The organism is Mycobacterium sp. GA-1285 (assembly GCF_001499905.1).
Taxonomy (GTDB): domain Bacteria; phylum Actinomycetota; class Actinomycetes; order Mycobacteriales; family Mycobacteriaceae; genus Mycobacterium.
This window is the reverse complement of record NZ_LQIS01000055.1, coordinates 1-56,032: the sequence shown is the minus strand read 5'-3', so window position 1 is coordinate 56,032 and position 56,032 is coordinate 1. Positions and strand designations below refer to the sequence as shown.

At 66.3% G+C, this 56,032-nt stretch carries 58 protein-coding genes and 2 pseudogenes (1 of these 60 cut by a window edge); 33 read left to right on the top strand and 27 right to left on the bottom strand.

Annotated elements, in window-relative coordinates:
• On the bottom strand, window positions 1-1,083 hold the 5' portion of the coding sequence (locus tag AU193_RS21940) for an acyl-CoA dehydrogenase family protein (protein ID WP_064424494.1). The gene continues 231 nt to the left of window position 1, outside the view; 1,083 of the gene's 1,314 nt are visible here — the first part of the coding sequence; the start codon lies at window positions 1,081-1,083; its stop codon lies beyond the left edge, outside the window.
• A gap of 69 nt (window positions 1,084-1,152) precedes the next feature.
• On the bottom strand, window positions 1,153-1,791 hold the full coding sequence (locus AU193_RS21935) for a TetR/AcrR family transcriptional regulator (protein WP_082683109.1): 639 nt from the start codon (window positions 1,789-1,791) through the stop codon (window positions 1,153-1,155).
• A gap of 87 nt (window positions 1,792-1,878) precedes the next feature.
• Here AU193_RS21935 and AU193_RS21930 point away from each other — a divergent pair.
• A pseudogene (locus AU193_RS21930) lies at window positions 1,879-2,507 on the top strand (SDR family NAD(P)-dependent oxidoreductase).
• Window positions 2,508-2,527: 20 nt separating this feature from the next.
• Entirely contained in the window at window positions 2,528-2,974 is a 447-nt protein-coding gene (locus AU193_RS21925; RefSeq protein WP_064424492.1) for a VOC family protein, read from the top strand.
• Here AU193_RS21925 and AU193_RS21920 read toward each other — a convergent pair.
• The 3 genes from AU193_RS21920 to AU193_RS21910 are packed head-to-tail and all read right to left on the bottom strand — an operon-like array spanning window position 2,926 to window position 5,576.
• Window positions 2,926-3,894 (bottom strand): LLM class F420-dependent oxidoreductase, encoded by a 969-nt coding sequence (locus tag AU193_RS21920; protein WP_064424491.1) that lies wholly within the window; start codon window positions 3,892-3,894, stop codon window positions 2,926-2,928. The genes AU193_RS21925 and AU193_RS21920 overlap by 49 nt on opposite strands.
• A gap of 12 nt (window positions 3,895-3,906) precedes the next feature.
• Window positions 3,907-4,650 (bottom strand): hypothetical protein, encoded by a 744-nt coding sequence (locus AU193_RS21915; protein ID WP_064424616.1) that lies wholly within the window; start codon window positions 4,648-4,650, stop codon window positions 3,907-3,909.
• Window positions 4,651-4,661: 11 nt separating this feature from the next.
• Window positions 4,662-5,576: an NAD(P)-dependent oxidoreductase gene (locus tag AU193_RS21910; protein ID WP_064424490.1), complete on the bottom strand. Its 915-nt coding sequence runs from the start codon at window positions 5,574-5,576 to the stop codon at window positions 4,662-4,664.
• Between the two features lie 56 nt (window positions 5,577-5,632).
• On the opposite strand from AU193_RS21910, the gene AU193_RS21905 reads away from it, so the two are divergent.
• The gene (locus tag AU193_RS21905; RefSeq protein WP_064424489.1) at window positions 5,633-6,811 is read left to right on the top strand and encodes an acyl-CoA dehydrogenase family protein; all 1,179 of its coding nucleotides are present in this window, start codon (window positions 5,633-5,635) and stop codon (window positions 6,809-6,811) included.
• 30 nt (window positions 6,812-6,841) lie between these two features.
• On the opposite strand, the gene AU193_RS21900 is transcribed toward AU193_RS21905, so the two are convergent.
• From AU193_RS21900 to AU193_RS21890, 3 genes are read right to left on the bottom strand one after another with little or no spacing between them, the layout of a single operon-like run.
• A complete protein-coding gene (locus AU193_RS21900; RefSeq protein ID WP_064424488.1) occupies window positions 6,842-8,512 on the bottom strand; it encodes a nitric oxide reductase activation protein NorD in 1,671 nt (556 codons plus the stop codon).
• Window positions 8,509-9,330 (bottom strand): CbbQ/NirQ/NorQ/GpvN family protein, encoded by an 822-nt coding sequence (locus AU193_RS21895; protein ID WP_064424487.1) that lies wholly within the window; start codon window positions 9,328-9,330, stop codon window positions 8,509-8,511. The genes AU193_RS21900 and AU193_RS21895 overlap by 4 nt, the downstream gene beginning before the upstream one ends.
• Window positions 9,317-10,501, bottom strand: coding sequence for a spirocyclase AveC family protein (locus tag AU193_RS21890; protein WP_064424486.1), 1,185 nt, complete (start codon window positions 10,499-10,501; stop codon window positions 9,317-9,319). Before AU193_RS21890 ends, AU193_RS21895 begins: the two co-directional genes overlap by 14 nt.
• Before the next feature lie 101 nt (window positions 10,502-10,602).
• Between AU193_RS21890 and AU193_RS21885 the strand changes: the two genes are divergently transcribed.
• Window positions 10,603-11,205 carry a TetR/AcrR family transcriptional regulator gene (locus AU193_RS21885; RefSeq protein ID WP_064424485.1) on the top strand — a complete coding sequence of 201 codons (603 nt, stop codon included), beginning with the start codon at window positions 10,603-10,605 and terminating at the stop codon, window positions 11,203-11,205.
• A 23-nt stretch (window positions 11,206-11,228) separates the two neighbouring features.
• Here the strand turns inward: AU193_RS21885 and AU193_RS21880 are convergent, their stop codons facing one another.
• Window positions 11,229-12,674 (bottom strand): aldehyde dehydrogenase, encoded by a 1,446-nt coding sequence (locus AU193_RS21880; RefSeq protein WP_064424484.1) that lies wholly within the window; start codon window positions 12,672-12,674, stop codon window positions 11,229-11,231.
• 128 nt (window positions 12,675-12,802) lie between these two features.
• Here AU193_RS21880 and AU193_RS21875 point away from each other — a divergent pair, with 128 nt between their 5' ends.
• The 12 genes from AU193_RS21875 to AU193_RS21820 all read left to right on the top strand — a co-directional run bounded on the left by AU193_RS21875 (window position 12,803) and on the right by AU193_RS21820 (window position 22,468).
• Window positions 12,803-14,068, top strand: a complete 1,266-nt coding sequence (locus tag AU193_RS21875; protein ID WP_064424483.1) for an aromatic ring-hydroxylating dioxygenase subunit alpha — start codon at window positions 12,803-12,805, stop codon at window positions 14,066-14,068.
• Window position 14,069: 1 nt separating this feature from the next.
• Entirely contained in the window at window positions 14,070-14,408 is a 339-nt protein-coding gene (locus AU193_RS21870) for a hypothetical protein (protein ID WP_064424482.1), read from the top strand.
• Window positions 14,405-15,670 carry an amidohydrolase family protein gene (locus tag AU193_RS21865; RefSeq protein ID WP_064424481.1) on the top strand — a complete coding sequence of 422 codons (1,266 nt, stop codon included), beginning with the start codon at window positions 14,405-14,407 and terminating at the stop codon, window positions 15,668-15,670. The genes AU193_RS21870 and AU193_RS21865 overlap by 4 nt, the downstream gene beginning before the upstream one ends.
• A gap of 22 nt (window positions 15,671-15,692) precedes the next feature.
• Complete coding sequence (locus AU193_RS21860; protein WP_064424480.1) at window positions 15,693-16,145, top strand: MarR family winged helix-turn-helix transcriptional regulator; 453 nt, start codon at window positions 15,693-15,695, stop codon at window positions 16,143-16,145.
• 112 nt (window positions 16,146-16,257) lie between these two features.
• Complete coding sequence (locus AU193_RS21855; RefSeq protein WP_064424615.1) at window positions 16,258-17,271, top strand: ferredoxin--NADP reductase; 1,014 nt, start codon at window positions 16,258-16,260, stop codon at window positions 17,269-17,271.
• 13 nt (window positions 17,272-17,284) lie between these two features.
• The gene (locus AU193_RS21850) at window positions 17,285-18,028 is read left to right on the top strand and encodes an SDR family NAD(P)-dependent oxidoreductase (protein ID WP_064424479.1); all 744 of its coding nucleotides are present in this window, start codon (window positions 17,285-17,287) and stop codon (window positions 18,026-18,028) included.
• Between the two features lie 45 nt (window positions 18,029-18,073).
• Entirely contained in the window at window positions 18,074-19,345 is a 1,272-nt protein-coding gene (locus tag AU193_RS21845; protein WP_064424478.1) for an aromatic ring-hydroxylating dioxygenase subunit alpha, read from the top strand.
• A 2-nt stretch (window positions 19,346-19,347) separates the two neighbouring features.
• Complete coding sequence (locus tag AU193_RS21840; RefSeq protein WP_064424614.1) at window positions 19,348-19,677, top strand: hypothetical protein; 330 nt, start codon at window positions 19,348-19,350, stop codon at window positions 19,675-19,677.
• A 14-nt stretch (window positions 19,678-19,691) separates the two neighbouring features.
• Complete coding sequence (locus tag AU193_RS21835) at window positions 19,692-20,537, top strand: TauD/TfdA family dioxygenase (protein ID WP_064424613.1); 846 nt, start codon at window positions 19,692-19,694, stop codon at window positions 20,535-20,537.
• Window positions 20,538-20,674: 137 nt separating this feature from the next.
• The gene (locus tag AU193_RS21830; RefSeq protein WP_064424477.1) at window positions 20,675-21,973 is read left to right on the top strand and encodes a cytochrome P450; all 1,299 of its coding nucleotides are present in this window, start codon (window positions 20,675-20,677) and stop codon (window positions 21,971-21,973) included.
• A complete protein-coding gene (locus tag AU193_RS21825) occupies window positions 21,973-22,164 on the top strand; it encodes a ferredoxin (RefSeq protein WP_064424476.1) in 192 nt (63 codons plus the stop codon). The genes AU193_RS21830 and AU193_RS21825 overlap by 1 nt, the downstream gene beginning before the upstream one ends.
• Window positions 22,165-22,180: 16 nt before the next feature.
• On the top strand, window positions 22,181-22,468 hold the full coding sequence (locus AU193_RS21820) for a DUF1330 domain-containing protein (RefSeq protein WP_064424475.1): 288 nt from the start codon (window positions 22,181-22,183) through the stop codon (window positions 22,466-22,468).
• Window positions 22,469-22,544: 76 nt separating this feature from the next.
• Here AU193_RS21820 and AU193_RS21815 read toward each other — a convergent pair whose 3' ends face one another.
• The 9 genes from AU193_RS21815 to AU193_RS21775 all read right to left on the bottom strand — a co-directional run bounded on the left by AU193_RS21815 (window position 22,545) and on the right by AU193_RS21775 (window position 31,185).
• Window positions 22,545-23,750: a cytochrome P450 gene (locus tag AU193_RS21815; protein WP_064424474.1), complete on the bottom strand. Its 1,206-nt coding sequence runs from the start codon at window positions 23,748-23,750 to the stop codon at window positions 22,545-22,547.
• Complete coding sequence (locus AU193_RS21810) at window positions 23,747-23,947, bottom strand: ferredoxin (protein ID WP_064424473.1); 201 nt, start codon at window positions 23,945-23,947, stop codon at window positions 23,747-23,749. The genes AU193_RS21815 and AU193_RS21810 overlap by 4 nt, the downstream gene beginning before the upstream one ends.
• Window positions 23,944-25,146 (bottom strand): cytochrome P450, encoded by a 1,203-nt coding sequence (locus AU193_RS21805; RefSeq protein ID WP_064424472.1) that lies wholly within the window; start codon window positions 25,144-25,146, stop codon window positions 23,944-23,946. Before AU193_RS21805 ends, AU193_RS21810 begins: the two co-directional genes overlap by 4 nt.
• A gap of 113 nt (window positions 25,147-25,259) precedes the next feature.
• A complete protein-coding gene (locus AU193_RS21800) occupies window positions 25,260-26,054 on the bottom strand; it encodes an NAD(P)-dependent oxidoreductase (RefSeq protein WP_064424471.1) in 795 nt (264 codons plus the stop codon).
• Window positions 26,055-26,114: 60 nt separating this feature from the next.
• Entirely contained in the window at window positions 26,115-26,933 is an 819-nt protein-coding gene (locus tag AU193_RS21795) for an NAD(P)-dependent oxidoreductase (protein WP_064424470.1), read from the bottom strand.
• The gene (locus tag AU193_RS21790; RefSeq protein WP_064424612.1) at window positions 26,933-27,787 is read right to left on the bottom strand and encodes an alpha/beta hydrolase; all 855 of its coding nucleotides are present in this window, start codon (window positions 27,785-27,787) and stop codon (window positions 26,933-26,935) included. The genes AU193_RS21795 and AU193_RS21790 overlap by 1 nt, the downstream gene beginning before the upstream one ends.
• A 137-nt stretch (window positions 27,788-27,924) precedes the next feature.
• Window positions 27,925-29,580: an OB-fold domain-containing protein gene (locus tag AU193_RS21785; protein ID WP_064424469.1), complete on the bottom strand. Its 1,656-nt coding sequence runs from the start codon at window positions 29,578-29,580 to the stop codon at window positions 27,925-27,927.
• The gene (locus AU193_RS21780; protein WP_064424468.1) at window positions 29,577-29,888 is read right to left on the bottom strand and encodes a ferredoxin; all 312 of its coding nucleotides are present in this window, start codon (window positions 29,886-29,888) and stop codon (window positions 29,577-29,579) included. Before AU193_RS21780 ends, AU193_RS21785 begins: the two co-directional genes overlap by 4 nt.
• Window positions 29,881-31,185 (bottom strand): NADH-ubiquinone oxidoreductase-F iron-sulfur binding region domain-containing protein, encoded by a 1,305-nt coding sequence (locus AU193_RS21775; RefSeq protein ID WP_064424467.1) that lies wholly within the window; start codon window positions 31,183-31,185, stop codon window positions 29,881-29,883. Before AU193_RS21775 ends, AU193_RS21780 begins: the two co-directional genes overlap by 8 nt.
• A gap of 36 nt (window positions 31,186-31,221) precedes the next feature.
• Here AU193_RS21775 and AU193_RS21770 point away from each other — a divergent pair, with 36 nt between their 5' ends.
• Window positions 31,222-31,695, top strand: a complete 474-nt coding sequence (locus AU193_RS21770; RefSeq protein WP_064424466.1) for a hypothetical protein — start codon at window positions 31,222-31,224, stop codon at window positions 31,693-31,695.
• 88 nt (window positions 31,696-31,783) lie between these two features.
• Here the strand turns inward: AU193_RS21770 and AU193_RS21765 are convergent, their stop codons facing one another.
• The 4 genes from AU193_RS21765 to AU193_RS21750 all read right to left on the bottom strand — a co-directional run bounded on the left by AU193_RS21765 (window position 31,784) and on the right by AU193_RS21750 (window position 35,464).
• A complete protein-coding gene (locus AU193_RS21765; RefSeq protein ID WP_064424465.1) occupies window positions 31,784-32,692 on the bottom strand; it encodes an alpha/beta fold hydrolase in 909 nt (302 codons plus the stop codon).
• A gap of 103 nt (window positions 32,693-32,795) precedes the next feature.
• Entirely contained in the window at window positions 32,796-33,188 is a 393-nt protein-coding gene (locus AU193_RS21760; protein ID WP_064350287.1) for a Rieske 2Fe-2S domain-containing protein, read from the bottom strand.
• Between the two features lies 1 nt (window position 33,189).
• Complete coding sequence (locus AU193_RS21755; RefSeq protein WP_064424464.1) at window positions 33,190-34,332, bottom strand: amidohydrolase family protein; 1,143 nt, start codon at window positions 34,330-34,332, stop codon at window positions 33,190-33,192.
• Window positions 34,333-34,369: 37 nt separating this feature from the next.
• Window positions 34,370-35,464, bottom strand: a complete 1,095-nt coding sequence (locus AU193_RS21750) for an amidohydrolase family protein (RefSeq protein WP_064424611.1) — start codon at window positions 35,462-35,464, stop codon at window positions 34,370-34,372.
• Window positions 35,465-35,745: 281 nt separating this feature from the next.
• On the opposite strand from AU193_RS21750, the gene AU193_RS21745 reads away from it, so the two are divergent.
• The 11 genes from AU193_RS21745 (at window position 35,746) to AU193_RS21700 (ending at window position 46,767) form a co-directional block, all read left to right on the top strand.
• Window positions 35,746-36,738, top strand: a complete 993-nt coding sequence (locus AU193_RS21745; protein WP_064424463.1) for an acyl-CoA dehydrogenase family protein — start codon at window positions 35,746-35,748, stop codon at window positions 36,736-36,738.
• Entirely contained in the window at window positions 36,738-37,913 is a 1,176-nt protein-coding gene (locus tag AU193_RS21740; RefSeq protein ID WP_064424462.1) for an acyl-CoA dehydrogenase family protein, read from the top strand. The genes AU193_RS21745 and AU193_RS21740 overlap by 1 nt, the downstream gene beginning before the upstream one ends.
• A 1-nt stretch (window position 37,914) precedes the next feature.
• Window positions 37,915-38,067 (top strand): hypothetical protein, encoded by a 153-nt coding sequence (locus AU193_RS23290; protein WP_156425328.1) that lies wholly within the window; start codon window positions 37,915-37,917, stop codon window positions 38,065-38,067.
• Between the two features lies 1 nt (window position 38,068).
• Window positions 38,069-38,848, top strand: coding sequence for an enoyl-CoA hydratase/isomerase family protein (locus tag AU193_RS21735; protein ID WP_064424461.1), 780 nt, complete (start codon window positions 38,069-38,071; stop codon window positions 38,846-38,848).
• A 19-nt stretch (window positions 38,849-38,867) separates the two neighbouring features.
• Window positions 38,868-40,166, top strand: a complete 1,299-nt coding sequence (locus AU193_RS21730; RefSeq protein ID WP_064424460.1) for an acyl-CoA dehydrogenase family protein — start codon at window positions 38,868-38,870, stop codon at window positions 40,164-40,166.
• A 17-nt stretch (window positions 40,167-40,183) separates the two neighbouring features.
• Complete coding sequence (locus AU193_RS21725) at window positions 40,184-40,960, top strand: SDR family NAD(P)-dependent oxidoreductase (protein WP_064424459.1); 777 nt, start codon at window positions 40,184-40,186, stop codon at window positions 40,958-40,960.
• 85 nt (window positions 40,961-41,045) lie between these two features.
• Window positions 41,046-42,173, top strand: coding sequence for an LLM class flavin-dependent oxidoreductase (locus AU193_RS21720; RefSeq protein WP_064424458.1), 1,128 nt, complete (start codon window positions 41,046-41,048; stop codon window positions 42,171-42,173).
• Window positions 42,170-43,336, top strand: coding sequence for a sulfotransferase (locus AU193_RS21715; protein ID WP_064424457.1), 1,167 nt, complete (start codon window positions 42,170-42,172; stop codon window positions 43,334-43,336). The genes AU193_RS21720 and AU193_RS21715 overlap by 4 nt, the downstream gene beginning before the upstream one ends.
• Window positions 43,311-44,105 carry a sugar phosphate isomerase/epimerase gene (locus AU193_RS21710; RefSeq protein ID WP_064424456.1) on the top strand — a complete coding sequence of 265 codons (795 nt, stop codon included), beginning with the start codon at window positions 43,311-43,313 and terminating at the stop codon, window positions 44,103-44,105. The genes AU193_RS21715 and AU193_RS21710 overlap by 26 nt, the downstream gene beginning before the upstream one ends.
• A 9-nt stretch (window positions 44,106-44,114) precedes the next feature.
• Entirely contained in the window at window positions 44,115-45,323 is a 1,209-nt protein-coding gene (locus AU193_RS21705; RefSeq protein ID WP_064424455.1) for a DUF1214 domain-containing protein, read from the top strand.
• 82 nt (window positions 45,324-45,405) lie between these two features.
• Complete coding sequence (locus tag AU193_RS21700) at window positions 45,406-46,767, top strand: amidase family protein (protein ID WP_064424454.1); 1,362 nt, start codon at window positions 45,406-45,408, stop codon at window positions 46,765-46,767.
• A gap of 30 nt (window positions 46,768-46,797) precedes the next feature.
• On the opposite strand, the gene AU193_RS21695 is transcribed toward AU193_RS21700, so the two are convergent.
• Genes AU193_RS21695 through AU193_RS21675 form a run of 5 tightly spaced genes read right to left on the bottom strand, consistent with a single transcriptional unit; the run spans window position 46,798 to window position 50,510 of the window.
• Complete coding sequence (locus AU193_RS21695; RefSeq protein WP_064424453.1) at window positions 46,798-47,271, bottom strand: hypothetical protein; 474 nt, start codon at window positions 47,269-47,271, stop codon at window positions 46,798-46,800.
• A 32-nt stretch (window positions 47,272-47,303) separates the two neighbouring features.
• A complete protein-coding gene (locus tag AU193_RS21690) occupies window positions 47,304-48,671 on the bottom strand; it encodes a cytochrome P450 (protein ID WP_064424452.1) in 1,368 nt (455 codons plus the stop codon).
• A gap of 40 nt (window positions 48,672-48,711) precedes the next feature.
• Complete coding sequence (locus AU193_RS21685) at window positions 48,712-48,903, bottom strand: ferredoxin (RefSeq protein WP_064424451.1); 192 nt, start codon at window positions 48,901-48,903, stop codon at window positions 48,712-48,714.
• A 17-nt stretch (window positions 48,904-48,920) separates the two neighbouring features.
• On the bottom strand, window positions 48,921-49,781 hold the full coding sequence (locus AU193_RS21680; protein WP_064424450.1) for a mycofactocin-coupled SDR family oxidoreductase: 861 nt from the start codon (window positions 49,779-49,781) through the stop codon (window positions 48,921-48,923).
• 30 nt (window positions 49,782-49,811) lie between these two features.
• Window positions 49,812-50,510 (bottom strand): SDR family NAD(P)-dependent oxidoreductase, encoded by a 699-nt coding sequence (locus tag AU193_RS21675; protein WP_064424449.1) that lies wholly within the window; start codon window positions 50,508-50,510, stop codon window positions 49,812-49,814.
• Between the two features lie 333 nt (window positions 50,511-50,843).
• Between AU193_RS21675 and AU193_RS21670 the strand changes: the two genes are divergently transcribed.
• The 5 genes and pseudogenes from AU193_RS21670 to AU193_RS23700 all read left to right on the top strand — a co-directional run.
• Window positions 50,844-52,337 carry an aldehyde dehydrogenase family protein gene (locus AU193_RS21670; protein ID WP_064424610.1) on the top strand — a complete coding sequence of 498 codons (1,494 nt, stop codon included), beginning with the start codon at window positions 50,844-50,846 and terminating at the stop codon, window positions 52,335-52,337.
• The gene (locus AU193_RS21665) at window positions 52,337-53,545 is read left to right on the top strand and encodes a CaiB/BaiF CoA-transferase family protein (protein ID WP_064424448.1); all 1,209 of its coding nucleotides are present in this window, start codon (window positions 52,337-52,339) and stop codon (window positions 53,543-53,545) included. Before AU193_RS21670 ends, AU193_RS21665 begins: the two co-directional genes overlap by 1 nt.
• A gap of 16 nt (window positions 53,546-53,561) precedes the next feature.
• Complete coding sequence (locus tag AU193_RS21660) at window positions 53,562-54,737, top strand: OB-fold domain-containing protein (protein WP_064424447.1); 1,176 nt, start codon at window positions 53,562-53,564, stop codon at window positions 54,735-54,737.
• Window positions 54,734-55,903, top strand: coding sequence for a thiolase (locus AU193_RS21655; protein WP_064424446.1), 1,170 nt, complete (start codon window positions 54,734-54,736; stop codon window positions 55,901-55,903). Before AU193_RS21660 ends, AU193_RS21655 begins: the two co-directional genes overlap by 4 nt.
• Window positions 55,890-56,032: pseudogene (locus tag AU193_RS23700) on the top strand (ABC transporter permease); the annotation flags it as partial. The gene AU193_RS21655 and the pseudogene AU193_RS23700, both read left to right, overlap by 14 nt.

Genomic DNA, 56,032 nt, shown 5'->3' with positions numbered 1-56,032 from the left:
GACGCCCAGTGCACCGTGCACTTGCATTGCGCGCCAAGCGATGTCATGTAGCACCGTCGGCATCACGACCTTCACCGCGGCGATGTCCTTGCGCACCTTCTTGTAGTCGTTGTATTTGTCGATCTCCCACGCGGTGTAGAGCACCATCAGCCGGAACTGCAAGAGCTGCGCGTACGAGTCGGCGATGTAGCCCTGAACGAACTGCTTCTCCGACAGCCTGCTGCCCTGGGTCTCGCGGCTCAGCGCGCGCTCGCACATCATGTCCAACGCCTTGCGGGAGAGCCCGATCGTGCGCATGGCATGGTGGATACGCCCGCCGCCCAGGCGAGTCTGGGCGATGACGAAAGCCTGTCCTTCGCCGCCGAGCAGCGCATCGGCAGGCACGCGTACGTTGTCGTAGTGGATCAGCGCGTGCGAGCCCTCGCCGTCAGGCTCACCGTGCAGTCCGACGTTGCGGACGATGTCGACGCCCGGGGTGTCGGTCGGCACCAGGAACATCGACATGCCTTGGTAGGCGCTGACGTCGGGGTTCGTGACCACCATGACGATCAGGAACGACGCGGTGCTGGCGTTGGAGGAGAAGAACTTCCAGCCGTTGATCACCCAGTCGTCACCGTCACGCACGGCGGTGGTCTTGAACAGCCTCGGATCGGCGCCGGCGTGCGGTTCTGTCATCGAGTAACACGAGAAGATCTCGCCGTCGAGCAGCGGGCGCAGATAGCGTTCCTTTTGTGCCTCGGTGCCGTAGTGCGCGATGATCTCGGCGTTACCGGTATCGGGCGCCTGACAGCCGAACACGATCGGCGCCCACTGGGAGCGGCCGAGGATCTCGTTGAGAAGCGCGAGCTTGAGTTGGCCGTAACCCTGTCCGCCGAGTTCGGGGCCGAGGTGGGTGGCCCACAGGCCCCGTCTGCGTACTTCGTCCTTGAGCGGGTCGATCACCTTGCGGCGGTTGGCATCCAACGGCACAAACTGCTGGTCGGGAAACGCCAAGTCGAGCGGTTCGACCTCCTCCCTGACGAATTCGTCGGCCCAGTCCAGAACCTTCTGGTACTCGGGGTCGGTCTCGAAATCCCACGCCATCGTGGTCTCCTTCCTCTTTGTTCAGGTCTCAGCCAAATGTGTTCGGCACTGCGCAATCCGCCGGGATCCTCATCCCGGCCCCTTCCTGGTGTTGAACCCGGCGATCAGTGCCGCGATGTCGTCGGTGACGACGTCGGCGAACGATCGGTCACCGAAACTTCCGCCCGCCCAGTGCCGGACGCCTTCGCTGACATGCATGCCGGCCAAACGGGAGAGGTGCTCGACATCGACATGAGCGCCGATCTTCCCGTCCCGCTGCGCTTGGGTGAAGAGTTCGCCGAACATGTCGGCGTCGGCGGTCTCATCCACCACCTCACCCGCGAGGATCCGGTGTTCATGCCGGTAGCCCTCCAAGATCGTCTGGATGATCAGTTCGCGCGGGTTGCGCGTCATCGACCGTTCGAGGCTGCGCAGTGCCTCGCCGATGACGGCCTCGACGTCGTAGTCGGCGCGCAGCAGCGCGCGCACCTTCTTCTGCGCCGACCGGGTCGACAGCAGGCCGACCTCGAAGAGGATGTCCTCTTTGGCCGGGAAGTAAAAGTAGAACAGGCCCCTCGACACGCCCGCGGCCCGGCAGATGTCGGCGACGGTCGTCTTGGCATACCCGTTCGTGCGCCACAACGCCATGGCTGCCTGTACGAGCGCCCGCTTCGTCTCATGCGAACGAGCCCGCTGAAAAGACGCGCGCCGTTGACCACCGTCAGCCATGACTGAGCCGCTGACCTTGGACACTCCGGCACTGTAACAGGGCAATTGAGGCTTGCAAATAGTTGACGCTTGTCTAACTATTTATGGATGGGCGCGACATTGGACGGCAGGCGCATCTTGGTGACCGGTGGGGCCGCGGGCATCGGCGCGGCCGCGGTGCAGGTACTCACCGAGGCGGGCGCACGAGTCGTAGCCACCCGCCATACGACGGCGCCACCCGACCTGCTGGGCGTGTCCTGGCTGCACTGCGACGTGCGTGACGCCGAAGCGGTCGACCGGACCGTGCGGGCCGCTGCCGACGAGATGGGTGGGCTCGATGTACTGCTCAACGCGGCCGGGCTGTGGCAGCCGGGCATCCCCGGTCAGATCACCACCGACGACATCGACATCCTGTTCGCCACCAACGTGAAGGCCACGATCCTGACCAACCAGTCGGCATACGCGGTCATGCGCGCGAACGGCGGCGGGCGCATCATCAACTTCGGATCCGCAGAGGCGGTGATGGGCAGCCCCCTCTCGGCCGTTTACGCGGCGACAAAGGGGGCGGTGGCCGCGTGGACACGCTCGGCGGCCAGGGCGTGGGCCGCCGAGAAGGTGTCGGTGATCCCATCGGCGATCTGGGCCCCGCGCTGGTGTTCTTTTGCAGTGAGGGGTCACACTTCATGACAGGACAGCTCGTCGCCGTCGACGGCGGCCTGATCATGCTCGGGTCGTAGGGCCTACCGGAAGGCGAGACATGCCCAACCTGCACCACGTCGTCATGCGCAGCCACTCCGCGCACACCTTCACGGCGTTTCTGACCGAAGTGATGGGGATGGCGGTGCAGTTCCAGATGCACGTCCCCGGCGAGGTGTTGGAGAGAACGCTCGGATGGCCGCCGTCCGACGGGGCGGAAGTCACCATGCTGGGCGCCGGCGACACGGGGCTGATCGAGGTGCTCGACGTTCCCGAGCACCTTCGTGACGTGGTGCCCGAGGGGTTGGCCGCACTGTCGTTCATGGCCCCCGACTTCGCCGAAACACGCGCACGGGCCAGCGCCTTCGCCGACGACGTCACGATGCTGGACACCGGTGTACCGGGTGTCGACCTGTTCTTCTGCACGATGGGCGGGGTGCCCATCGAGTTCATGGGAAGCTACGTGCCCGAGTCGAATTCAGAAGCCAGCGACGCGACGAACTCCTGAGTGCGCCGACGCGACGCCTGACGCTGTGCGGCATCCCGCCCGAGCGGCACCACGCGCGCTGCCAGATCGGTGACGCCGGCGTCGCGGTAGCGACGCAGCCGTGCCTCGACGGTCGCCTCGTCACCCGCCGCCATGGTGTCGCCGACATCCTCGGCGTCGCCGTGTTCGAGCAGACGGACGTAGTTGGGGGAGAAGTCGGCGTGGCCCAACACCTCGCTTGCGTACGCGCGGGCATCGGCGACTTCACTCTCAGCGCAGAGCGCGACGGGCACACCGGCGACGACGCGAACACCTTGGCGGCCCGCCTCCTTCGCCGCCGCCGTGATGCGTGGCACCACGTAGTCGCCGACCGCGCGTTCGTCGGCCATCCATAGAATGGTCCCCCCGGTGCGCTCGCCGGCGATCCGCAGCATCGTCGGGCCGAGCGCTGCCACCAGCACCGGCACGGTGAAAGCGTCGGTGACGTCGACGGGACTGCGTACGTGGTAGGTGTCGTTGTCGACGGCGATCGCGCCCGGTCCGCTGAACGCCGCGTCGAGGATCTCGAGGTAGTCGCGCACCAGCCGCGCGGGTTTGTCGTACGGCAGGCCGAGCTGGTCGGTGATGATCCAGTGGTGCGACGGGCCGATCCCCAGCGTGAACCGGCCGCCGCAAGCGATCTGAGTGGTCAGTGCCTGCTGGGCCATGATCAGCGGATGCCGAGTCTGGATCGGCACCACGGCCGTTCCGATCTCGATGCGGTTGGTGGCATCTCCGAGTAACGCCACGGCCGTCATCGCATCGAGATAGCCGGGGACCTGCGGCATCCAGAAGGTCGCGAAACCCTGCTTCTCGGCGGCTCTTCCGTCGTCGACCAGCCCATCGAGCCGTTCACCGCGGGGACGCTCCTTGTCGGAGCCGACCATCAAACCGATGCGCATTCGTTCCTCCGGTCACGGCACATAGCGGTCCCATTCGTACGGCACGACGGCGTGGAACGGTGCGGCGAAGAGGGGTTCGACGCCACTGTCACCCCATCTGGCCTGCAGAACCGGCCGGAGCCGCTCCGCGACCGCGACGGGGTCGTCGTCGAGGAAGCAGTACGTAATCGTCTGTCCGGCAGGGGCACTGGCCAGCCGACCCTCGACCGGTAGTGACATCGCCGCCCACGCGCCGGCCACCCCGTCGACGTCCACCAGTTCGTCCAGCGCAGCGCAGCCACGTTCCAGCAGCAGATACACACCGCGGTTGGGCCACCACGCCAGCACGTCGGCACCCGCCTTGATCCGCGGGGCCGCGACGCGCTGCCGCACGTCGTACACACCGCGTTCGACGGGCGGCAGCAGCGGCAGCTTGCGGCCCGCATCGCCGAGCGCCTTGGACAGCGCGAGGAACGGTTCCATGCCCTCGACCCCGGTGAAGAAGTACGTCATCACGTGATCGATCGCATCGTAGGGACTTTCGTTCGCTCCTCGTGCGGCGCGGCACTGCGGCACGGACACCAGGCGCAGGGATGCGCGCACCGCCGACATCCGGTGCTGTTCGGGGCGATGGTCCAGAGTGTGCCAGCGCAGATAATCCGCGTCGGCCCCGTCGGGGTGGCGTCGCGCCATCGAGACGAACATGGTGGTGATGTCCCCGTCACCGTTCGCGAGCACCGCGGGAACCTCGTCCGACGGCCTGCCCGGTAGTTGCATCGACACCTCCTCTACACCGAATCCGGCTGTGACAGCTCGATTTCGGGGTGGCGGGCCTCGACCATCCGGCGGAAGCCCTCGCGCCAGCCGGTCGCCGTGCGGCCCAGCACCTCGTGCATGTGGGTGACGTCTGGCCACAACGGCGTGTGGGCCTCGGGTGTGTACTCGAAAACCGGCTCCACGCCGACCAGTTCACCCATGTACGTGCAGTACTCCTCCACGCTCACCGTCTCACTGCCCGCCCAGTTCACCACGACCGGCGGCGTGTCGGCCGCCTCCATCGCCCGGATCCCCAACGCGACATAGTCGTCCTCGTAGATCGGGTTGTAGTTGTTCGGACGATCCGGGTGCAGCCGGATCGGTCTGCGGGCCAGGATCGCGTCGAGCCTTTCGGCGGGCGCGCCGCCCTCGGGTCCGTAGGTGGAGCAGATCCGGATGATCGTCAACGGGATCTCGTACTGGTTGGCGACCCACGTGCAGACGGCCTCGGCGGCGACCTTCGAAAAGCTGTAATTCGCCCGTAGCGGCACCCCGGGCGGATCGGATTCGGTCAGCGGCCGCTGGCCCTGATAGCCGTAGATCGAGCCGGTCGAGCAGAACACGAAGCCCTTCGCGGCCCTGTACCGGTGCAACAGGTTGCCCGAATGCTGCGCGTTGGTCTCCAGGCAGCGCGTCCAGTCCGCGGTGCCGGGATCGACCGCCGCGTGGAACACATAGGTGAAATCGTCGGGCAGCACCGAGAAGTCGCCGTCGCTGATGTCGAGGGCGACGGGGTTGACACCCGCGTCGGTCAGCCGGTCGCGATCCGCGGACTCGCGCAGCCGGGCCGCACCCCATACCTCGTTGTTTCGCGCCAGTTCCCGCGCGATGGGGAACGCGATCTTGCCTGTGGCACCAGTGATGAGGATCTTCTCGCCGTCGAGCATCCCTTAAGTCTTAGCGCACCGCGCGAGAATTGTTAAGTACTTGATATGTTGGCGGGGTGCAGCTCACCTTCGACGACGAGGTGGAGGCCTTCCGCGCGGAGTTCGTCGCCTTCCTCGACGAGCACCTGCCTTCGGAGGCCGAGGCGGCCGCGGAGCGTTCGCGTTCGACGGCCCACGTGCCCCCGTGGGCACGCCGATGGCAGCGGATGCTGTTCGACAACGGCTGGTTGCTGCCCGGGAATCCGCCGGAATTCGGTGGCCGCAACGCGGGCGTCCTCGAGCAGTTCGTCCACCGCGAGGAGCTGGCGCGACGCCGGATCTACCACGCCTTCAATCCGCAGGGCGTCGGAATCATCGCGGCGTCGCTGCTGTCGTTCGGCACCGACGAACAGAAGCAGCGGTGGGCGGTGCCGATCCTGCGTGCCGACATCACCGCGTCGCTGGGCATGAGCGAACCCGGTGCGGGCTCGGACCTGGCGGGACTGGCGACGCGAGCGGTGCGCGACGGTGAGGATTTCGTCGTCGACGGTCAGAAGGTGTGGACATCGGGGGCACATGACGCCGATGTCATCCTCGCGTTCGTGCGTACCGACCCGGATGCGGCCAAGCACAAGGGAATCAGTGCTCTGCTGATCCCCACTGACTCCCCAGGGGTCGAGCGCCGGCCGTTCGCGTCGGTATACAGCCGCGACGATCTCGATTTCAACGAGGTGTTCTTCACCGGTGTCCGGGTGCCCGCCGAGAATCTCGTCGGGCCGTTGCACGAAGGCTGGCGAGTGGCCAACGGATCCCTGGGCCACGAACGGACGATGATGTGGATGGCGTTCGCCAACCGGCTGGACCAACTTCTGCAGGACTTCCGCCCGGCGGGAGCGGTGAACCAGGACCGCTATGCGACGGTCGCCATGGATTACCAGGCGCTGCGCCTCCTGGGGTCCGTTGCCCTGGGGCAGGCGGCACGCGGCGAACGCGACATCCCCAGCATCTCGGTGTTGAAGCTTTTCGGGTCGGAGGCCGAGCAGAAGGCGCTCGGATACGCGCTCGACGCCGCCGGTGCGGACGGCTTGCGCAGTCCGGGGCTGACCGCGCCGTACAACCCTTACAGTCCAGGTCTTTTCACCGCCGACTGGTTCACCCGCTACATCAGCAGCTACGCCGGGACCATCTCGGGCGGGGCGTCGGAAATCCAGCGCAACATCATCGCGCAGCGAGTGTTGGGACTGCCCGCGCGTTGACCCTGCGGCGCGGTCGGCAGGAGTAAGCGCTCACCGCGGTGCTGGTCCCGCGAGTTCACGCAGCGACGCCATGAACAGCTCGTCCATGCGGGGACTCAACTCGGCCAGCGAGGCGGCGCTGGCATGGCCAGCCGAACCGAAGACGCGCTCGAGCGCGTCGGCCCCCGCCGAAGAGCCGATCGAAAGACAAAGGCACGCAACGCCGTCGGTACGCATCTCCTCGAGGGCCTTGTGCGCGTCGGCCTCCGCGTAGCGGCCTTCATAGCCGTCGTCGTACGGATGGCCGTCCGACAGCACGAGCAACAGCTTGTTAGGGGTGCCGGCGTCGGCCTTGAGGATCTCACCCGCGGCGCGGATCGCCGCGCCCAATCGTGTGAAGCCCGACGGCTGCAGTCCGTTCAGCCGCGCGCGCCCTGCCATTCCGAACCGCTCGTCGAACGTCTTGATCGCCGGCAGGTGGACGGCATGCCGTCCCTGTGAGCGGAACGCGTACACCGCAACTCGGTCACCGAGCTCCTCGAGCGTGACTGCGAAGGTGGCCGCCGCGCGCCGCTGGTGTTCGTGAACCGACTGGCCGTCGGGGTCCGTATCGTTGGCCGAACCCGAGGCGTCGACCAAGATGAGCACGCCGAGGTCGCGGGCGATTCTGCGACGTTCGCTGTACACGTGCTCCGGCGGCGAGAAGCCCGAGCGGAGATCGACGAAAAGATCGATGAGCGCCTCGATGTCGAGTTCCTCACCGTCGGGACGACCCCGCAGCACCTTAGGGCCGAGTCCCACCCGGGACAGCCGGCGTCGGAGCACGTCATCGTGCGCCACTCCTGAGAAGGACGTGCCGGCGGTCATTGTCAGAGGGAAGTCGAGAACCCGACAGTGGTCGGGACGGTACCTGTCGTTGTACACATCCCACTCCGGATGCAGTGCTCCGCCGATGCCGATCGCCGCCGCCGGCTTACCGCTGTCGGTGAATCGGATCCGCATCGGAAGCGGCCGGGCGTGGGCCCCGACCGCACGGGCTCTCCGGGTGGAGCCGACCTTCACTTCACCGCCGACGTCGTCATTGCCGGACGTCCGTGACGTACCGAGCATGTTCCGCAAGAACTTCGAGAACGCCTGCGTCACGACGATCGGGGCCTCGAACAGCTTCAGGATCTTGCTGTCTTCCGCTTGCCCGTCGTTCTCGTCGTCCTCATCACCTGAGAAGTCGGCCGGATCGATCTGCAACTGCAGATCATGTGCGGTGGGCTTGCCGCTGTGGACGGCACGGTTGGAAAGTAGCCGGGACGGTTTGATGACGCCGAACCACTCCGGTGGATCCGCGACTCGGCGTTTGCCCCTGGCTATTTCGAGCGACTCCGCGGCGGTCACGGTGCTCGGGCCGTCGACGTGCAACGCCGCGGCAGCGGGTACCCGTGCGGCGAGTTCGCCCAACGCCCGGCGTCCCTCCAGGGACAAATAGCGACGGGCCGTAGACGGTCGTGTCCGTAGCGCCTTGACCAGGTGTCGGTCCAGGCTGCCCGCGGCGATCAACGCACACTGCACAAGTACCTCGCGGCGCTGCTCGGTGATCGATCGACCCGGTGAGACAAAGACGACGTCGCCGTTGGTGTGCGCCGCGTCCCGGCCGTCGGCTTCCGCGACATCGACAGGCCTGCCCGCAGCGAACGTCGCAAGGAAGCGCAACCGCTCGGGGTTGGTCACGTCCGGGGGAGTACGGCGTCGACGAGTTCACCTAGGGCCGCAATCACGTCCGCGTCGTCGGACAACACCTGAACCACCGCCGATTGCACCGCAGTGCGCAGGCTCAGACCCTCTGCGATGAGACCGCCCGCGAGAATGAGCATTCGCGTGGATGCGACTTCACGCAGCGCGGCGCCGTCAAGACCGCGGATCGCGTTGCCGAGATTGACGAGTGTGCGCGCTGTCGCACCGTCGACCCCGGCCTCGTGCGCCACGACGTCGGTCTCGATGTCGGCGGGTGGGAAGTCGAGTTCGAGCGCGATGAAGCGTTGTCGCGTCGACTCTTTGAGGTTCTTCAGAACGCTCTGATAGCCCGGGTTGTACGAGATGACGAGCTGAAATCCCGGTGCCGCCGGCACCGTGGTACCCAGTCGGTCGACGGGCAGTTCGCGGCGGTGATCGGCCAGCGGATGGATCACCACCGTGGTGTCCTGGCGCGCCTCCACCACTTCGTCGAGGTAGAAGATCGCCCCGTCGCGCACGGCGCGGGTCAGCGGCCCGTCCACCCAGACCGTCTCCCCGCCCTTGAGCAGGAAGCGGCCGACCAGATCCGCCGATGTCATGTCCTCGTGCCCGGCGACCGTGATCAGCGCGCGCCCGAGCTCATGTGCCATCGCCTCGACGAAGCGCGTCTTCCCGCACCCCGTGGGGCCCTTGAGCAGCACCGGCAAACCTCGACGGGCCGCAGCGCGGAAGACCTCGACTTCGTCACCGACGGCTCGATAGAAGGGCGGGGGCGAATCTGTTTCGGTCGAGGGCTGAGAGTTATTCAGCGCCATTGTTTTCAGCGTCTTGGATCGGCACGACCGGCGGGATCGTCACGCCTTCGGGCAGCACGAGTTGACCGTCGTGGTTGATGAATCCCGAGTGCTTGGTCGGTAGCGGCAGATCTGGATTCGGGCACGGACGGTCGGTCCCATCACCACAGATGCCGGGGTTGAAGTACGAGCGCTTCTGCACGTCCTCCGGCCACGGGTCACCGTGCATGCCCAGCCAGGTCGCCGGAAGGTTGTAGAAGACGAAGAAGCAGGCGCTGACGCCGCCGAAGATCGCCAGGAATCGAACGAACTGTTGCTTGACGAATCCGCCTCGGATGCCGTCCATCCCGCGTTCCACCACGGTGCGGCCCCGGTCATCGGTGAAGAAGCGCAGACAGCACAGCGCCGCCTGGACGCCACCCCACATGAAACCTTCGTAAATCGGATATTGGAAATAGGTACCGGCATTGATCGACAACGATTGAATGGCGCCGGGGTAGGAGTAGAACCCGATCGGCAGGAGGATGAGTCCCTCCATGATGAAGTCGAAGACGATCGCGATTGCGTAGGTGACCAAGACCAGTCTCAGATTGCTTATCGATGGCCACCGGTTCTTGATCTTGCGCATGATCGCGCATCCGACGATGGTGAGCAGCAGGACGCCGAACGCGTAACCCGGGATGTTGGTCAGCAGCGGTTCGGGCACCGTGTGGCCCGGTTCCTCGTGCGCCACCCAACCCGGGATGTGCGGCGCCCAGGAGCCCTGGTTGAACAGCCATGCGTTGTACGTGCACCAGGTGCTGTAGTAGTTGAGCATCGGATCCTGGAACATCATCAGGCCCATCGACACCGCCAGCATGCCGTCGAGCGTGATGCGCCGTTCCCGCACCCAGGGCCGAATGAGGAAGAACCACAACGCGAACGGCGTTGCGATCCAAAGCACGACGGCATTGGCGATCAGTGGGATCTTCATGTACAGCGGTGGCTCGGTCGGACCTCCCGAAACCTGTTCGAAGTAAGGTCCGCTGACCCACCGGACGAAGACGTACAGCGTCATCGCCAGGAACACGGCGCCGACGCTCGCCCAGATCTTGACCGAGTTCGACGAGCGCGCGACCTCCGTTCCCAGGCCCGTGACGCCGCTCGCCGGTTCGGTGACCGCGGATTTCCGTGTGTTGGACAGATCGCTCATATCGCCTCCCAGCGCCGCGTCGGGTCGCGGCCCTCGATCAAGATACCAGTGAGTATCTGAATGCCTGATCGGGTTCTGAGAATCCGTGGCACACTTTCGTCATGGTCGAGCGGTGGACACGAGAACGACGCCTGGAACACACGCGCTCGCTGCTGCTCGATGCCGCCGAGGATGTTTTCGCCGAAAAGGGTTTCACCGCAGCAACTCTCGATGACATCGCGTACGAGGCCGGTTACACCAAAGGCGCCATATACAAGCACTTCTCGACCAAGGAGGAGCTGTTTCTGGCCGTCAGCGACCGTTACTGGCGGCGCTACTTCGACAATTTCGCCGAGGTCATGTCCTCGTCGAAGCAGGTGGGCACCCGGGAGCGCGACGAGATCGCGCAGCGGTGGCGTCAGCTCAGCCGGGACCGCGGTGCCGAGCACGCCGCGCTGGGCCACGAGTTCACGCTGTACCTGCTGCGTAACCCCGATGCGCGAGAACGCGTGGTCGGCAAGCGGGCGGAGGTGGTCGAGGCGTTGGCGAAGTTCATCGTCGACGGCATCGACCGGCTCGGTGGAACCCTGTCGATCCCGCCGTTGACCTTCGCTCAGGTGCTGATCGCGACCAGTGACGCCGTCGTGCTCGGCAGTGAACTCGACGACGTCGACCTCTACCGGCCGATCATCGACATGTACGTCTCCGCGATCAAAATGCCGTGACGGCCCGCGGGAACGGTCCGAACCTATGCCGTGGCAATCGATATCGACTTCGTGTCGGTGTACCCGTCGATTCCCTCCCGGCCGAGTTCGCGACCGTAACCACTGTCCTTGACCCCGCCGAACGGCGCGAACGGATCCATCGTGTAGCCCTGGTTGACACCGAACGTGCCGGTGCGGATGCGCTCGGCGACGGCGACTCCGCGCTCGGTGTCGGTGGTCCACACCGAGCCCGCCAGGCCGTAGTCGGAATCGTTGGCGATTGCCACTGCTTCGTCCTCGTCGGCGTACGTGATGACGGTCAGGACGGGGCCGAAGATCTCCTCGCGCGCGATCGTCATGGCGTTGTCGGCGTCGGCGAACAACGTCGGCTTCACGTACCAGCCTCGCTCGAACCCGTCGGGCATGTCGGCGCCTCCGACGACGAGGCGGGCGCCTTCGGACTGGCCCGTTTGGATGTAGCCCCGCACCCGCTCCTGCTGACGTTCCGCGACGAGCGGTCCGACCTGGGTGCCCGGGTCCATCGGATCGCCGACGACCAGCGACGTCACCTCCGCGGCCAGGGCATCGGTGAAGTCAGCGGAACGTGCCGCGGGCACCAGAATCCGGGTGAGCGCGTTGCAGATCTGCCCGCTGTTGGACAGGCTGGCCGAGCGCACGCCCGCGGCGACGTCGACGGGATCGGCGTCCTCGAGCACGATAGCCGCCGACTTGCCCCCGAGTTCGAGGCTGACGCGCCGCAGATCGACCGCGCACGCGGCGGCCACCGCTTTGCCGGCCGCGGTCGACCCGGTGAACGAGACCTTGTCCACCCCAGGGTGTTTGACGAGGTACTCGCCCGCGGACCGGTCGCCGGGCAGCACACTGACCACGCCCTCGGGCAGTCCCGCCTCGGCGATCATCTCGGCGAGCAGCAGTGCGTTCAGCGGCGACTCGGGCGCCGGCTTGAGCACAACCGTGCAACCGGCGAGCAGCGCCGGGATCAGCTTGGTGACGATCAGGAACTGCGGCATGTTCCACGGCACGATGGCGGCGACTACGCCCACCGGCTCGCGGCGGATACGGATATCGGTTCCGTACCTTCCCGGCCGAGACTCGACCCACGGATAGTTCTCGGCCAGATCGCAGAAGGCCGACATCATCATTGCGGGCAGCCCGACCTGTGCGCGTTGGACGAAGCTGATCGGCGCCCCGATCTCGGCGGTGATCGTCTCGGCCATCTCGCCGCGCCGTTCGGCGTACCGTTCGGCCAGCCCGCGTACGGCGGCGATGCGCTCGGCGGGGGCCAGGCGTGGCCACGGGCCGGAGTCGAATGCCGATCGCGCTGCGGCGACGGCGGTGTCGATGTCCGCGGGTCCGGCGGCGGCGACGCGCGCGACGGGTTCCTCGGTGTGCGGCGAGATCACCTCGATGTGGTCCGCGGCGCTCGACGCGGACCAGTGACCGCCGATGAACAACTCGTCCGATCGCATCGTGTGCTCGCTCCTTCACGCCTTCCGCAGAACCTGTATCAACTACTTGCGATTGTGACATGGAGCATATACCGTCGGCGCTGCAGCTCCCGGCACGGTCTAGGCCGGGCGGTCGACAGGAGTAGGCAATGGCTCGCTTTCCCAAACCGCCAGAGGGAAGTTGGACGGAGCACTACCCCGAGCTGGGTACCGATCCGGTGTCCTACGAGGACTCCATCAGCCCGGAGTTCTACGAGAAGGAACGCCAGGCTATCTTCAAGCGGGCCTGGCTGAATGTCGGTCGGGTAGAACAGGTTCCGCGCAAGGGAAGTTACTTCACCAAAGAGCTGAAGGTCGCCAACACATCGATCATCGTGGTGCGGACCACCTCCGGTGAAGTGAAGGCGTATCACAACATCTGCCGACACCGCGGCAACAAGCTGGTGTGGAACGACATGCCGCTCGAGGAAACCAGCGGGGTCTGTCGTCAATTCACCTGCAAGTACCACGCATGGCGCTATGACCTCGACGGCAACCTCACGTTCGTGCAGCAGGAGGGGGAGTTCTTCAATCTCGACAAGAGCCGCTACGGGTTGGTGCCGGTGCACTGCGAGGTTTGGGAAGGGTTCATCTTCGTCAACTTCGCGAAGGAGCCCGAGCAGTCGCTGCGTGAGTTCCTCGGACCGATGATCACCGCGCTGGAGGGCTACCCGTTCGACAAGATGACGTCGCGGTTCTACTACCGGTCCGAGGTCAAGGCGAACTGGAAGCTCTACATGGACGCGTTCCAGGAGTTCTATCACGCGCCGGTCCTGCATGCGAACCAGTCGCCGACGGCGTACTCGAAGGCCGCTGCCGAAGCCGGTTTCGAGGCTCCGCACTACCGCATCGAGGGTCCACACCGATTGGTCAGCACCTCTGGTGTCCGCGCCTGGGAGATGGCCGATGAGATGCGCAAGCCGATCGAAGACATCTGTCGCAGCGGCCTTTTCGGCCCGTGGGACAAACCGGACCTGGGAGAGATGCCCGCCGGCCTGAATCCGGCGAAATGCGATCCGTGGGGCCTGGATTCGTTCCAGCTGTTCCCGAACTTCGTGATCCTGTTCTGGGGGCAGGGCTGGTACCTGACCTACCACTACTGGCCGACGTCGTACAACACGCACCTGTTCGAGGGCACGGTGTACTTCCCGCAGCCGCGCACGCCCCGCGAACGCATCGCGCAGGAATTGGCCGCGGTGTCGTTCAAGGAATACGGCCTACAGGACGCCAACACGCTGGAGGCCACCCAGTCGATGATCGAGTCGCGGGTGCTCGATGACTTCCTGCTCTGCGACCAGGAGGTGCTGATCCGCCACCTGCACAAGGAGACCGCGGCGTGGGTGGAGAACTACGAGCGCAAGACGGCGGGTGTCTGAGATGACGACAGCCACGAGCAAGCTGCCGCCCGAATTCGCGGACCTCGAAGAGTTTTCGGACTGGTGCCTGGGTTCGGAAGCCGACCGCTATGCCAAGCGGCTCTCCTCGACGATGACCGAGATGCAAGCCTTCTACGACGCGATCACCGCGCGTGCCGAGGAGGCCATCGCCTATTGCGACAAGTTCTCGTTGGACGACCTGCCCGAGGACGTCCTCAACCTGATGCATCTGCTGTACTCGATGATTCAGGTCTCCTTCCCGGTCGAGTGCTGGAAGCAACCGAAGGTCCCCGACTCGGGTGCCACGAGCCTCGACTGCGTGTCCGAACCGGTTCCGTGACGAATCGCATTGTCCTGCGCGCCGCGCGCTGGGCCGACGTCGAGGCCGGTGAGGTGCGCTCGCCTGCCGTGGTGGTCGTCGAGGGCAACCGCATCGCCGCGGTCAATCCACCACAGTCGCAGTTCGATTCGGCAAGCGAGATCGACCTCGGTGATGTCACGCTGTTGCCGGGCCTGATGGACATGGAACTCAATCTCCTCATCGGTGGACCGGGCGGGCCCGAGGGCTTGCCCAGCCCGATGCACGGTGTGCAGGACGATCCGGTGTATCGCACGCTGCGCGGGGCGGTCAATGCCCGCACCACGCTGGAGGCCGGCTTCACCACCGTGCGCAACCTCGGCCTCATGGTCAAGACCGGCGGCTACCTGCTCGACGTCGCGTTGCAGCGGGCGATCGATCAGGGTTGGCACGTCGGCCCGCGGATCTACCCTGCCGGGCATGCGGTCACCCCGTATGGCGGTCATCTCGACCCGACGGTGTTTCAGCGGCTGGCGCCGGGGATCATGCCGCTGTCGGTGGCCGAGGGCATCGCCAACGGCGTCGACGACGTCCGCGCGTGCGTCCGTTACCAGGTTCGCCACGGCGCAAAATTGATCAAGGTGTCGGCTTCCGGCGGGGTGATGTCGCACAGCACCGCCCCCGGCGCGCAGCAGTACAGCGACGAGGAGTTCGCCGCGATCGCCGACGAGGCGCACCGAGCAGGGGTTCGGGTGGCCGCGCATGCGGTGGGGGACAGTGCGATTCGTGCGTGCATCAGGGCGGGAATCGACTGTATCGAGCACGGATTCCTCGCCAGCGACGAGACCATCCAGATGATGGCGGACACCGGGACGTTCCTCGTCTCGACCACCTACCTGACCCAGGCGATGGCGGTCGATCGCATCGCGCCGGAGCTGCGCAAGAAGGCAGAAGAAGTCTTCCCTCGCGCACAGGCCATGCTGCCCAAGGCGATTGCGGCCGGTGTGCGCATCGCCTGCGGAACCGATGCTCCGGCCATCCCGCACGGGCAGAACGCCAAGGAACTGTGTGCGCTCGTGGAACGGGGCATGACACCGATGCAGGCCATCCGCGCCGCCACGGTGACCAGTGCCGAGTTGATCGAGGCCGACGAGGAACTGGGCCGCCTGGCGCCTGGATATCTCGCCGACATCGTCGCGGTGCGCGGAGATCCGTCCCGCGACATCGCCACCACCCTCGACGTGCGCTTCGTGATGAAGGACGGTCATGTCTACAAGCGCGAAGGAAACGGCGACGGTGGCTAGGCAGACGAACCCAGAACTGGGCATGGAACTCGGCGACAACATCCTGTGGCATCTGAAACAGGCCTGGTACTTCGCGCTCACGGCGGTCAATGACGCGGTCAGCCAGCACGGCGTCAGCACCGCCCAGATCGGTGTGTTGCGTCAACTCGCCAACGAGCCGGGGTTGTCCGGCGCCGAGCTCGCGCGTCGGTTGCTGATCACCCCGCAAGGCGTGCAACTGGCCGTCAAGGCTCTCGAGCAGCGCGGACTGGTCGAACGAAAACCCGATCCGCAACACGCGCGAATCCTGAAGGTTTACCTGACTTCTGAAGGACGGAAAGTGGCCGGCGCGGTCGTCAGCGACGCAATCGCCGCCCACGAAGCCGTGTTCGGTGTCCTCACGCAAGAAGAGCAGCAGACGCTGCGTGACCTGCTGGCCCGGGTGGTCGTGAAGGGCACCGGGCACACGATGGCCGACGACCACATCGGCGACTGATCGACTCAGCCGTTGCCGGAACCGATGTGGCTGCGGATCAACGTCACCGCAGGACCAAGCCGCATCGTCAAGTGGTTGAGATCAATCACAAGTACTTGATACTGTGGTGACGATGTCCTACGACGAGTTCGCCCCACTGCGCATCAAACGCGTGGTGCATGAGACCAGCGACGCCGTGTCGCTGGTTCTCGATGTTCCGGCGGACTGCTCGGATCGCTTCCGCTACAAGCCGGGCCAGTTCCTGACGCTGCAGGTGAAGGTCGACGGAGATGACCATCGACGGTGCTACTCGATGTCGTCGTTCCCGCACAACGGCAACGATCTGCAGATCACCGTCAAGCGTGACCCGGGTGGCCTGGTCTCGAACTGGCTCAACGACACCGCGCAGGTGGGCGGCGAGATCCACGCCGCACCGCCCGACGGCCGATTTCTGCTCGGTGACACCGAGCGTGACATCGTCGCGTTCGCCGGTGGCAGTGGTATCACGCCGATCTTCTCGCTGCTCGGGTCCGCGCTGGTGAACTCGCACCGGCGGCTCAGGCTCTTCTACGCCAACCGGAGCCGCGACTCGGTGATCTTCGGCGAGTCGCTCACGGCGCTGGCCGCCGCCAACCCCGAGCGCCTGTCGGTGACCAACCACTTCGACGACGAAGCCGGCGTCGTACAACCCGAAGCGGTCGAGGCGTTCACATCGGCGTGCGGCGACGTCGACTACTACATCTGTGGTCCCGGACCGTTCATGGATACGGTGGAGAACACACTGCTGCACACGGGTGTGCCCCGCAACCGGATCCACCTCGAGCGGTTCTCGGTGGCGCCGGTTCCCGGCGAGGCCGCAGCCACCTCCGAGCAGACCGAGGAAGTGGTCATCGAGCTGGATCGAAAGACCACCACCGCGCCCTATCGGTCGGGCAATACGCTCCTGCAGACCGCGCGTGTGGCGGGGTTGCGTGCGCCGTCGTCATGCGAGACCGGTTCGTGCGGAACGTGTATGGCACGGATCGTGTCGGGCAGCGCGCGGATGCTGAACAACGATGCGCTCGACGACGACGAAGTGGCCGAAGGCTGGGTGCTGACATGCCAGTCGTTGCCGACGAGCCGAACTGTCCACGTGGTCTATGAGTAAGGGGGCGGATGCGATGGCCCGCACCGCGGTGGTGACCGGGGGCGCTTCGGGTATGGGGGAGGCGACGTGCCGTGAGCTCGGTCGCCGCGGGCACAAGGTGGCCGTGCTCGACCTCCACGGTCAAGCGGCCCAACGGGTCGCCGAGGAGTTGCGTGCCGACGGGGTGACGGCCCTGGCGGTGGCCGCCGATGTCAGCGACCGTGCGGCCGTGGAGGAGGCGTTCGCGAAGGTGCGCAGCGAGTTGGGTCCGGTGCACATCCTGGTCACCAGTGCCGGGACGGTGGACTGGGCGGCGTTCACCGACATCACGCCGCAGGCTTGGCAGCGGCTGATCGACGTCAACCTCACCGGAACCTTCCACTGCTGTCAGGTGGCCGTGCCCGACATGCTCGACGCGGGTTGGGGGCGCATCGTGATGATCTCGTCGTCCAGCGCGCAGCGTGGCTCACCCAGGATGGCGCACTATGCCGCATCCAAGGGTGCGTTGCTCTCGTTGACCAAATCGCTTGCGCGCGAATACGGTCCGGCCGGCATCACGGTCAACAACATCCCGCCGTCGGCCATCGAGACACCGATGCAGCACGCCGGACAGGAGGCCGGGCACCTGCCGTCGAACGAGCAGATGGCCGCGACCGTCCCGCTCGGTCATCTCGGCACCGGTGACGACATCGCCGCGGCCGCGGGCTTCCTGTGTTCTGAGGAGGCCGGTTTCATCACCGGGCAGATCCTCGGCGTCAACGGTGGGTCGGTGCTGTGATGACCGGCCCGCTTTCCGCACACCAACCACGACACGGAGGTTTCCATGGCGAAGTGGCCTAAGCCGGCCGAGGGGAGCTGGACCGAGCACTATCCGGAGCTGGGCACCGGACCCGTCTCGTTCCGTGATTCGATCTCCCCGGAGTTCTACGAGCTCGAGCGCGAGGCGGTCTTCAAACGCGCGTGGCTCAACGTCGCGCGTGTCGAGGAACTGCCGCGCGTCGGAAGCTACCTGACCAAGGAGATCGACGCGGCCAAGACGTCGGTGATCGTGGTTCGGGGCAGGGATCAGCAGATCCGCGCCTTCTACAACATCTGCCGCCATCGCGGAAACAAGTTGGTGTGGAACGACTTTCCCAACGAGGAGGTCAAGGGCACGTGTCGGCAGTTCACCTGCAAGTACCACGGATGGCGTTACGACCTCAAGGGTGATCTGACGTTCGTGCAGCAGGAGGGGGAGTTCTTCGGCCTCGACCACGAGCGGTACGGGCTCAAGCCGGTGTGCTGCGATGTCTGGAACGGGTTCATCTTCATCAACTTCGATCCCGAACCGCGGTGGAGCCTGCGCGAGTTCCTCGGCCCGATGATCACCGCGCTCGACGACTATCCGTTCGAAATGATGACCGAGCGTTACGAATTCGAGGCACAGAACAACAGCAACTGGAAGATCTTCGCCGACGCGTTCCAGGAGTACTACCATGTGCCGTCGCTGCACTCTCAGCAGGTGCCGAGTGCGGTGCGACAGCCGAACGCGACCTTCGAGTGCGGGCACTTTCAGATCGACGGGCCGCACCGGCTGGTGTCGACGGCGGGCACCCGCCGCTGGCTGCTCGCGCCGGAGTACATGTATCCGGTCGAACGGATCACGCGCAGCGGATTGGTCGGACCGTGGCGCACCCCGGAGACGCATCAGTCGGCCGGCCTGAACCCCGGCCGCATCGAGCCCTGGGGTATCACCAACTTCCAGATCTTCCCGAACCTGGAGATTCTCATCTACCACGGCTGGTACCTGCTGTACCGGTACTGGCCGACGTCCCACAACACCCATAAGTTCGAGGCGTACAACGCCTTCCACCCCGCACGCACCGTGCGCGAGCGCATCGAGCACGAGGTCGCCTCGGTGGTGCTCAAGGAGTTCGCGTTGCAGGACGCCGGGATGCTCGGTGGCACACAGGCGGCGCTGGAGTACGGCCTTGACGAGCCGATAGTCGACGAATACCCGCTCAGCGACCAGGAGATCCTGGTGCGTCACCTGCACCACGAGGCCGTCAAGTGGGTCGAGGACTACAAAGCCGAGCGCACACCGGCGGGGGTGTGACCATGACCCGTCTACCCAGTGCCTTCGCGGAGTTCGAACAATTCGCCGAGAAGTGGTGCCTGCCAACCGAAGCCGAGCGGTGGGCGACCCGGATGGCCACACCGATGCCGGAGATCCGGGAGTTCTACGACGCGTTCACGCCGCGCTTCGAGGAAGCGATCGACTACTGCGACAAGTTCCCGCTCGACGACCTCCCCGAAGACGCGTTGAACCTGTTGCATCTCATCTACTCGATGATCATGGTGTCGATGGCCGTCGAGATCTTCGGTACGCAGAAGCCGGCCGACTCGGCCGACGCCGAGATGCACCGCGTCAGTTCACCGGTGCCGTGACGACAAGGACCACCATGACAGGTTTGACGATCAACAAGCTGACGGCGTCGGTCGGCGCGGAGGTGACCGGTCTCGACTCCGAGGCGCTGGCCAACGACGATGCGCTCGGCGCCGCGGTCCTCGATGCGCTGGAGGACAACGGCGTTCTGGTGTTTCCCGGCCTCGGGCTCACCCCGGAGGCACAGGTGGCGTTCTGTCGGCGACTCGGCGATATCGACCACTCGTCGGACGGCCACCATCCGGTCGCGGGCATCTATCCCGTGACACTCGACAAGTCGAAGAACGCCTCGGCGGACTTTCTTCGCGCGACGTTCGACTGGCACATCGACGGATGCACGCCCACCAACGACGAGTGCCCGCAGAAGGCGACCGTGCTGTCAGCCAAGCAGGTGGCCGAGACCGGCGGCGAGACGGAGTTCGCGAATTCGTATGCGGCCTACGAGGCGTTCAGCGACGAGGAGAAGGAGCGCTTCGCGGCAATGCGCGTGGTGCATTCCCTCGAGGCGTCGCAGCGCCGGGTCACTCCCGACCCGTCGCCCGAACTGGTGGCCAAGTGGCGGTCGCGGCCGACCCACGAGCACCCGTTGGTGTGGACGCACCGCAGTGGCCGCAAGTCGCTGGTGCTGGGCGCCTCGGCCGACTACATCGTCGGCCTGGACCTCGACGAGGGCCGGGCGCTTCTGGCCGAGCTTCTCGACCGCGCCACCCAGCCGCACCTGGTCTACAGCCACCGCTGGTCCGTGGGCGACACCGTGATCTGGGACAACAACGGGGTGCTGCACCGCGCCGCGCCCTACGACCCGGACTCGCCGCGCGAGATGCTGCGCACGACGGTGCTCGGCGACGAGCCCATCCAATGAGTGATTCACCGCTCGCGATGGACCCGAAGTCGCCCCTGCGGGCGGTTCGATTGACGGCGCCGGGCCACTATGGAAATCTGATACCCGTATATGAGAATCACGTTCTCGTCTCTTGAGATCGTCGAAACGGAGGGCGCATGACCGAGGACCTCACCGAGGACATGACCAAGGTCGACTTCTTTCGGGACGGACGTCTGACCGACGACCCGTACCCGTTTTACGAGGCGCTGCGTAACAAGTGCCCGGTCGCCCGTGAGGACCACTACGGCGTGACGATGGTGACCGGCTGGCAGGAGGCCGTCGACGTCTACAACGACGCCGAGACGTTCTCGTCGTGCATCTCGGTGACCGGCCCGTTCCCGGGTTTTCCCGTTCCGCTCGAAGGGGACGATGTCACCGACCTGATCGTCGAACACCGCGACGAGATCCCGTTCAGCGACCAGCTGCCGACGCTCGACCCGCCGACGCACACCAACCATCGGGCCCTGCTGATGCGGCTGATCACCCCGAAGCGCCTCAAGGAGAACGAGGACGCGATGTGGCAGCTCGCCGACGACATCCTCGACGACTTCCTCGCGCCGGGTGAGGGCGAGTTCATCAGCGGCTTCGCCGGTCCGTTCACCCTGCGCGTGATCGCCGACCTGCTCGGGGTGCCCGACGAGGACCGCCCCGAGTTGCTCGAGCGGCTGGCCCGCGGCACGCACGGCGGCGGGCTGGGCAACGCCGAGAAAACTCTGACCAAGACGCCGCTGGAGTACCTCTACGAGGTGTTCGCCGAGTACGTCGAAGACCGTCGTCGCGAACCGCGTGACGACGTGCTGACCGGGTTGGCGACCGCGACGTTCCCCGACGGCACGGTGCCGGAGGTGGCCGACGTGGTCCGGGTCGCCACCAACGTGTTCTCCGCCGGTCAGGAGACCACGGTGCGGCTGCTTTCGACCGCGCTGAAGGTGCTCGGCGACCGCCCCGACACCCAACGCAGGCTGCGCGACGATCGCAGCCTGCTTCCGAACTTCATCGAGGAGTGCCTGCGCATCGAGAGTCCGGTCAAGGGCGACTTCCGGTTGTCGCGGGTGCCGACGACGGTGGGGGACCAGCCGCTCGGCGCCGGGTGCACCGTGATGGTGATCAACGGTGCCGCCAACCGCGATCCGCGCCGCTTCGAGGATCCGGACAACTTCGACCCGGAACGCAAGAACGCGCGACAGCACCTGGCGTTCGGCCGCGGCATCCACAGCTGTCCCGGCGCGCCGCTGGCCCGGGCCGAGACCCGCGTCGGGCTCGAGCGACTGTTGGACCGCACCACCGACATTCGGATCAGCGAGGCCCACCACGGCCCCGCGGGGCAGCGTCGCTACAACTACATCCCGACCTACATCCTGCGCGGACTGACCGAACTGCACCTGGAGTTCGACGTCGCATCGGGTGATGCCTGATGAAGGTCACCGTCGACGAGGATCGCTGCGCAGGCCACGGCATGTGCCTGACGCTGTGCCCGGAGGTGTTCGAGCTGAACGACGACGGATGGGCGGTCGCGAGCCCGGAAGAGGTGCCGGCGGAACTGGAATCCGCGGCGCGCGACGCGATCGCAAACTGCCCTGAACGCGCAATTCGCGAAATCGACTGACACAAAAGGAGATCGAATGGCGAAGGCGTACATCCTCATCACCGAGGACGTCAAGGATCCCGAGGGTATGGCGGAGTACGGCAAGGTGGCCAGCCAGACGATGGCAAGTGCGACGCTGCTGGCGTTCGACCAGAAGGCCGAGGTGATCGAGGGCACCTGGCACGGCACGCAGACCGTGCTGCTCGAGTTCGAATCCGAGGAAGCCGCCAAGGCGTGGTACTACTCCGACGAGTATCAGGCCGCGGTGAAGCTGCGTCAGGCCGCCGCCGACTGCAACGGCGTCATCCTGCACGGTCTGGGCTAGTCGCGCGCGGCCAAACCGACGTTTTGGCGGGAAAAGACGAGTAAGAACCGCCAAAGCGTCGGTCTCGGTGTGACTTTCAGTTCAGTGCGCGCACCGGGACGTGCGACCACCCGGCGACGTTCTGCATGGCTACGCGCCGGCACTCGTCCCACAGCACTTCGTAGCGGGGGATCAGATCGAGCAGCCGCTCCAGCGCGATCGCCGTCTCCATCCGGGCCAACGCCGCACCGAGGCAGCTGTGTATGCCGTAGCCGAAACCCAGGTTCTGCGCCTCGGTGCGGTTGCGGTCGATGTCGAACGTATCGGGATCGGTGAATGCCTCGGGATCGCGGTGCGCTGACGCCTGCAACAGGAACACCGGCTTGCCCTCGGGGATCGTCACGCCGTGCAGCTCGACGTCGCGCATCGAGCGTCGCACGTTGTAGTGCACCGGCGGCTCGTACCGCAGCAGTTCCTCGACCGCGGCGGGGATCTTGTCGCGGTCGTCGAGAAGCTTCTGCCACTGGTCGGGGTGGCGGGCGAACGTGACCGCCGCGTTGCCGACCAACTTGGTGACGGTCTCCGCGCCGGCACCACCGAGGAGCGTTGCGAATCCAGCGATTTCGAAGTCGTCGAGCGACTCCTTCTCGCCGTCCTCACGGGTGATCTCCGCGCCGACCAGCCGGCTGAACATGTCGTCTTGCGGGTTGGCGCGGCGCTCCTGAATCAGTTGGAAGTACAACCCCATGGCTTCGCCGATGGCCTGCATACCCTCTTCGGACATCTCGACCTGGCCGGGCTCGCGATGCAGCGACGTGTCCACCCATTCTCGGACCTGTTGCCGATGTTCCTCTGGCACGCCCAGCATCTGGGTGATGACTTCGACCGGGAAGAACGCCGAGAAGTCGCTGACGACGTCGAAGTGGGCCGGGTCGGCCTTGGCGATGTACCTGTCGATGGTCTCGGTCACCATGGGCCGCATCGCCTCGATCGCGCGCGGGGTGAACACCTTGTTCACCAGGCTGCGCATGTGGCGATGCTCGGGCGGATCCATGAGGATGATCATCTTCGCCGGCATCGGTTCGTCTGAGCGGATGGTGGCGAGGTCCAGACCGTATGCCGACGAGTAAGTCGCGAAATCCTTGTACGCCGCCGCCACATCCTCGTGCCGCGACAACGCGTAGAAGTCGAGTTCCTCGTTGTAGTAGACCGGCGCTTCCTCGCGCAGGCGCCGGTAGATCTCCCACGGTCCGTCGAAGTATTCCGGCGAGAACGGGTCGAAGACGACTTTCGACGTCGTCATGCGTCTTCGATCGAGATCGCCTGGCGCGGGCACTGCCGCACGGCCTCTCGAACTTGTTGCTCGTTTTCCGGCGTCACTTCCTCTTGAAGGACGTGCAGGTAATCCTGCTCGTCGAGATCGAACACCTCCGGGATGATGCCCATGCACACTCCATTGCTCTCACAGAGGCCGAAGTCGACGACGATCTTTTGACTCACTTCAACACCTTCACCGGGACGTGGTGGTATCCAGCCACATTCTGCATGTGCACGCGTTCAAGACCGTCGAAGTTCACTTCGTAACGCGGCATGAAATCGAGCAGGTGCTCGAGCGCGATCGTCGTCTCCAGACGTGCCAGCGCGGCACCCAGGCAGCTGTGGATGCCGTAACCCAGCCCGAGGTTCGGCGACTGCGTGCGATCCCTTGTGATGTCGAATGTCTCGGCGTTGTCGAACGCGCGCGGATCGCGATTGGCGGCCGCCTTCATCAGGAACACCGGCTTGTGCGCGGGGATGGTGCCGCTGGGCACCTCGGCTTCCTTCAGGGTGTAGCGCACGTTGTATTGCACCGGGCCGACGTAGCGCAGCAATTCTTCGACGGCCGCGGGCACCAGGCTGCGGTCGTCGAGCAGCATCTGCCACTGCTCGGGATGGCGGGCGAACTCGACCACCGCGCTGCCGACGAGCTTGGTGACCGTTTCGGCGCCGGCGCCGCCGAGCAGTGCGAGGAACCCGGTGATCTCCAGGTCGTCGAGCTTGCGCATCTGGCCGTTCTCGCCGGGGATCTCCGCGCGGATGAGACGGCCGATCATGTCGTCCTGCGGGTTCTGACGCCGCTCCTGCACGAGGCCGTAGTAATACACGCCGGAGTCGATATTGGCCTGCATGGCTTCATCGGACAACCCGATCTGACCGGGCTCGCGCTCGAGGCCCTTGTCGATCCATCGCCGGACCTGTTGACGGAACTCCTCCGGCACCCCCGCCATCCGGGTGATCACCTCGACCGGGAAGGGTCCGGAGAAGTCCTGCACGACGTCGAAGTTGTCTGGGTCGACCTTCGAGAGGTAATGCTCGACCAGTTCGGTGATGGTTTCCCGCTGCGACTGGATGGCCCGGGGAGTGAAGGCTTTGTTGAGAAGACTGCGCATGTGCCGGTGCTCAGGCGGATCCATGAAGATGATCGACTTGTGCGGAGACTCATCGGAGCGCACCATCGCAAGGTCGCAACCACGAGACGAGGAGAACGCCTCGTGGTCTTTGAGCGCTGCGGCCACGTCAGCGTGCCGAGTCAACGCATAGAAGTCCTCGACCTCGTCGTAGTAAATCGGCGCTTCGTCCCGCATCCGCTGGTAGATCTCGTACGGATTGTCGAAGAACTCCTTCGACACCGGGTCGAACACGAGTTTGGGCTTGGTCATGGTCTCCTCTTTCGCGGCGGGCTGACGACCGCTTCCGTTACGCGAGGGCACAATAATGTAACGCCTCTAGTATGCCTCACCGGCTGCCTCCTGGTAAGCGAAATCGCCGCTGTTTATGGTCGAATTCCGGCATCGATGACCTCGTCGAGCAGGCCGAGGTTGTCGCCGAGTTCGCCCACAGTCTGACGAACCACCGCGACATCCTTGCCGATGAACTCGCCGACGTCGGCGACGAACCCCTGTACCGAACCACGCGCGGCGATGAACTCTCCGACCCGGCTGGCGCCGCTGCCGTGGGTGAGCGACTTGAGCAGCTCGGCCTCCTCGACGCCGAGCCGCGCGCCGAGGTCGACAGCGGCGCGCAGCAGACCGATCTGGGCGGCGAACAGGCTGTTGTTGACGAGCTTGACGGCCTGGCCGGCGCCGAGCGCGCCGACATGAAGAATCGGGTCGCCGTAGCTTGTCAGCACCGGTCGGACCTTGTCGACCGCGTCCTGGGCGCCGCCGACGAACAGCGTGACCTCGCCGGCTGCGATGTTGTGCGGGCCGCCGCTGACCGGCGCATCGACGACGTCGATGTCGGCGAACTCGACCGCCAGGCGTCGAGCGGTGGCCGGGCTGCCCGTCGTGTGGATGATCAGCGCACTGCCCGGCCGCATGCCCGCCGCCAAACCGTCGTCCAGGCACACTTGCCGAACCTGTTCGTCGGTGAACACGCAGACGACGACAACGTCTGCCCCGTCGGCGACATCGGCCGCACGGGTTACCGGTTGCGCGCCGATATCGCGCACCGTGGCGCGCTTCTCGTCGTTCCTGCCAAGTGCACGGACGTCGTGACCGGAGTCGACGAGACGGCGCACCATCGGCGTGCCCATGCGCCCCACTCCGACGAAGCCGACACGCGTCACCGCTGCCCTCGGCTCTTCGCGCAAGCGCTCATCGCTGCCCTCGGCTCTTCGCGCAAGCGCTCATCGCGGGTGGTCCATGTTCTCCAACGCCGTATCGGCCACGGTGAACACCGACCCCTCCGGTATCGATGCGGTGGCCGCGATGCTCGCCGCATGTCGAACGTCCTTCTGCAGCAGCGCTCCAGCGATCGGCGCCAGTCCCTCGACCGTCCCGCCGAAAATCGCAATGCTGCCCAGCGCCTTGCTGGTGGCCGATCCGCTGTTGAGTACCTCGGCCAGGCGTACGCGCGGAATGCCCAGCGACTCACCCAGATCGAGTGTGCTCAGCGCGCTGCCGAGGTTGGCGGTGAACAGCAGATTGTTCAGGATCTTGGTGACCTGTCCGCTGCCCAGCGGGCCGAGATGCACGATCGGGTCGGCGTAGGTTGCGAACACGGGACGGCAGCGTTCGACGACGTCCTCCTCGCCGCCGACCATGACCAGCAGCTTGCCTTCCTCGACGGCGGGTCCACCGCCGCTCACCGGTGCGTCGATGACCGAAACACCCTGCTTCGCAGCGACTTCGGCGATCTCCCTGCAGGTGTCGGGATGCACGGTGCTGTGAATGGCCACGACTGAGCCGGAGGCCAAGCCGGCGAGCACGCCGGTTTCACCGTTGAGCACTTCCCGCACGTCGTCGTCACCGACGACGCACAGGCAGACCAGATCGCTGGCCGCGGCCAACTCCGCCGGCGTGCTTGCGGTCTTGGCGGCCGTTCCGGCGTACGGTTCGAGGCTGGCCGCCCGGCGGGCCCACAGCGTGGTCTCGAATCCGCCCTCGACGATCCTGCGGGCCATGGGGCCGCCCTGGCTGCCCAGTCCGATGAATCCGACGCGCATCAATCCTCCACTTTCTGTTCGGCCTTCTCCTCGGCGCCTCTGCGAGCCGCCACGCATTCCTCGACGAACGACAAGACCCTGTCGTGGTAGTCGGCGGCCGCGAAGGACAGCGACAGGTTGTGACCGGCGCCGGCCTGTTCGTTGAGTACGAACCGCGGTGCCCCGGTGAACATTTCGGCGATGTCGGCCAGCGCCTCGGGGTCGGTTCGCCACACCCGCTCGTGTTCGGCGACGGTGAACTGCACCGGCACCTCGATCCGGGCCGCCATTGCCGGAAAGTCGCGCCGCGGCCAGTTTTTCGTGGTCTCCGACTCGTACGGCGCGCCCGTCGACGAGTTCGTGATGCCCGAGAGCACCTCCGGTGGATACACGTCGGCGGGTTCCCACAGCAGCTCGCGTAGCCCGACCGGGCGCCGGGTGGCAGTCGTCGTCTTCAAGATCTCGACCGCGGCGTCTGCGTACCGTAATCCGGTGCCGGCCAGGCCGAGTCCGAGCACACCCGCTGAAACGGTGCGGTCGTCGGCGGCCATGCGCACCGCCAGCTCGCAACCCGCCGAATGACCGAGCAGGAACAGGCCGGCGCCCCGCGGATTTTGGCCCAGCACCTTGTCGACAGCGCCATAGGCAAGCGCCACCCGTTGCTCCGGTTCGTGCATCGCGTCGGGATAGGGGGCCGAACTGCCGTAGCCGGGACGGTCCAACGCCACCACCGTGATCCCGCGGGCGGGACCGGCGCGTAGCAACGACAGTTCAGGGTGGCCGGGACAGTCGAAATACGCTGCGGTACTTGCCCCGCCGTGAAAGGCGACGACGACGGCCGCCGGATCGTCGGCCCCGGCGAGCAGGCCCGACATGGGCACGCCGTCGACGAGGACCACGCGGGGCCGCGGAGCCGCCCCGGCGGCGACATTGGGCCGCGGAGCCGCCCCGGCGGCGACATTGGGCCGCGGAGCCGCCCCGGCGGCGACATTGGGCCGCGGAGCCACCGCGCTCACCCGTCCGTCCGCATCAGGATCGCTCCGCTCGGTGTGAGCCCGCCGCTGCTGACCACCGCGACCCGGGCGTCCTTCACCTGGCGCTCACCCGCGTCGCCACGTAGCTGGCTGACGGCCTCGTGGATCAGCCCCATCCCGTGTGTGCGGCCGTGCGACAGCTGACCGCCGTGGGTGTTCAGCGGAATCACCCCGTCACGGGCGATCGCCTTGCCGCCGTCGAGGAAGTCCTTGGCCTCGCCGATACCGCAGAATCCAAGAGCCTCCAGCCACGACAGGCAGTTGAACGAGAAGCCGTCGTACAATTCGGCGACGTTGACGTCCTTGGGGCGCAACGACGTTCGAGTCCACAGATGGGCCGCCTGGCCGAGCACCTGGGGCTCGTGGGTCAGTGTGCTCTGGTCCCAGTCGGTGCGTTCGACGATCTGCGTGCCGACCGCCTCGAACAACACCGGCTTGTGCGGCATGTCTTTCGCGGTTTCAACGGCGGAGACGACGACCGCGACGGCGCCGTCGCAGGGAACGTCGCAGTCGTACAACCCGAACGGGGTGGTGATCATGCGAGCGTTGAGATAGTCGTGCATCGTCATGGGGTCGCGGTAGATGGCCGTCGGGTTCAGCGCCGCGTTCGCCCGCTGGTTGAGCGCGATCCACCCGAGCGTCTCGCGGGTGGTGCCGTAGCGCTCGAAGTGGCGCTGGGCGTTGAGCGCGAGCGTGTGCGCGGCCGACATCGCACCGAAGGGTATCTGCCAGCTCGAGGTTCGGGCGCCGCCCGGCGGTGACGCCTTGCCCTCCTTCATCAGCTGCTGGAACGTCGCCTCCCACAAGGTGCGGAAGCACAGCACGTGACGCGCCATGCCCGTGGCGACCGCCATCATCGCCGCGATGACCGAACCGCCGGGCCCGAACGTGTCCATGCCGCCGTTGATCCACACCGGGCGCAGGCCGAGGGCCCCCTCGAGTGCGGCGACACCGCCTTCGCCCATGCCCGCGACGTCCAACCCGGGGTAGGTCGACAGGCCGTCGATGTCGTCGAACGTCAGACCCGCGTCAGCGACGGCGGCGTCGCACGCCTCGATGGTCAGCGACAGCGGCGGCACCATCAGACGCCGACCCAGTCGCGATGCACCGATTCCGGTGATCGCCGAGTGCTCTTCGAACCGCCGGCTGGTCAACGGCGGGCTCACGTGGCGGCCGAAGTCCTGGGGTGCGATGTCGTCCTCGGCCACCGGGCCGCTCTGTCCGTCGGTGCCGGGTTTGAAGACGGGCAGCCACACGGCTCCGGCCCCATCGGTGAGCTGTTGGAACTGCACCTCGACGAGTTGACCGAGTTTGAGGTCGTCGGGGTCGCAGTCAACAATGTTGGTGGTCAGTCGAACTCGCGGATCTTCGACGATCGCCACCTGGGCCACCACGTAGGGCGGGGGCAGGTCCGGGAAGCCGAACCGGTGATTGACGGTGAACGCCGACAGCGTGGCCTTGCCCGAGACGTCGCGAACGCCCATGTTGCGGCTCCGGCAATACCGGCACACCGGTTGCGGCGGATGGATCAGCGCCGTGCAGTCACGGCACTCCTGGATGCGCAGGACGCCGTCGGTGCCGGCGGTCCAGAAGAATTCGTTGAGTACCGTCAGTTCGGGTAGTGGTCTTGTCACCGCACGAATCCCGAGATCGCCTCGTTGTCATCGGTTTTGGGTTCGGGCTCGGGCACTTCGTGCGCTTCCTGATGCACCGCGGAATCGCCGGAGGGCCGACGTTCGCCCATGTAGATGATCGCGTGCACCGGGCAGTCCAGCAGTGCGCGCATCACCGCGTCCCTGTCCTTGTCCGGTACCGTTCCGTCACCGATGAGGGAGGCGTAACCCCAGTCGTCCAGGGAGAAGTACCCCGGTGCGTGCTTGGCGCAGATCCCGAAGCCGTCGCACAGCGTCCGGTCGAGCCGGATCCGCAAGCCGTCACTCATGATGAGCCACTGCCTCCACTTCGTAAGGCCGCATGGCGGCGAACGCGTCCGTCTGACAGGCCGTGCAGGCGTTGGCGAGGTGGCGTGCGACGACCTGGGGGAACTGTCGTAGCAGACTCGCCGCGACGTTGGTGGCGCCGTCGAGGGTGCCGCAGGCGCCACGGCCGCGAAGCACGACCGACCACCGTTCCAAGCGGGTGACATCCTCCTGGGTGGCCACGCCGTCGCGCAGCGCCGAGGTGACCGCTGCCATGGCGGCGGTGCCGTTGAAGCAAGATCCGCACTGGCCCGCGTTCTCGCGGTCGAAGTAGGACATCACCGCCGCCGCGACGGCGACGGGACAGTCGTCGGTGAGGATCGAGATGGCCCCGCATCCCAGACCGCTGCCGAGTCGGCGAACCGACTCGTGGTCCAGCGTCGCATCGAGGATGTCGGTGTTGAGCAGGCCGGCGAAATAACCGCCCATCAAGGCGCCCGTGACCGCGTCGTTGGTCAGCCCGTGTAGGCGCAGCAGCTCGGAAAACGATGCGCCGTGCGGGATCTCGTACAGCGCTGCAGGCCGCCCGCCGCCGGTGATGGTCGCGAGGAACGTCCCGGGCGACATCGGCGTGCCGACCGAGCGGAACTTCTCGGCGCCGTGCGCGTGGATGTAGGGCAGGTTGGCCAGCGTCTCGACATTGCTGACCATCGTCGGCAACCCGTCCACGCCTTCCTCGAAGGGTCGTGGCGGCTTGTCGGTCGGTTTGGCCGGTCCGCCGTTGATGCGCCGGACCGCGGCGGTCTCTTCCCCTGCCACATAGCCGGGTTCGACTGTGACGACGTCGATCTCGGTCGCGCCGAATGTTTCCGGCGGCGCCTCGTTCAGTGCGGCGGTGACTGCGTTCGCGGCGTCCGCGTCGGAGACGTAGACGTATGCCCGGCGGGCACCGGCGACAGCAGTCGCCAGTCGCAGACCGTCCAGCACGAGATGAGGCCGGTTGCGCAGGAGCCAGCGGTCCTTGACCGACGCGGGTTCACCCTCTTCGCCGTTGGCGACGACGACGGTCTCCGAACCGCTCCGGTGGGCGGTGTGCACGGTGCGCAGCTTGGTGCCGATCGGGAACGCCGCGCCGCCGCGGCCCAGCAAGCCTGACAGGTCGACCTGGGCGAGCAGCGCATCGGCGTCGATCAGCGGCCGGTAGCCGCCCGCCCGGGAGTAGTCGGCGTAGTGCTCTGCGCCCGCCTCCGATGGGCGCAGGAGTCGTGGCGCGGAATCCGGCCAGGCTTCGACCGCGAGTTCGGTGGCAGTTGAGGTCATGGCTGGTCCTTCCGGCCCGCGGATAGGCTGACGGACATGAGGACTGCGGTCGTGCGCGTCGGCGTCGACAGGGCGGGCGAACTCGGGCCGGCCCAACTCGGGGACGGCCTTGCCCGGCTGCGGGATTCGGCGGCTGCGCACGGTATCGAGATCGTGGCCCACAATCTGCCCGCGCTGCCGCCGCAACGCCGTGAGGTCGAGTTGTTGATCGCCGGCGACGACCAGGACGAACTCCGTCGGCTCGCGGTCGAATTGTGCCGCAAGGCATTCGGCACCACCCCGGTGCCCGGCGTGGTGACGTTCATCAGCCGCGGCACCGACGACGATGCCCACGGTGTCCTGGCCGGGCTCGGGCTCTCCGGGGAGATCGAACGTGTACCCGGCGAGGACGGCTGGGACGTGGTGTACGTGACGCTGCGCAGAGCCGATCTCGACCGGGTGCCCGAAAGCCGGGTGCACACCGCGCTCGAGGCGTCGCTCAACTGTGAGGTCCACATTCGCGTCACGTAAGCCGGCGCCGCGAGCGCGCGTTTTCGTACGCGACACGCCGTAGCGGCCGTACGACGTCGCACGCTCGAGGTGGCCGTGGACCCGTCCATCAACTGTCCAGGAACTTCAAGATCGCGGGTGCCGCCTGTACCCACGTGTCGAACATGTTGAATCGCTTGACCTTTCCAGATGCGCGCGCCTCGCCGGCGCGTTCCCACGCGTCCTCCGGCCACGGCGGATCGATCAGCTGCGAGCCCTTGATCAGGCAGCTGACCTCCAGCGACGTCCGCTTCGGGTGGTCCAGATCGTTCTCGCCACCGCGGATGATCAGCGTCGGGACCTCGATGTTGTCGAACAACTCGTCCTCGACCCCGGGGATGGTCTGGCCGGGTTTGGGCACGAACGCGTTGAGCCAGCGCAGCATCAACTTGAGGAACGCGTCGGGGTCCTGGCTGAGGATCCGTTCGCGGTTGGCGGGGTTCTCCTGGATGCGCTGTTTCCACTCGTCGACCGCGGCAACGGCCTTCATGCCCCCGCCGCGGACGGCGAGGATGCTCGGCACGATGTAATACGAACCCAGCACGAAGGACCCGTACACACCGCCGACGATGTTCCACACCACCAGCTTTCGCACGATCTCCGGGTACAGCATGGTGGTCAGCATCGAGTCGCGGGCGCCGCCGGAGCCGCCGGCGATGATGCACGGCCCGATGTCGAGCCCGGTGATCAGCGCGTGCAACGTCTCGGCACGCATATGCGACTCGCTCTGGCCGTAGAACTGCACGTCGGACTTGCCGCAGTTCGGCCGGTCCCACAGCAGGACCCGGTATCCGCCCTTGACGAGTTCCTGCGCCAGCGGCCGAAGACCCTCGATGTCCTTGCTGAACCGGCCGCCGGGCGTCAGCGCGATGAAATCGCCCTCTTTGCCGAGGATTTCGTACACGACGTCGCCGCCGTTGACCTCCATCGTCTTCTCGCCCCGCTTGAGCCTGGGGCCGAGTTTCTCCGGCGCGCTCATCGGTCGTGTCCGTTCGAGGCCCCACGACGGTGCGCAAACTGCTGATTTTCGGCGGCGTGTCGTGTGCGAACACGCACGCTCGCGGTACCGAGGCGTGCACCCGTCATGCCTGCACCAGTACCTCGTTGCCGACCACCCGCACGGGGTAGGTCCGAATACTCCACTCCGGCTTCACCGCCGTGGTTCCGGTGGCCAGTTCGAAACCCCACTGGTGCCACGGGCAGTAGATGTACTCCATATCGCGGACCATCACCGAGTCGCCGGGCACGCTTTCGTCGACGATCGTGCGGCCGCGGGCACGCCCGGAACACAACGGCCCACCCTCGTGCGGGCAGTAGTTCGCGATCGCGTAGAACGTGCCGTTGACGTTGTACACCCCGACGCCGTGGCGGCCGATGGGGACGAGTTTGTGCTTGCCCGGCGGGATCTCGTCGACCGTGGCCACGACGTGTTCGCGCCCCTGCGCAAGCCGGGGCGTCTTCTCCTGCTCGCTCAACTCAGAACACCCGCACCTGGCCCTCGAGGGCCGGAACCGTGTCGGGAAGGTGATAGGTCGCGATGCCGTTGCGGAACATCACCGCTTCGCGGGCGTGCTCGGGCAGGTGCTTGACCAGCCATCGCGGATCGTCGAACGTCCAGTGCGGGTAGTCCGACGAGTACAGCAGGATCTTCTCGCACTCCATCCACTCGAACGCGCGCGACAACTCCGTCTTGTCTTCGGGGTAGTCCAACGGCTGGGTGGTGAACTTGATGTGATCCTTGACGTATTCGGACGGTTTGCGCTTGATGTCCAGCCACGACTTGCGGGCCTCGTAAATGGCGTCCATCCGCCACATCAGCGGCAGGATCCACGTGAAAGCGTGCTCCACCAACACGATTCGCAACGTCGGGAACCGATCGAAGAGACCGTCGAAGACCATGCTCATCACCTGGTTCGCGGCCAGCAGCGAGTAGGTGACCATGAAATCGTGGTTGTAGCTGGGGAAGCCGACCGGCGGGATCGGCAGCTCCTCGTGGTGGCTGCGCGACAGGTGACAGCTCACCGTGATGTCGTGCTTGGTCGCGGCCTCCCAGATCGGGTTGTATTTCGGATCGCCCCATGCCGGGCGTGGTTCGGCCTTGATGAGGATCTGGCCCATATAGGGGTGGCCGGCCCAGCGCTCGATCTCGCGGGCCGAATCCTCGGGTGCCTCGATCGCCACGCAGATCGATCCGCGCCACCGCTGGTGCCAGTTGTTCTTGTCGTCCAGCCAGTGGTTGGCCTGCCAGTCGTTGAGCGCGACGCTCATCGCGTGGTTGACCTCGGGGAAGCGCGCCGGATAGGCGGCGGGCTCCAGAACCGCGATGTCCGCGCCCGCCTCCATGATCAGCTGCTTGAACGCCAGATCCGGGTCGCTGCCGGCGAAGTTGCCGTCCGACGGGAACGTGTCGACGCGCATCGCGTAGGCGTGCGCGTAATCCGGCGCGTCGTAGTAGATCTGATCGCCGATCTTGCGGGTCAGGAAGTACTTGCTGCGCCATGGCTCCGGGATGTACGGCGTCAACTCGCCCGCTCTCGGCGTCGGATGGACGTCGGAGTCGACGCAGCGGACTGCGACGCGCTCGGCCGCCGGCTTCCGCTCTGTGACTGTCACCGTCATCGTGGTCTCCTGCCTCTCAGAAGCTTCCCGGCCCTAATCACTGTGCGCCCACTCCGGCCCCGACGTCTATGCCGTAGAGCTCCGCGGCGTTGCGCCAGCAAAGTTTGTCGCGCTGTTCGTCGGAGTACGCGGCGGGCACCGTCAGATCGTTGAGCTGCCAGTGCGGATAGCTCGACCCGTACATCACCATGTCGTCCTTGCCGGTGAAGCTCAACCATTCACCTGCGTACTCCACGTCGCCTGGACCGTCCATCGCGCCCTGCACGAAGTAGGTGTGGCCGGGCAGGTAGTCGCTGGGCATCCGGGGCGCCCACGGGGTCTGCTCCAGATGCGGGCGGCCGAAACAGTCCATCCGCCAGATGAACGGCGTCAGCAGGTCGGCCGCCCCGTCGGCCCAGACGAACTTCAGCGTGGGCATCCTTTCGAATACCCCTTCGACGATGAGGTTCATCAGGTGGTACAGGTAGTTGAGCGCCATGAAGCTGACGTAGTTCTCGTAGGTCCTGGGCACCCCGGACGGCGTCGGCGCGTACTGGACACCCGCCCCGACCTCGATGTGCACGGCGACGGGCAGGTTGGCCTCGTTGGCGGCCTCCCACAGCGGCCAGTACTGCGGCTTGCCGTACAGCTCGCGCGACTGCAGCGGGACCCCGATCTGCACCACCCGGGGATGGTCGGCGTACTTGGCGATCTCGCGCAGTGAGCCCGCGATGTCGTCGGGATTGACCCGGATGGTTCCGCGGAACCGGTCGGCGTAGGGATTGTCCTCGAGCCAGCGGGTGACCATCATCTCGTTGTGCGCCGCCGCGATCGCGGTGCCCAGATGCCGGTCCGGCATGATGCCGCGGGTCATCGGATGCAGGATCGCGACGTCGACGCCGCGATCGGTGAACAGCTGGGCGCCGACGAAATCGGGGTCCGAGCCGGGATAGCGACGGTCGTGGTCGGTACCGGGCGCGTATTCGCCGCCGGGGGCGCCGTACCAGTCCATCTCGTAGTCGGGAAACCCGCGGCTCTTGAAGGGCTCGCGAAGGAAGCTGCGGAAGTCCTTGTTCGACTTGCTGAAGATGTGCACGCTGGCATCGATGACGGGGGTCTTGACACCAGACGGGGTCCCGTCCTGAATCTGCATCACCAAGGCTGCTCCTCCGATGTCATCCGGCCGTCGGCAGGCGCACAGAAGCGCTGCGGCAGCGCCGAACATATCCCAGTGTAAAGCGTTGTTCTTCAATCGCAAGAATCTTGTTCTCGACGAAACGCTTACTTCCGCGCAGGTCAGGGTGTCCGCTGGTCAACTGCATGACACGCGGCGATCGAAACGCGGTAGTCAGATCACGAGAACGGTTTGACTAGATTGGAGAATGTTATTCTCGCATCGACGCGTTGCCATCTTCGAGGTCCCCGGGAGGCTTGGTGCTACTGGAGTTCGACGCCGATCAGCGGCTCTGGCAGGAGACCGTGCGCGATGCGGTGACCAAACAGTGCCCCGCATCCCTGATCCGCGGTATCGCGGAGAACGGGGTCGACCCGGCACCCCTGTGGAAGACCTACGTCGACGCCGGCTGGACCGAGCTCGCCGACGCCGAGAACGCGGTCGAACTGGCGATCGTGCTCGAGGAGCTGGGGCGAGCCACCGATCCGACGCCGTTCCTGGCCACGCTGACGCAATTCGCGCCGTTGGCCGGCGACCGATTCGATCCGCAGCAGGCCGGCACCGCCGCGTACGACGGTGTGGCAGCCCACCGGGTGGACGAGGGCTGGGTGCTCAACGGCACGGCGCATCACGTCCTCGACGGTGACCGCGCCGAGCGGTTCGCCGTCGTGACCGACGCCGGCGTCTTCATCGTCGATGCCGACCGGGTCACGTCGCGACGCAGCCCGATCTTCGACCCGGTCCTGCACGTCGCCGAGGTGTCGTTCGTCGACGTCCGGGTGCCCGACACGGTCCGGGTCCCCGCCGACTCCGAACGCGCCCGCCACGTCGCGTTGACCGGTATGGCCATAAGCACGGTCGGTGCCTGCCAGCGCGTCCTGGATCTGGTGCTCGAACACGTCAAGCAGCGTCAGCAGTTCGGCGTCGCCATCGGTTCGTTCCAGGCCGTACAACACAAGGCAGTCGACATGCACGTTGCGATCGAACGCGCCAGGGCCCTGGCCTATTTCGCCGCACTGACCATCGCCGAAGACGATTCGCGCCGACGGCTGGCGGCCGCGATGGCCAAGGCGTCGGCGGGGGAGGCGCAAGCGATCGTGTTCCGGCACGGCCTGCAGCTGTTCGGCGCCATGGGATTCACGTGGGAGAACGATCTTCAGTTCGCGCTGAAGCGGGCGAAGGCCGGCGAATTGCTGCTCGGCGGCGCCGCCGAGCACCGCGCGGTGATCGCCGCGGAGTACAGGACGTTCTGATGCAGCTGACTTTCGATTCCGACGTCGAACAGTTTCGCGCCGAGTTCTCGGCGTTCCTCGACGAGCACCTGCCGCCCGAATCGCAGACTCTGGAGCGGCCGAAGTCGGTGTCGCACATGCCGCAGTGGGCGCGCGACTGGCAACGCCTGCTGTTCGACAACGGCTGGCTGCTACCGGCGCAACCGCCCGAGTTCGGCGGCCGCAATGCGACGGTGGTCCAGCAGTTCGTCCACCTCGACGAGCTGTGCCGCCGGCGCATCTACCACAGCTTCAATCCCCAGGGCGTCAACATCGTTGCGGCATCGCTGATTTCGTTCGGCAGCGACGAGCAGAAGCACCGCTGGGCGGTGCCGGTGCTGAAGGCCGAGATCACCGCGTCGCTGGGCATGAGCGAGCCGAGCGCCGGTTCCGACCTGGCGTCGCTGCGCACCCGTGCGGTTCTAGAAGGCGACCACTTCGTCGTCAACGGTCAGAAGGTCTGGACGTCGGGCGCCCACGACGCCGACTTCCTGCTGACGTTCGTGCGCACCGATCCCGACGCGCCCAAGCACAAGGGCATCAGCGCGCTGATCATCCCGACCGACACACCGGGCGTCGTGTGCCGCCCGTTCGCCGACATGACGGGTCAGGAGAACCTCGACTTCAACGAGGTGTTCTTCACCGACGCGCGGGTGCCCGCCGAGAACCTCGTCGGCCCGCTCAACGGCGGCTGGGGTGTCGCGAACGGTTCGCTCGGACATGAACGCACGATGATGTGGCTCGGCTTCGCCGACCGCATCGACAACATGATCGCCGACTTCCGGCCCCGCACCGAACTCGAACGCGACCAGTACGCCACGACGATCATGGATTACCAGGCGTTGCGCGCCATGGGCTCGGCGGCGCTGGCGCGAGCCGCTCGCGGGGAGATGGACACCGCCTCGGTGTCGGTGCTCAAACTGTTCGGTTCCGAAGCCGAGCGTCAGGCCATGGAGAACGCGTTGGCCGCCGCGGGCGCCGACGGGTTGATCCACCCGTCGACCTCGGGGCCGTACGAGCACATGAACCTCGACCACTACTTCGCGAGCTGGTTCGAACGCTATGCGCGCAGCTTCGGCGGCACCATCGCCGGTGGAACGTCAGAGATCCAGCGCAACATCATCGCCACGCAGGTCCTCGGACTGCCGCGGCGCTGACATGGACGCCTGGACAGTCGACGCGGTACGCACACCGACGGGTCGTGGCCGGGCGGACGGTGCCCTGCACGAACGCCGCGACCTGACCACCGGACTGGTCACCATGTGTACCGGCGGTGGCATGGGCACCGCCACCACCATCGAACCGGTCTGACATGACCGAGACGTTGGTCGTCGACCGTGAGCGCCCGGGCATCGTTGTCCTGCAACTCAACCGGCCCAAGCAGCTCAATGCGATCAACGAAGTCATGCGCGACGAACTGTCGCTCACCTTCGCCGAGATCGCGGTCGACACGTCGGTCAACGCCGTCGTGCTGACCGGCGCCGGGCGGGGGTTCTGCGCCGGAATCGACGTGCGCGACTTCGGACCGGGCACGCTCGGGGCGTCGGCCCCCGCCATCGAGCGGATGCGGTTCCAGGAGGCGATGGCCGCGCTACCGCAGGCGATCCGGGCGTTGCCGCAGCCGGTGGTCGCCGCCGTGAACGGGCCGTGCGTCGGCGCGGGGCTCGCGCTGTGCCTGGCCTCCGATATCCGAATCTGCTCGAGCGCAGCGACTTTCGGCAACGCCGCGATCCTGCTCGGCCTCTCGGGTGCCGAGATGGGCATGAGCTACCACCTGCCCAGGATCGTCGGCACCAGCGTCGCGGCGGACTGGATGCTGACCGGTCGCACCGTCAGCGCCGATGAAGCCGACCGACGAGGCTTGGTCAGCGAGGTCGTCTCGCCGGAGGGGCTGATCGAGCGCGCGCTGGCGATCGCCTCGACCATCGCCGGACTCTCCCCGCTGGGTGTCCAGTTGACGAAGCGGGCGCTGCAGACCAACACCGACGCCTCCGGCCTGGCCGCCGCGATGGAGCTGGAGAACCGCAATCAGGTACTCAGCCACGCCACCGATGAGGCCGCGCAACGACGGCGGAAGTGGTCGGACAGCTGAGCGGACGGAAGGACGGACAGTGGCCTGGGATTTCTCGACCGACCCCGAATGGGCCGAGCAACTGGCATGGGTGGAGGAGTTCGTCCGCAATGAATGCGAACCCATCGACCTGATCGTCAAGGAGTCACACGATCTCAACGACCCGGTGCGCCAGGCCCTGATTCCGCCGCTACAGCAGCTCGTCAAGGAGCGCGGGCTGTGGGCCACCCACCTGGGAGCGCACCTCGGCGGGCCCGGTTACGGCCAGGTCAAGCTGGCGCTGCTCAACGAGATCCTCGGTCGGTCCGAATGCGCACCCATTGTGTTCGGTTCGCAGGCACCGGATTCCGGTAACAGCGAGATTCTCGCGCACTACGGCACACCCGAACTCAAGCAGCGGTATCTCGAACCGCTGCTGGACAACCGGATCGTGTCGTGCTTCTCGATGACCGAACCTCACGGCGGCGCCGATCCGAAAGTGTTCACCACCACGGCCACCCGCGACGGCGACCACTGGGTGATCAACGGCGAGAAGTGGTACTCGTCGTTCGCCTCCATGGCGTCGTTCATCATCGTGATGGCGATGACCGACCCCGACGCCCCTCCGTACCAGCGCTATTCGATGTTCGTCGTACCCGGTGACACGCCCGGCATCAACGTGCTGCGCGACGTGGGATTGGGCTACCAACCGCTCGACGGTGGCGGGCGCGAAGGATATGTTCGCTACGAGAACGTGCGGGTGCCCGACGATCACATGCTCGGGCCACGCGGCGGCGCGTTCGTGGTCGCCCAGACCAGGCTCGGCGGCGGGCGGATCCACCACGCCATGCGCACCGTCGGACTGGTGCGGCGAATCTTCGACATGCTCACCGAGCGGGCGGTCTCGCGCTACACCCAGGGCTCGATGCTGGCGGACAAACAGATGGTTCAGGAGATGATCGCCGACTCGTGGATGGAGATCGAGGCGTTCCGGCTGATGACCCTGCAGACCGCGTGGAAGATCGACCAGTACAACGACTACAAGGCGGTGCGTGCGGACATCTCGGCGGTCAAGGCGATGATGCAGAAGGTGCTACACGATGTTTCGGCACGGGCGCTTCAACTGCACGGGTCGCTCGGCACCTCCCATGAGATGCCGTTCGTGCAGTACCTGACCGAGTCGTTCGTGCTGGGGCTCGCCGACGGCCCGACCGAGGTGCACAAGGTGACGCTGGCGCGGCTGCTGCTCAAGGACGTCAAGCCGGCGCCGGACGTCTTCCCGTCCGAACACCTGCTGCGGCTGCGCGAAGCCGCCGAAGCCAAATTCGCCGACAAACTCGCGGGCATTCCGCGAAGCTGACGCCAGGAGGTCCCACAGTGTCGTGTGACGGAAAGATCGCCTTGGTGACCGGCTGCAGCCGCGGCCTCGGCAAGGCCATCGCGCAGCGACTGGCGCGTGAGGGTGCGACAGTCGCTCTGACCGCCCGAACGCTCGAACCCGACCCGAGATACCAAGGCTCGCTGCGTCAGACGCTCGACGAGATAGAAGCCGCGGGCGGATCGGCGATCGCGGTGGCGGCGGATCTGTCCGAGAGCGAGCAGCGCACCCGGTTGTTCGCCGAGGTGGTCGACAGCATCGGCGCCCCCGACATCCTGGTCAACAACGCGGCCGTGACGTTCCTGCGGCCGCTCGACGAATTCCCTGAGCGACGGGTCCGGCTGATGTTCGAGATGCATGTGATGGCGCCGCTGCATCTCACGCAGATGGTCATCCCGGCGATGCGCGAACGCGGACGCGGCTGGGTGCTCAACGTGACCTCGGTCGGCGGCGACCTGCCCGACGGGCCGCCGTTCTCGGAATTCGACCGCACCGCCGGCTTCGGCGTGTACGGCGCGGTCAAGGCGGCGCTGAACCGGTTGACGAAAAGCCTTGCGGCCGAACTCTACGACGCCGGTATCGCCGTCAACGCCGCCGCGCCGACCAACCCTGTCGCCACGGAGGGCGCGGGCGCGCTCGACCTGGCCAAGACCGACACCGAGGACATCTCGCTGATCACCGAGACGGCGTTGCGGTTGTGCACCGGTGATCCGAAAACGCTGACCGGTCGCATCGCCCACACCCAGTCGTTTCTGCGAGAGACGGGCCGGCTGTGACGTTCGAGTGTGGGATTGTGCCACGTCGTCCGGCGGTTTGGCGTGACGGTAACGCACGTTCGGCGCACGAAGGGGTCAGCGGTCAGTGAGAGTTCAGCCCGCCGCGTACCTGCGCACCACCCTGCCGCTGGACCTGTCGGTGCTCGACGCCCTCGACAGCGGCCGATACCACTCGATCTGGATGCCCGATCACATGGTCAGCTTCTGGCCAGACTCGATCTGGACGCCCGAGTTCACCGACCTCGCAACCGTTTCGCCGTCGCCACATCGCCACCTCGACGGTATGGCGGTCGCGGCGGCCGCCGCGGTGTTGACCAAGAACGTGCCGCTGGCGACCAGTGTCGTCGACACCGTGCGTCGTCACCCGTCGTTGCTGGCGCAGAGCGCGCTGACGATCGACCACCTGGCCGAGGGCCGCTTCATCCTCGGTCTGGGCAGTGGGGAAACCGAGAACACCGTCCCATACGGCTTCGACTTCACGGCGCCGGTCAGCCGTTTCGAAGAAGCGCTGCACGTGATCCGGCTGCTGTGGGATAGCGACGGCCCCGTCGATTTCGAGGGCCGGTTCTACCGGCTGCGTCACGCCCGCCTCGACACCGAACCCTACGAGGGACGCTTCCCGCCGATCTGGATAGGCGGCAGCGGTCCGCGCACACTGGACATCGTGGGCCGCTATGCCGACGGGTGGTGGCCGACCGGCGCATGGTCACCCGACGACTACGCCGAAAAGCTTTCTGCTGTCCGCCGTTCCGCCGACAGGGCCGGGCGCGACCCGTCGGCGATCACACCGTGCTTCATTCAGGTGTGCCTGGTGGGGCGTGACGACGCGGCACTGGCCGAGATTCTCGACGCACCGCTGGTGAAGTCGTTTCTGCTGCAGGTGTCCGCCGAGGTGCTGCGCAAGACCGGATTCGAACATCCGATGGGCGAGAACTGGCGCGGGTACCAGGACATTGATCCCGCGGTGCTCACCCGTGAGCGGATCGTCGACTTCCTCGATCGGGTCGAACCGGAGATGATCCTGGCGATGGTTCCACACGGCACACCGCAGCATCTCGCCCGCGTCATCAAGGACTACGTCGACGCCGGCTTGCGGGTTCCGAAGATCATGGATTACGGCGCCATGGCGGGCCGGCGGTACACCGCCCAATCGGCGCAGAACGTGCGGGAAGTCGAGGACGAGTTGATGAAACTCTGCGGAGATGTGCAGTGACCGCGCCGTTGGTGGCGGGGGAGATGCTCGCTCGAGCGGAGGCCGAGACCGGCCTGCGTGACTACGGCGATCCCACTCTGCCCGAACGCTTCTCGTTGGTGGTCGACCACCTGAACACGATCGGTATGGACGCCGACGGCAGGCGTCGCGCCGTCGACGTGTGCCACTGGCTGCTCACCTCGCGCCTCGAGTTCTTCGAGGACCGTCGACGCCACGAGGTGGCCGGGGAGGTCATCGAGCGGCCGATGTTCGTCACCGGCGAGCCGCGGTCGGGTACCACGCTGATGCACGCGCTGATGTCGGTGGACCCGGACTCCCGCGCGCTGCGGTTCTGGGAGGTGATGTACCCGTCGCCGCCGCCCGGCACCGTAGACGGTGACCCCCGCCGCGAGCGAGCGGATGCCGATTGGCGCGAGATCAACACGAAACTGCCCAAATGGCTGCACAGCCACCCGTACAACGACATGCTGGGCGACGGGTTGCCCGAGGACGAACGTACCTGGGCCTTCGACTTCCGGGTGCTGACACCGACGGCGTGGTGGCGCGTCCCGATGCAGACCGTCGTCGGGGGCCTGCCGACCGATCCCGCCGCGCAGTACCGCATCCACACGGCGATGCTGCAGCAGTTCCAGTACCGTCGCCCGCCTAAACAGTGGGTACTCAAGGGTTTTCACGGCTTCCGGCTGAAAGAGCTGTTCGACGCCTACCCCGATGCCACGCTCATGTGGCTGCATCGCGACCCGGTGCAGGTCGCTGCGTCGCGCACGATGATGATGGCCGACATTCTCGAGGGCATCGTCGGACCGGTCGACCTGCATGCCGCCGCGAAGATGCACCTGGCCCTGACCCGCGAGAGCATCACCAACACGATGACCAGCCCGATGGTGGACGATCCACGGATCCTGCACGTGCGCTACACCGACTTCATCGCCGACCAGGTCGGAACTGTGCGCCGCTACTACGACTTTCACGGTCGACCGCTGAGCGCCGCGGCAGAGGCCGCCATGCGGCGATACCTGGCCGACAACCCCGGCGATCGGCACGGCAAGTTTCGCTACTCGACCGCGCTGCTCACCGATATCGGCGAGGATCTCGGCGCCTTGCACGAAGAATTTCGCCCGTTCCGAGAACGTTTCGGTGTGCCGATCGAGAACCGGGGCTGAGGTGCCCGACGAGCGGCTCTCGGTTCACAGCGTCACGTTTTACGGGGCGCCGCTGAGCGAACTGGTGCAGCATTGGCGAGCGTTGGGAGTGCGGCGGCTCAGCCTGATCGACTCGCAGCTGTCCGAACCGGAGCTGCCGAGTGTGGTTGCCGGCGAGGGATATTCGGTGGAGACGGTGTACCACCTGTTCTCCTCCCGGGACTCCCTCTTGCGAGTGATCGATGAGGCTCACACCGTGGACGCCCGGGTCATCTACATGCTGACCGGCGGGCGTGGAGGCCTCACCTGGGAGCAGGCGGCGGACCGGTTCCGTGACGCCGTGACACCGTGCGTGCGGGCGGCCGAACAGGCAGGCGTCGCGCTGGCGATCGAGAACGCGTCGAGCTTGTACGCCGACATCCACATCACGCACACGCTGCGTGACACGATCACCCTCGCCGAGGCGACCGGACTCGGCGTCTGCATCGACCTGTTCCACTGCTGGGCGGAGGCGGACCTGATGGCACTGGTGCAGCGGGCACTGCCACGAACCGAGGTCATCCAGCTGAGCGACTATGTCCTGGGCGACCGTGCGCTGCCCGCTCGAGCGGTACCCGGCGACGGCGCCATCCCGATCACGCCGTTCATCTCGTCGGTACTCGAGTCAGGCTATCGGCACGGCTTCGACCTGGAACTGATCGGGCCGCGCATCGAGCGGGAAGGCCGCTTCGAGGCGGCGCGCCGCGCCTGTGACGTGGTATCGGCCATTCTGGAAGAACTCGACGGCTAGGGGAACCGAATGGCGTTCGGAGACGGTCCGGATGATGCCGCGCTGAAATCGGCATGGGACGGGTTCTGCGATCGGCTGAAGCAGGCGGGGGAGCGGGTCTTCAAGGACCACAATGGCGCCACGGGAATCCACCGGGCGGACGGCTTCCGCTTCCTCACCCAGAATCTCGGGCAGGCGTTCGACCTTGCGCTCGAGACCCGCAACACCCGGTACCCCGAGATCCACACCTTCTGCCACCCGACCAGGAAGCTCGGCGGAGACTGTGCGGACTTCCTGTACCAGCAGGCGTGGATCGACGGGACCTCGGTGTACCGGATCGTCGGCGAGCGTGGCACCGCTTCCTTTCTCAATATCACGGTGCAGGGGCCCCGCCCCGACGGTCGCGGCGTTCTGCACGAACCGTTCGGAGATGCGCCGGAAGCGAGTTTGACTGGCGCGCAACTGAAGACAGAGGACGACGGCGGTTTCGAGATCTACATCGGTGGTCCGCAACGGGGACCGAACTGGCTGCCCACGACACCCGGGTCACGCAAGCTGTTCATTCGCCAAGGCTTCGACCGCTGGGAGGAGCGACCCGCCCGGATGCGCATCGAGCGCGTCGACATGGCCGCTCCCAGGCCGGTGCCCACGCCGGCGGACATGGTCACCGCCATGGAATGGGCGGGTGACTTCCTCAGCGGGATGATGAGCGACTGGCCCGAGTATTCGTTCACGCGCGGCGGTGTCGACGCCGAGCACCCCAACCGGTTCCCGGAGATGACGCCGACCGGTGCCGACGCAAGACGCGGTCGCGCGGCGACGAACATGCATTGGCGGCTGGCGCCCGACGAGGCGCTGATCGTCGAGTTCGACGCCCACGACGGGCTGTGGATGCTGACCAACATGGGGCCGTTCTTCACCAGCATGGATTATCTCTACCGCCCGGTGAGTTACACGCCGAGCCGCACGGCGGTCGATCCGGACGGCGTGGTGCGCCTCGTGCTGTCACACGACGACCCCGGCTACCACAACTGGCTGGCCACCCAGGGTTTCGAGCGAGGCAACCTCACCTACCGGCACATGCTCGCCGGGGAACCCGCAACCCTGCACACCCGGTTGGTCAACCGGGCCGAACTCGCCGACGCGCTGCCTCCCGATACCGCGACCGTGACGCCAGCCCAACGCACCGCGCAGATGTGGGAACGGTTCCGCGGCGTACGGCGGCGCTACAGCGGATGAAAAGCCTTCCTGCGCCGCTAGCCGTCTCGACAGGCCGACGATCAGGGGCATCATGCGTCTGTCGCGGAGGAAAGGACCAATCATGGACGACGTCGCGTTGTGGCCGGCCCATCGGCTGGCGGAAGGGATCCGCCGTCGAGACTTCTGCAGTCGCGAGCTGCTCGACCTCTATCTGGACCGCATCGCACGGCTGAACCCGGCGCTGAACGCCGTTGTGACCCTTGATGTGGACGGCGCGCGACGCGCGGCGGACGCCGCGGATGCGGCCGCGGCCCGTGACGAGGCGGTCGGCCCGCTGCACGGAATTCCCATGACCGTCAAGGACTCGTTCGAGACCGCGGGCATCCGCACAACGTGTGGCGTCCCGGCGTGGGATCGGGTGCCGGAACGTGACGCCGACGCGGTGGGCAGGCTCCGCGATGCCGGCGCAATTGTCTTCGGGAAAACCAATGTTCCCGCGATGGTCGCTGACTGGCAGACCGTCAATCCCATCTTCGGCGTCACCAACAACCCGTGGGATACAACGCGATCGAGCGGCGGTTCATCAGGGGGTGCGGCCGTCGCGCTCGCCGCAGGGCTGACCGCTCTCGAACTCGGCAGTGACATCGCCGGATCGATTCGGCTGCCATCAAACTGGTGTGGGGTGTGCGGGCACAAGCCGAGCTGGGGACTCGTCCCGCAGCGGGGCCATCTACCACCGGAGCCGGGCGCGCTGGCGGCGGCCGACCTCGCGGTGATCGGGCCGCTGGCACGCGATGTCGCCGATCTGGGACTGGCGCTGGACATCCTGGCGGGCCCGTCCGTGGCTGATGCGACCGGCTGGCGCCTTCAGTTGCCACCGCCGCGCGCATCGACGTTGGGCCGGTTGCGCATCGCCGCCTGGCTCGACGATCCGGCGTATCCCGTTGAGGGCGACGTCGCGGCGGTACTCGAGTCCGCGGTGGCGGCGTTGGCCGACGCCGGCGCCAACCTGGTCGACGCGGCGCCGCCGGTGAGCCTGCCCGAAGTGGTCAGGCTGCACATGGAACTGCTCTACCCCCTGATGGACCCGTCGTCAACGCTGCATCACCGGGACTGGCTGGTGGCCGACGAGCGACGGCAGCAGATGCGAGCGCAGATGTGGAACTACTTTCGCCAGGTCGACGCGTTGATCATGCCGGTGGCCATGGTGCCCGCCATACCCCACGACCACCTCGAGCCCATGGCGGACCGGGCTCTGGTGGTGGCCAGCGGAAGCCGTCCGTATTTGGACCTTTTCGGCTGGGTCGGGTTGCCGACCGTTGCCTACCTACCGGCAACAGCGGTACCGGTCGGACGCACCGCTGAAGGACTGCCCGTCGGTCTTCAGGTGGTCGGACCTTACCTGGAGGACCGCACGACGCTGGCGGTCGCCCGCGGGATCGAACGGGTGCTGGGCGGCTTCGTTCCGCCGCCGGGCGCGTGATTCAGGAGCCCGACGAATCCGCCCAAGGAACTACAGCCGCTGCAGCTTGAACGTCCAGAACTGCATACCCGGTGGGCCGTTGAAACAGCCGACGTTGTAATGAGACTCGATGGTGCCAACCAGTGAGATCTCATCCCACGAGTAGGTTTCCCGAGTCGGGAGTCGTTGGCCTGGACAGATCAAGCCGTCAGGGACGTCGACGGTCATGGTGTACCGACCGTTGACCAGGCGCGCCTCTCCATCGTAGTACGCGTAGAACTTCAACCGCGGACCTGCGCTGACTTTCACGCAGTCCGGCTCCTTGTTCGGCCAGCAGTTGGTGACGTACCAGAACCACGACGCTTGTGTGTAGCGGTTGGTCTGCAGATCGTAGTTGCCCAGCGGCATCATGGCCTGGGCCTGCTGTGGAGCGACGATGCTCGCGGCGACCATGAGCGCAGCCGCTGCGACGAAGATCCTCAACCGGGTCACCGATTTCCTCCCATGTCCCCGCCCGCTGCCCATCAAAGCACCTTCGCACCCGTGGCGAGCGCGGTTCAGGTAATGACGGCCGCTTCCTTCCGTTCCGTGATCGGCCGGGCCAGTTCCTGCTCATTGCAGATGCGCTGAAGCTTCTCCAACGTCTCGTCGAGCCCCGGCCCCAATGGCTTGCCGGGAGTGAAGGTGGCGGGGAGGTTACGCATGCCCTGGATCACCCCGATGGTGTCGTAGTGAACGGTGCCCTCGGGGTCGCACAAATAATCCGGCATGCGGTCCAACACGGCGGTCAGCATCGACTTGAACACCGTGCGGGCCACGTTGGAGCCCACACAGCGGTGCACCCCGATACCGAAACTGAAGTGCCGGTTGCCCTTACGGTCCAGGATCACCTCGTTCGGCTTCTCGAACACCGAGGGATCGCGGTTGGCCATCGCCCACGACAGCCACAGTCGCTCGAACTTCTTGAACTGCTGACCTTCGACCTCGACGTCTTCGGCGAATGTCCGGCCGTCGCCGGGCGCAGGCGTGAAGAACCGCAGAAACTCCTCCGTGGCGGGGTGCAACAAGGTGTCGCGCTCGCGGCTGAGGCGCTCGCGCTCGTCGGGGTGTTCCCCGAGCCACTCAAGGGCATGCGCGGTCAGTGCCGTGGTGGTGTCGAACCCGCCGCCGATGATCAGCCCCAGGTTGCCGAGGATCTCCATGTCCGGCGCAGGTTCCCCATCGATCCGCAACTGCAGCAGCGCATTCACCAGTCCGGGCCGCGGGTTCTCCCGGATCTCCATCATGTTGTTGATGAGGTCGATCCCCATCTCGCGGTGCTGTTCGTTGATCTTCTCCCGCTCGGGGGCGTGTTCGGGCGTGTACACCGAGGCGTGGGTCGGCTCGCTGTAGACGTTCCACTTCTTGAGGTCGATGCCCATCATCGCCAGCGTGAACACCGCGGGCACGACGTTGGCGAGGTGCTCGACGAAGTCGATCCGGCCCGACTCGATGTGCTCATCGAGTGCCGCGCGGGTGATCTCGTCGACGAACGGTTCCCAGCGTTTGATGGCCGCCGGCGACAGATACGGGTTCAGCGCACCGCGGTATGCGCTGTGTTCGGGCTCGTCCATTTCCAGGATCCCACCGCGAACCACGGTGGCACGACTGGCTTTCGGGATCGTGATGCCCTGGAACGGTGTCTCGCCCGTGATGTCGTGATGATTCGACACCGCGGGGCAGCGGGCGAGCTCGAATACCTCCTTGCTGCCCGCCGCCACCCAGTGCCCGTTGTAGGTGTCGGTCCACGCCAATGGACACCGGGAGTGCATCTCTTCGGTGATCTTCTCGAACTGCAGGCGGTATTCCGGCGTGTGCCGGTCGAAATGGTATCTGTTCTTCTTGCGGTCGTCGTCGGTCGCGACATCGCTGCCGTCGATGGTCACGGCGTGTCTCCTATTGGTTCCTTGGCGGTCGGCAACACCGTCATTCGATGACGATCGCCTGCTCCGGACATGAATGCGCGGCCTCCCTCACCAGGTCCTCCTGATCGGGCGGCACCACTTCGTGCACCGCCGACGCATGGCCGTCGACATCATCGAGCTCGAACGAGTCGGGGGCGATCATCGCGCACAGGGTGTGGCCCTGGCAGCGCGTCCCGTCAACCCAAACCTTCACTGTCGCAACCCCTCCGCTCAGTTGTGGTAGTCGTACCACTTCAAGTAGCCGCCGGCGTCGACCCGCAGCTGCGCGCCGGTGACGAAGCGGGCCTCGTCGGAGGCGAGCCAGAGCACCGCGTTGCTGATGTCCACCGGCTCGACCCACGGCACCTTCATGGCCTGCTGGACGTAGAAGACCGGTTCGGCATCCTTGAGTTCGGGCTTCTCGAGGTCCGGCCGGAACGAGCGGTACATCGGCTCGCTCTGCAGCATGTTGGTGTTGCAGTTGGTGGGATGCACGACGTTGGCCCGGATTCCGCGGGGCGCGAGCTCGGTGGCCAGGTCGTGGACGTAAGCCGACAGCGCGCGCTTGGAGTGCACGTAGGCCATGCCCCCGGGGTCGTTGCCCGGGTCGTTCTTCTGGTGAGTGTCCATCAGCGCCGCGGTGGAACCGGTCGCGATGATCGACGCGCCTTCCTTGAGGTGCAGCAGCGACACCTGGATTGCGTTGATGGTCCCGATCAGGTTGGTGTTGATGACGTCGATCCACGCCTGCAGGGGCGGTTGGCCTTTCATCCCCGCGACACCGGCCTGGGCGACGACGATGTCGAGCCCACCGAGCTGGGCGATGCCGTCCTCGAGTGCCGCCTTCAGCTGGGAGGCTTCACGCACGTCGGCCTTGGCGGTGACCACGCGCTGGCCGGTCTTCTCGATGAAGGCCGCGGTCTCCTCGAGATCCTCCGGTGTGGCCATCGGATAGCCGATGGTGTCGATGTTCTCGCAGAGGTCGACCGCGATGATGTCGGCGCCCTCCTCAGCCAGCCGGAGCGCATGGCTGCGCCCCTGCCCGCGCGCCGCTCCGGTGACGAATGCGACCTTTCCCTGTACGCGTCCCACTGAGGATCCTTTCCCTATTACTTGTAGCCGCTATGTGTTTCGGCCGCCGTTGACGCCCAGAATCTGTCCGGTGATGTATCCGGCCTCGTCGGAGACCAGGAATGCGCAGGCGGCCGCGATGTCTTCGGGCTTGCCGATGCGGCGCACGGGTGTCGAGTCGATGTTCTGTTGCACCACCAGGTAGCCGCGCTCCTCGGACTTGCGAAGCATCGGGGTGTCGATGAAGCCGGGCGGTACGGCGTTGACGGTGATGCCGGAGGGCCCGTACTCCAACGCGAGCGACTTGGTGAGCCCATTGACCGCGGACTTGGCGGCCACATACGGGGCCATGTAGGGCTGACCGGAATGGGTGCTGGACGACGAGATGTTCACGATGCGGCCCCAGCCGGCGTCGATCATGTCGGGCAGGACCGCCTGGACGCAGTGGAACACGCCGTTGAGGTTGACGTCGATCACGCGTTGCCAGTCCTCGAACTTCAGATCCGTGAACCGCTTGAACTTCTCCAGCCCGGCGGCGTTCACCAGCACCGTGACGGGCCCGAGTTGGGCGCGGATGGCGTCGAGCGCCTGCTCGACCTGAGCCCGGTCGGTCACGTCTGCGGTGAAGGCGAAGTCGGCGTCCGACGGATTGACGTCGATGGTCGCGACGTGCATGCCGTCGGCGCGCAGACGTTGCGCGACGGCCAGCCCGATCCCCGAACCGCCTCCGGTCACGACGGCGTTCTTCATGCCTCCGCCTGGGCGTCTGTCATTTCGCTCTCCCCCTGCCCTTCGGGCGGGCGGTACCCCCACGCGTGTGCGACGTCATCAAGAATCGTCCTTTCGATTATGAGAACCGTACTCTCGGCTCTTGCGACTCCGCAAGACACGAGGCGCTGGTGATACGCACCGGTGAGACGTTCGACCGATGATTGTCGCACCGCAATCCGCAGGCAGCGGCGATACCGATCATTCTCTTGAGTTCTCTCTGTGCGAATGTATGATTCGCCGGTGATGAGAATGGAGTTTCCATCACACTGCGAGAACCCCACGTGAGAACCCCAGCACTTTCTGAGGAGGATGATGCAGGAAGCGACCCTCGTCTCGAGTGAGGAACGTGCCGCCGGAACCGTCGGCGTCGACCGCCGGCTGCTGATCGGCGGACAGCTGCTCGAGACCTCCCGGACGTTTCCTTCGATCAACCCCGCCACCGGCCAAGTGCTCGGGCAGGCACCGGATGCCACCGTCGCCGACGTCGGAGCGGCCGTCGCCGCCGCGCGTCGAGCCTTTGACGAAACCGACTGGTCGACCAACACCGAACTGCGCATCCGGTGCCTCGAGCAGTTCCACCGGGCGCTCGTCGAGCACCGTGACGAACTCGCCGCGCTGACGATCGCCGAAGTCGGCGCGACCGAAGCGCTGTGCCAGGGTGCGCAGCTGGACCAGCCGATCGAGATCGTGCGGTACTACGCCGAGCTGTTGAAGACGTATCCGATGACCGAGGATCTCGGGAACATCGAAAGCCGCGGTTTGCAGCATCACCGATGGGTGGAGAAGGAAGCCGCAGGCGTGGTGGCCGCGATCATCGCCTACAACTACCCCAATCAGCTCGCACTCGCGAAGCTGGCACCGGCGCTGGCGGCCGGCTGCACCGTGGTTCTGAAATCCGCTCCGGATACCCCGTTGATCACGCTCGCGCTCGGTGAGCTGATCGCCAACCACACCGACATTCCCGCCGGTGTGGTCAACGTGCTCAGCGGCGCCGATCCCGAGGTGGGCGCCGCGCTGACCAGCAGCCCGGACGTCGACATGGTGACGTTCACCGGGTCGACCCCGACCGGGCGCCGGATCATGGCTGCCGCGAGCGAGACTCTGAAGAAGGTCTTCCTCGAGCTGGGCGGCAAATCGGCGGCGATCGTGCTCGACGACGCCGACTTCACCATGGCCGCATTGTTCAGCGCCTTCAGCATGGTCACCCACGCCGGTCAGGGCTGCGCGCTGACGTCGCGGCTGCTGGTGCCGCGCACACACCACGACGAGATCGTCGAGCTGGTCAAGAACAACTTCGGACTGGTCCGCTACGGCGATCCGGCCGAACCAGGCACCTACATGGGACCACTGATCAGCGAGAAGCAGCGCGAAAAGGTCGACGGCATGGTCAAGCGGGCGGTCGAGTCCGGGGCCAAGCTGGTGACTGGCGGCGAGAAGGTCGACCCGGGCTACTTCTATACGCCGACGCTGCTGACCGACGTCGACCCCGACAGCGAGATCGCCCAGGAGGAGGTGTTCGGGCCGGTACTCGTGGTCATCGCTTACGAGGACGACGACGATGCGGTCCGGATCGCCAACAACTCCATCTACGGCCTGTCCGGCGCCGTGTTCGGCAGCGAGGACCGCGCGCTCGCGGTCGCCCGTCGCATCCGCACGGGAACGTTCTCCATCAACGGCGGCAACTACTTCAGCCCCGACAGTCCTTTCGGTGGATACAAGCAGTCCGGCATCGGCCGAGAGATGGGCAGGGCCGGCCTCGACGAGTTTCTCGAGTCCAAGACGTTCGCGACGGTGGTGACCGGCTGATGAGTGGACCGTTGGACGGCATTCGCGTCCTGGAAGTCGCGATGTACGGGTTCGTCCCGTCGGCAGGTGCGGTGCTGCGGGAGTGGGGCGCCGACGTGGTCAAGGTCGAACACGCGGTGACCGGTGATCCGCAACGGGGGCTGCGGCAGACCGGCCTGCTGCGCGTGGAGGGCGATCCCAATCCCAACATCGAGCACGCCAACCGTGGCAAGCGCAGCATCGGGCTCGACATGTCGGTGCCCGAAGGCAAAGAGGTGCTGCTTGAACTGGCCCGGCGGGCGGACGTCTTCCTGACCAGTTTCCTTCCGGGGCACCGGCAGCGGTTCGGCATCGACGTCGACGACATCCGGGCGGTGAATCCGACCATCATCTACGCCAGGGGCAGCGCACTCGGGCCGCGTGGCGAGGAATCCGTCAAGGGCGGGTACGACATGACCGCGTTCTGGTGCCGCGCGGGTACCGCGGCCACCATCACGCCGCCCGGCACGCCGGGCATGGTTGGTCCGCCGGGACCCGCCTACGGCGACACGATCTCGGGCACGAACCTCGCGGGCGGTATCGCCGCGGCCCTGCTCAAGCGCGAACGCACCGGCGAGCCTTCGGTCGTCGACGTGTCCCTACTGGGCAGCGGGCTCTGGTCGCTCGGGCACACGGTCGCGCTGACCAATCACCTCGGCCAGCGCATGGAGGCCTTCCCGCCCGGTGTGCACGGCTCACCGATCAACCCGCTCGTGGGGCTGTACCCGACCGCCGACGACCGCTACATCTCGTTCGTGATGATGCAGCCCACGAAGTTCTGGGCAGACGTCTGCAAGCACATGGGCCTCGACGATCTCGCCGATGACCCGCGCTTCGCGACAGCGGAGTCGATCGCCGAAAACACCGAGGCGGCAGCGGAGATCCTGAAGGAGACGATGTCGAAGCGACCGCTCGCGGAGTGGAGCGAGCGGTTCGCGACGCTGCTGGGCCCGTGGGCCCCGGTGCAGGACACGCTGCAGGCCGCCGAGGACGCCCAGATCCGCGCCAACGACTATCTGGTGCGGGCCGGTGAGCTCGAACTGGTTGCCAACCCGGTTCAGTTCGATGTCAGCGCTCCCCAGACCGGACCCGCACCGGCATTCGCCCAGCAAACTGACGAGATCTTGCTGGAACTCGGCTTGGACTGGGACCGCATCATCGAGCTGAAGACGGCCGGCGCCGTCACCTAGACCCGAGAGCCCGCCCATGCCCTACGTCGCCTCGATCGGCACTTACCTGCCGTGCTGGGGTACGCCGCTACATCGCGAGCCGGGTGACGACGAGGACGCCGTAACCCTCGCCGTCGAGGCGGGACGGGCGGCACTGATCGCCAGCGGGGCCGTCGAACGGGTGGTGCTGGTCAGCCGTGACCTGCCGCTGCTCGACAGCAGCAATGCGGCGGTGTTGCTCGCCGGACTCGGGTTGGACCCCGAGCTCGAGGTCGACGAGCGCCTCGGTGGTGCGCCGGCGACGCTCGACGCGTGCAGCTCGGCGCGGCCGCGGACCTTGATCATCGGAACCGACCTCAATCCGGCCGGAGCGGCCGCGATACTCACCGCCGAACGGGGACTGCAGGTGCGTACCGCGGCCCGCGTGGCGCGCAGCCTTCCCGTGCGCACCCGCAAGGCAACCGGTGGCGTACACGACTACGGCGACCCCCGCCTCCTACACGAGCGTGGGCTCATCGCCTCACTGGAGGCGGCCTGGCTGGACACCCCCGCCGCGGTCGCCGGTGTGGACCATTCGTGGGCGGCCGAGCTGACGATCGGGGACCCGCCCCCGCTGCCCACCACCGGCGCGAGCGCCGGCTTGTTCGCGCTGGCCGGTATGGCCGAAGGCAATTCGACCGGTCCGCTCGTCGCCGTCGAACAGGCGAGTCTGTCCGGGATCACGGTCACAGGCGGGGTCGCGGAGTTGCACCGGCGCGAGCCAACCGCGCGTCCACAACCCGCGGGCACTATCGCCGGTGACGCCCAGATCCCGATCTCACTCGCCGCCTACGAGCGCGCGTTCGAGGCCAAGGTGCGCTGGGAGGCCGGACGCCACCCCGACTCCGATGGACTCGATTTCCCGCCGCGCTACCGGGTGGCCGACGATGCCACCCTGTCGACGCGTTACGAGCTGGTTCCGTTGCCGCGCACCGGAACCGTCTACACGGAGACGACGGTGCACATGCCGGTACCCGGCCTGCGGACGCCGTACTCCCTGGCGATCGTCGAACTCGACGGAGTCGGCGTGCGGGCGTTGGTCAAGGTGACCGGGGCTGAACCGGGGTCGGTGGACATCGGTACTCGCGGTCGCCTGGCGCTGCGCCGCGTCGCAGTGCGCTCCGGTGTCCCCGACTACGGCTACATGTTCGAGCCGGAACCGGTGGCGGCATGAGGCGCGTAGCAGTCGTCGGCGCCGGTATGACCGCGTTCGGCGAGCATTTCGCGCTCGGACTCAAGGACCTTCTGCCGATGGCTTTCGCCGAGTGCGCGGCCAGCGTCGACAAGGGGCTGAAGACGTCGGACCTCGAGGCCGCCTGGTTCGGTGCCATGGGTACCGCCGATGGTTTCCCGGCGGGCATCCTGGCCGACTCGCTCGGTCTTCCCGACCTGCCGGTGACGCGTGTCGAAAACTCCTGCGCGACAGGCAACGACGCGATCCGCAACGCGCTGTTCGGTGTCGCTTCCGGAGCATTCGACGTCGCGCTGGTGATGGGCGCCGACAAGCTGCGGGACACCACGTCGCGGGACATGCTGTGGGAGTGGGAGGCGATGGCCCGCGACATGGCCTGGGACTACCCGCTCGGAGTGGTCTCGCCCGCCGGATTCGCGTTGCACGTCCGGCGCTATCTGCATGAGACGCAGGCGACTCCGGAGCACCTCGCCATGATCGCGGTGAAGAACCACCGGCACGGTGTGAGCAACCCCAAGGCACGGTTGCGATTCGAGATCACCGTGGAACAGGCGATGCAAGCGCCGATCGTCGTCACCCCGTTTCGGCTGTACGACTGCGCGCCGCAAAGCGACGGTGCGGCCGCTCTGATCCTCGCCGCGGAAGACGTCGTCGACCGATTCACAAATCGCCCGGTATGGATTCGCGGAGTCGGACTCGGCCTCGACTCCGTGATGCACCAACACAAGGCCGATATGACCACGATGCCGGCGACGGTGCGCGCCGCCAAGCAGGCTTTTGAGATGGCCAGTCTTGTTCCTGGCGAAGTTCATGTGGCGGAAGTTCACGATTTCTTCACGGGCATCGAGCTGATCAGCTATGAAGATCTGGGATTCGCCGAGAGGTACGGGGGCCACAAACTCGTCGAAGCCGAAGTTACGACGATCGGCGGGGGGTTGCCCGTGAACCCGAGTGGGGGGCTGAAGGCCAAAGGCCATCCGCCCGGCGCGACCGGTGTCGCGCAGTGTGTCGAGCTCTTCGCACAACTCCGCGGCGAAGCCACCAACCAGGTTGACGGCGCGCGGATCGGCCTTGCCCATAACATTGGCGGGCCCACCGCGGTGGCGGCGGTGACCATCCTGGAGGGAGACGGCAGTGGCGCAAGCTAGTGGGCCAGAGCGGTGGTCTGCGGGTCTGCCGCCGTTGCGGAATTTGGCGGGCCCGATGCAGGCGGTCGGGGCGTTGTTTGCGATGTCTGCTGATGCGGTGCGGTTTGTGTTTCGGCGGCCGTTTCAGTG

What these genes read in the sequence shown, in the direction of transcription:
- AU193_RS21935 (WP_082683109.1), bottom strand. Translation starts at nt 1,791, where the DNA reads ATGGCTGACGGTGGTCAACGGCGCGCGTCTTTTCAGCGGGCTCGTTCG.
- AU193_RS21925 (WP_064424492.1), top strand. Translation starts at nt 2,528, where the DNA reads ATGCCCAACCTGCACCACGTCGTCATGCGCAGCCACTCCGCGCACACC.
- AU193_RS21920 (WP_064424491.1), bottom strand. Translation starts at nt 3,894, where the DNA reads ATGCGCATCGGTTTGATGGTCGGCTCCGACAAGGAGCGTCCCCGCGGT.
- AU193_RS21915 (WP_064424616.1), bottom strand. Translation starts at nt 4,650, where the DNA reads ATGCAACTACCGGGCAGGCCGTCGGACGAGGTTCCCGCGGTGCTCGCG.
- AU193_RS21910 (WP_064424490.1), bottom strand. Translation starts at nt 5,576, where the DNA reads ATGCTCGACGGCGAGAAGATCCTCATCACTGGTGCCACAGGCAAGATC.
- AU193_RS21895 (WP_064424487.1), bottom strand. Translation starts at nt 9,330, where the DNA reads ATGGCGCTGAATAACTCTCAGCCCTCGACCGAAACAGATTCGCCCCCG.
- AU193_RS21890 (WP_064424486.1), bottom strand. Translation starts at nt 10,501, where the DNA reads ATGAGCGATCTGTCCAACACACGGAAATCCGCGGTCACCGAACCGGCG.
- AU193_RS21885 (WP_064424485.1), top strand. Translation starts at nt 10,603, where the DNA reads ATGGTCGAGCGGTGGACACGAGAACGACGCCTGGAACACACGCGCTCG.
- AU193_RS21880 (WP_064424484.1), bottom strand. Translation starts at nt 12,674, where the DNA reads ATGCGATCGGACGAGTTGTTCATCGGCGGTCACTGGTCCGCGTCGAGC.
- AU193_RS21875 (WP_064424483.1), top strand. Translation starts at nt 12,803, where the DNA reads ATGGCTCGCTTTCCCAAACCGCCAGAGGGAAGTTGGACGGAGCACTAC.
- AU193_RS21870 (WP_064424482.1), top strand. Translation starts at nt 14,070, where the DNA reads ATGACGACAGCCACGAGCAAGCTGCCGCCCGAATTCGCGGACCTCGAA.
- AU193_RS21860 (WP_064424480.1), top strand. Translation starts at nt 15,693, where the DNA reads ATGGAACTCGGCGACAACATCCTGTGGCATCTGAAACAGGCCTGGTAC.
- AU193_RS21855 (WP_064424615.1), top strand. Translation starts at nt 16,258, where the DNA reads ATGTCCTACGACGAGTTCGCCCCACTGCGCATCAAACGCGTGGTGCAT.
- AU193_RS21850 (WP_064424479.1), top strand. Translation starts at nt 17,285, where the DNA reads ATGGCCCGCACCGCGGTGGTGACCGGGGGCGCTTCGGGTATGGGGGAG.
- AU193_RS21845 (WP_064424478.1), top strand. Translation starts at nt 18,074, where the DNA reads ATGGCGAAGTGGCCTAAGCCGGCCGAGGGGAGCTGGACCGAGCACTAT.
- AU193_RS21840 (WP_064424614.1), top strand. Translation starts at nt 19,348, where the DNA reads ATGACCCGTCTACCCAGTGCCTTCGCGGAGTTCGAACAATTCGCCGAG.
- AU193_RS21835 (WP_064424613.1), top strand. Translation starts at nt 19,692, where the DNA reads ATGACAGGTTTGACGATCAACAAGCTGACGGCGTCGGTCGGCGCGGAG.
- AU193_RS21830 (WP_064424477.1), top strand. Translation starts at nt 20,675, where the DNA reads ATGACCGAGGACCTCACCGAGGACATGACCAAGGTCGACTTCTTTCGG.
- AU193_RS21825 (WP_064424476.1), top strand. Translation starts at nt 21,973, where the DNA reads ATGAAGGTCACCGTCGACGAGGATCGCTGCGCAGGCCACGGCATGTGC.
- AU193_RS21820 (WP_064424475.1), top strand. Translation starts at nt 22,181, where the DNA reads ATGGCGAAGGCGTACATCCTCATCACCGAGGACGTCAAGGATCCCGAG.
- AU193_RS21815 (WP_064424474.1), bottom strand. Translation starts at nt 23,750, where the DNA reads ATGACGACGTCGAAAGTCGTCTTCGACCCGTTCTCGCCGGAATACTTC.
- AU193_RS21805 (WP_064424472.1), bottom strand. Translation starts at nt 25,146, where the DNA reads ATGACCAAGCCCAAACTCGTGTTCGACCCGGTGTCGAAGGAGTTCTTC.
- AU193_RS21795 (WP_064424470.1), bottom strand. Translation starts at nt 26,933, where the DNA reads ATGCGCGTCGGATTCATCGGACTGGGCAGCCAGGGCGGCCCCATGGCC.
- AU193_RS21790 (WP_064424612.1), bottom strand. Translation starts at nt 27,787, where the DNA reads ATGTCGGGCCTGCTCGCCGGGGCCGACGATCCGGCGGCCGTCGTCGTC.
- AU193_RS21780 (WP_064424468.1), bottom strand. Translation starts at nt 29,888, where the DNA reads ATGAGTGACGGCTTGCGGATCCGGCTCGACCGGACGCTGTGCGACGGC.
- AU193_RS21775 (WP_064424467.1), bottom strand. Translation starts at nt 31,185, where the DNA reads ATGACCTCAACTGCCACCGAACTCGCGGTCGAAGCCTGGCCGGATTCC.
- AU193_RS21770 (WP_064424466.1), top strand. Translation starts at nt 31,222, where the DNA reads ATGAGGACTGCGGTCGTGCGCGTCGGCGTCGACAGGGCGGGCGAACTC.
- AU193_RS21765 (WP_064424465.1), bottom strand. Translation starts at nt 32,692, where the DNA reads ATGAGCGCGCCGGAGAAACTCGGCCCCAGGCTCAAGCGGGGCGAGAAG.
- AU193_RS21755 (WP_064424464.1), bottom strand. Translation starts at nt 34,332, where the DNA reads ATGACGGTGACAGTCACAGAGCGGAAGCCGGCGGCCGAGCGCGTCGCA.
- AU193_RS21750 (WP_064424611.1), bottom strand. Translation starts at nt 35,464, where the DNA reads ATGCAGATTCAGGACGGGACCCCGTCTGGTGTCAAGACCCCCGTCATC.
- AU193_RS21740 (WP_064424462.1), top strand. Translation starts at nt 36,738, where the DNA reads ATGCAGCTGACTTTCGATTCCGACGTCGAACAGTTTCGCGCCGAGTTC.
- AU193_RS23290 (WP_156425328.1), top strand. Translation starts at nt 37,915, where the DNA reads ATGGACGCCTGGACAGTCGACGCGGTACGCACACCGACGGGTCGTGGC.
- AU193_RS21735 (WP_064424461.1), top strand. Translation starts at nt 38,069, where the DNA reads ATGACCGAGACGTTGGTCGTCGACCGTGAGCGCCCGGGCATCGTTGTC.
- AU193_RS21705 (WP_064424455.1), top strand. Translation starts at nt 44,115, where the DNA reads ATGGCGTTCGGAGACGGTCCGGATGATGCCGCGCTGAAATCGGCATGG.
- AU193_RS21700 (WP_064424454.1), top strand. Translation starts at nt 45,406, where the DNA reads ATGGACGACGTCGCGTTGTGGCCGGCCCATCGGCTGGCGGAAGGGATC.
- AU193_RS21695 (WP_064424453.1), bottom strand. Translation starts at nt 47,271, where the DNA reads ATGGGCAGCGGGCGGGGACATGGGAGGAAATCGGTGACCCGGTTGAGG.
- AU193_RS21675 (WP_064424449.1), bottom strand. Translation starts at nt 50,510, where the DNA reads ATGAAGAACGCCGTCGTGACCGGAGGCGGTTCGGGGATCGGGCTGGCC.
- AU193_RS21670 (WP_064424610.1), top strand. Translation starts at nt 50,844, where the DNA reads ATGCAGGAAGCGACCCTCGTCTCGAGTGAGGAACGTGCCGCCGGAACC.
- AU193_RS21665 (WP_064424448.1), top strand. Translation starts at nt 52,337, where the DNA reads ATGAGTGGACCGTTGGACGGCATTCGCGTCCTGGAAGTCGCGATGTAC.
- AU193_RS21660 (WP_064424447.1), top strand. Translation starts at nt 53,562, where the DNA reads ATGCCCTACGTCGCCTCGATCGGCACTTACCTGCCGTGCTGGGGTACG.
- AU193_RS21655 (WP_064424446.1), top strand. Translation starts at nt 54,734, where the DNA reads ATGAGGCGCGTAGCAGTCGTCGGCGCCGGTATGACCGCGTTCGGCGAG.